Raw genomic sequence first — 55,580 nt, 5'->3', positions numbered from 1 at the left:
GCCATGCAATGGCCTTGCATCGCGGCACGCCGGTACCAGACGACGGCGCGCGCCTCGTCCCGGTCAACGCCCTGGCCGCGCGCCAGCATCAGGCCCAGGTTGAACTGGGCGTCGGCGTCATCCTGCTCGGCCGCCCGCTGCAGCCAGGCGTAGGCGCGCAACTGGTCGGGCACTACGCCCAGGCCTTCCGCATACGCCACGCCGAGTTGCCGCTGCGCCACGGCCAGGCCCTGGGCGGCGGCCTGGCGGAACCAGGCCAGCGCCTGCGCGTCGCTTTGCGCCACGCCCTGGCCCCGCTTGTAGACGAGCCCCAGGTTCAGCTGCGCCTGCGCGTCGCCCTGCAAGGCGGCCTTGCGGAACCAGGCCAGGGCCAGCGCATCGTTCTTCTTCGCGCCCATCCCTTGCGCATAGGCTTCTCCCAGCAGGGATTGCGCACTGGCCACGCCCTGTTCGGAGGCGCGGTAAAACCACGCCAGGGCCAGCTCGTCGCTCTGCAGCACGCCCCGCCCCTTGCGGTACATCTGCCCCAGGTTTTGCTGGGCCGAGGCATCGCCCTGGGCAGCCGCGCGGCGGAACCACAGCACGGCGTCTTCGTCGCTCTGCGCCACGCCGCGGCCGTGGTAATACAGGGCGCCCAGGTGGTTCTGCGCGAAAGCCAGGCCTTGCAGCGCGGCCAGGCGTAGCCAGACAAAGGCGCGCGCATCGTCCTGCGCCACGCCCTCGCCCTTCTTGTACATTAATCCCAGGTTGAACTGGGCGTAGGCATTGCCCTGCTCGGCAGCCGTGCGGAACCAGATATACGCTTCGTGACTATCTCTGGCAGTATGGTGCTTGTCCATGTGCGCCCCCATCCACATTGCGCTTGCCGGCAGCACGCGCAAAACGGCGGCCCAGGGCGGCGAAATCGTGTGTTGCTTAAATTTTAAATTCGATGCGGGAAAAGGACTTGAGCAGGCTCAAATAAAATAACAAAATTATATCGTTTTGATGAGCCCGCTTGAATGCGGCACGCCGATCAGCGGCGTGATGGGTGCTTCTGCAGGAATTGCGGCACCTTGGCGGCAGCCAGCTTGTTCAGCGACACCAGCAGGTCGGCGTCGACATCGGCGATGCCGTAGCTGCTGCGCAAATGCCGGCCGATATGGATCAGCACTTGCGCCGCCACTTCCGCATCGGACTCGGCCCTGTGGGCGGCGCTCTTGAAGGCGATGCCCAGCTGGCTCGACAGCAAGCCCAGCTTGTAGCTGGCCATGCCGGGAAACACGCGGCGCGACAGTTTCAAGGAACACACGAGCGACTGGTGCGCCGGCGTCAGGTTCAGCCTGGCGCTTTCCGCGCGCAGGAATTTCTCATCGAAGCTGGCATTGTGCGCCGACAAGGCATCGCTGCCGATGAAATCCAGCAACCGCGGCACGACCTCGGCCACGGGCGGCGCCTTGTCCACCATGGCCTGCGTGATGCCTGTCAAGCCCGTGATGAACGAGGGAATGCGCGCATTGCAGTTGATCAGGGTCACATAGCGGTCCGTGATCTGCCCGCCCTCGATACGCAAGGCCGCCACTTCCGTGATGCGGTCACCCATGTCGGGAGACAAGCCGGTCGTCTCGAAGTCGATCATGACGATCGGTTTGTCAAACACATTCATGGAGCGCTCTTTCGTGGGTGCGACAGTGGGTGTATCGATAAAATGCGCAGGGCAAGGCGCCGCGTCGCAGACAGTACACTAGTACGTCAAGGCGCGGCAACGCCGCCATGCACATTTTATCAGCCGAACTTGCGCACGGCGTCCAGCGCGAGGCCCGCACCGATGCTGCCGAACAAATCGCCTTCGACCTTGCGCGCGGCCGGCACCAGGGCGGCGATCTTTTCGCGCAGCAAGCGCACGCCGGACGAGCCGCCCGTGAAGAACACGGTGTCGACGGCTTCCGGCGCCACGCCCGCGTCGCGCAGCAGCCGCAGCACGGTTTCTTCCACGGAACCGCACAGGTGGCCGATGGCGTCGTCGAATTGCGTGCGTTTGAGCAACAGGCTTTGCGCGGGCGACAAACGGTCCAGCTCCAGCTGCACTTCGGCCGCGTCGGACAGGGCAATCTTGCCCTCTTCCACTTTCATGGCCAGCCAGTGGCCGGCACGCTCGTCGATCAGCGTTTGCAGCCGTTTCACTTTGTCTTGCTCACGCGCATCGCGGCACACGTCGGCCAGCTGCACCCAGATTTTCTTGGTGTAGGCCAGGTTGATCGTGTGCCAGGTCGCCAGGTTGAAATAATAGCTGGACGGCACTTCGCTATTGTTGTGCAGGCGGCTGCCATAGCCGAGCAGGGGCATGACGGAAGACAGGCTCAGGTACTTATCGAAGTCCGTGCCGCCGATGTGCACGCCGCCCGTGGCGAGGATGTCGTCGCGGCGCTCGGCCTTTTTCGCCCGCTCGGGCGACAGGCGCACCAGCGAAAAGTCGGAAGTACCGCCGCCGATGTCGGCGATCAGCACCAGCTCTTCCTTGGCGATCTGCGACTCGTAATCGAAGGCGGCGGCGATCGGCTCGAACTGGAAGGCGACGTCCTTGAAGCCGACGGAGCGGGCCACTTCGGCCAGGGTGTCCTGCGCCAGCTGGTCGGCCTGCGCATTGTCGTCGATAAAGAAGACGGGACGGCCGAACACGGCGGACGAGAATTCGCGGCCGGCGGACTGCTCGGCACGGCGTTTCACTTCACCAATGAATTGCGCCAGCAACATACGGAACGGCAAGGCGCGGCCGCCCACTTCCGTCTGCCCATCGATGAGGCTGGTGCCCAGCAAGCTCTTCAGCGAGCGCATCAGACGCCCCTCGTAACCGGCCAGATAGCCGGCCAGCGCCGCGCGGCCAAAGCTGACTTCCTCGTCTTCCGCATTGAAGAAGACGACGGACGGTAAGGTCGTCTTGCCATCTTCCAGGCCGAGCATGGTGCTCTGCCCGGGACGTGCCCAGCCTACCGTGGAATTTGACGTGCCGAAATCGACGCCGCAAGCATTGGCCATGTCGACCCTTCCCTGAATAAAGGGGCGTTATGTTATCAGAACGCACGCCATTGCACCAGCAAAACCCGTTCGGCTCGGTCAACAGCATAAGCTTGCTTTGCATCAAGTACCCGCCGCACGCAAAAGCTACTCTTGGGAAATTGATGCCGAGCAACTCGGCAAGCTCCCGGAGACCATCATGCCCCTCGCCCCCTTGCGCCACCTGCCCGCCGCCAGCTTGGCCACCTTCCTCGTTTGCCTGGCCGGCTGCGGCGGCGGGGGCGGCACCGATACGCAGGCGTCCGGCGGCTGCTCGCTGCACAGCACGGCAGGCTGCGGCGGCAGCCCGCCACCGCCCATCAATCCGCCCGTCACGCCGCCTGTCACCCCGCCCGTGACGCCCCCTGTGATTCCGCCCGTCACGCCGCCCGAGCCGGCCAGCCTGGCCAGTGCCGTCAGCCTGGTGTTTTCCAGCACGGAACTGGCCTCGGCGGGCCTGGCCGGCGGCGAAGTGGCCGTCACAGCCCTCGTCAAGGATGGCGCCAACCTGGCCTTGCCAAACGCAAAGATTTCCTTTGCCGCCGATTCCGGCATCCTCGGCAGCGTCGATGCCGTGACGGACAAGAACGGCCAGGCGCGCGCCCTGCTGGGTACCGGAGGCGCCAACAGCAACCGCAGCATCACCGTGACGGCGAATGTCGGCACGCGCAGCGGCAAGGGCACGGTGGCCGTCACGGGCAGCACCGTGGAATTGCTGGGGCCATCCGCCTTGATGCTGGGCCAGGGCGCCGATCTCACCGTCACCGTGCGCGACTCGGCGCACAAGCCCGTGGCTGGCGCCGCCATCGCCTACAGCACGGGCGCCGGCAACAGTGTGCGTGTCAAGGATGGCGGCGCGGCGCTCAGCAATGCGCAAGGCCAGCTGGTGCTGCGCCTGACGGCAGGCAGCCTGGGCAAGGATGCCGTGTCCGTCAGCGCGCTGGGCGCCGCCGCCACGCAAGCGTATGCCGTGGCCGGCAGCGACCTGCGCCTGAGTCCGGCCGTGAACCAGGACGCCAGCGGCGCGGACGTGCTGCCGGAAGTGGCGACCCTGGCGTGCCAGCCCATCGATGCGCGCTACGACAAGGCGGGCGTGGCGCAACCGGGCAGCGCCAGCCTGTCGACCACGCGCGGCAGCCTGTTCGCGGACAGTGCCTGCAGCCAGGCCTTGCCTGCCAGCTTGAGTTTCAGCAATGGCAACTTGCCGCGCAGCTATGTGCAGTCGGCCAACGCGGGCGTGGCCACCATCACGGCGGCCGTGGCCGGTGGGCCCTCGGCGCAGACGCGGCTGGAATTCGTCGCGCCATTGAGCCCTGCCAGCAAGCTGGCCGTGCAGGCGGAGCCGGCCGTGCTGCGCGCCAATACGAGCACTTCGGCCGCCTCGGCCGACAACGCCAGCACCAGTATCAGCACAATCAGCGCCGTGGTGCGCGATGGCGCGGCGAACAACCTGGTCAAGAATGCGCCCATCGTGTTTACCATCTTGAGCGACCCCAGCGGCGGCTACCTGCGGCAGGCGGGCCGGGTGCCGACGGGCAGCGACGGCCTGGCGCGCGCCGTGTATGTGGCGGGACCGGCCGACAGCGGCCGCGATGGCGTGCTGATCCAGGCCCGCATCGAAGGCGCTCCGCAAGCGGCCGCCACGGCCCTCGTGCGCCTGACGGTGGCGCGGCAAGCACTGTCGGTCAAGCTGGGCACGGGCAGCGCGCTGCGCGAATATTCGGCCAGCGTGCTGCAAAAGGACTTTGCCGTATTCGTCTCGGACAGCGCCGGCAATGCCGTGTCCGGCGTCGCCATCACGGCCGCCGCCTGGCCCAGCCGCTATGCCAAGGGGTCGTACGTGTGGCAAGCGGACAAGCCCGAATTCCCCGACACGGGCGTCTGGCGCCTGGCCCTGCCCCACTACAGCTGCGCCAACGAAGACGTCTTGCGCAACGGCATTTTTGACGCTGCCTACGACCGCAACGGCAATGGCGTGCTCGACCCGGGCATCCCCCTGACCGTCAGCGCGAGCGGCTTGAGCGACGCGCTGGGCATGGCCACCGTCACCATCAGTTATCCGCGCAACTTTGGTTCCTGGGTGGACGTCGCCCTGACTGTGCGGGGCACCGTCAGCGGCACGGAGGCGAGCGCCACGGCGGATTTTCCGTTACCCACCCTGGCCAGCGATTTCAGCGCCCGCCGCGTGGACCCGCCGGGACGCCTCAGCCCGTATGGCAGCGGCCCCTGCGACAGTCCCGATTGAGGGGCATGCATACCACTTGCCATTCAGTCATATTTTTTGCAACATGATTAAGAAAACAGTCTTGCTATGCGGCAATCTTTTACGCTATGCTCATTCTGCCCGCCCAGGCCGCCACAAGCGGCCGGGCCTGCAGGAATACTTTGAGACAGGTTGCTTGCCAGACCAATATGCGAAAAAAGAATACTGTAGACCGGACACCCATCAGCGCCACCCGCGCCCTGCCCGGCGCCGGACGGCGCGTGACTTCGTATGACGTGGCCCTGCTGGCCGGCGTGTCGCAATCGGCCGTATCGCGCTGCTTCAAGCCGGGCGCGAGCGTCTCGCCCGCCACGCACGCCAAGGTCATGCAGGCGGCCATCCGCCTCGACTACATCCCCAACGCGGCCGCGCGCAGCCTGATCACGCGGCGCTCGAACCTGGTGGCCGTCATCATTTCCAAGCTGGCCAATCTGTACTATCCGCAAGTGTTGTCCGACCTGAGTCAGCAAATCGCCCGCCAGGGCAAGCGTTTATTGTTGTTTACCCTGGAGCGCGAAGCGGACGTCGGCAGGGTCTTGAGCGATGTGTGGCAATACCAGGTCGATGGCGCTGTGGTGGCCGCCTGCCTGTCGGACGAGCAGATGGCCGAGTTCGCCCGGCGCGACGTGCCGCTGGTGCTGTTCAACCGCAGCCCCCGCGAACACGCCGTGCATGCCGTGCTGTGCGACCAGGCGGAAGCGGCGCGCCTGCTCGTCTCGCGCCTGGCCGAAGCGGGCCACCGCCAGTTCGCCGTCATCGACGGCCCCGGCGACTCGGCCGTGGCGCAGGAACGCAAGACCGGCGTGCTGGACCGGCTGTTCACGCTGGGCTTGCCCGCGCCCATCGTCGTCAGCGGCAACTACGATTACGCCAGCGGCGGCCATGGCTTGCGCAAGGTCATCGACCGCCTGGGCCGCGTGCCGGACGCCGTCATTTGCGGCAACGACATCATGGCCATCGGCTGCCTGGACACGGCGCGCCACCAGATGGGCATCCAGGTGCCGCTGCAAATGTCCGTGGCCGGTTTCGACGCGCTGGAAGCATCGGGCTGGCTCAGCTACGACATCACCACCCTGCGCCAGCCCGTGCAAAAGATGGCCGCCGATGCCGTCGCCATGCTGGGCGAGCTGATGGAGCGGCGCGGCGGCATCGCCGAACGCCGTCGCTATTGTTCCTATCTGGTGGAGGGGAGTACGGCCAGGCTGACCGGCGCGCCTCCCCACTTCGGCATGATGGCCGCAGCCTGAAAACAAAAAACCTCGCATCGCTGCGAGGTTTTTGAGTTCTGCGGCAATGAATATCAACCGAAGATCTTGCCCTTGAGCATATTCAAGCCCTGGCTGACCAGGTCATTGCCTTCAGGCACTTGACCGTTTGGCGTCAGCTTGTCGATCAACTGGGGCAGCAAGGCGGCCAGGCCGCCAGAGGCCGCGTCGGGCGCGACGCCCGCTTTTTCAGCGATCTGGGTGATCGTGTCGGCGCCCAGCGCATCCTTGATCTGCTCGCCGGAAACGGGCGCATTGGCGCCGGTGCCGATCCAGCTGGCCACCTGGTCGCCCAGGCCGCTTTCCTGGAATTTCTGCAGCAGGCCGGGCAAGCCGCCATGCTGGTTGACCAGGTCCATCACGCTGGCCATCAGTCCCGACGGGGCTTCCCCCTCCGCACCCTTGTTGCCCAAAGCGCTCATCGCCTGTCCTGCAAGTTGATCTAGCAAACTCATCGTATTCTCCTGAACGCTGTCAATTAGTGCCGCGTACCGCGGCGTCCGGTAAGGTCGGCGCATAGTCGCCGACACACACAACAATTATACTATATATAATTCAAATGCTATAATTGCAATTTAACGGGTGGAACAAAACCAGGCTCGGCCGTAGCCTTACCCACCTCCATCATATTTAGTTCGGCACAACATGCAAGCGTAAATTGATGGTTTGCAAAAACGTGTAGAATTAATTTTCCTATTTACTGAGGAGTATCAACACATGAACATCAATAAAGCGGTAGACAAAGCCTACGAAAAAAAGACGTTCAAGGAAATCGCCGATGCGCCCGTCGATGCGCTGCAAGGCGTGAGCGAGAAAGATGCGGAACTGCTCAAGCAGGCGTTCAATATCAAGACCGTGCGCGATCTGGCGAACCTGAAATACTCGAAGTGGGCGCGCGCCATCGTCACCCTGGCCGATACGGAAGAATAAACCGGGCCATGCCGCAGGCATTCCCGTCAGCACAGCCCGCCCCAGTCGGCGGGCTTTTTCATGCCGGCCCGCTATCGGCTCGCAAGCCGCTAGCCGCGCGGAGGCGCCATTGCCCACGCCGCTGACCCTGCCCGGCATCTGCTGGCCCCTGCAGGCGAGCACGGGCCGCCTTGCCGCCACCACGCAGCACATCACGGGCCACTTTCGCGCCGGCGCGGGCGAAGACGCCATCATCGTGTGCGATCTGCTGCCAGCCGGAAAGTTTCGCAACGGCGCGGCGCGCCACTGGTGCCGCACGCACCAGTGCTACTGGGGCACGCAGGCCGACCTGGCCGACTGGCAGGCGACGCGGCGGATGCGCTGCCGCCAGCACGCCAGCCCCATGGGCTATGTGCTGTATCCGGAACTGTTCGACCCCAGCCGCTTTCACGCCACCACCTTGCGCCTGGGCTCCGATGGCCTGCTGCAACTGCGCGCGCTGGCCGATGACGGCGGCACCCTGCTGGCGCGCGACGCGGCCGCACTGGCCATCGATTGCCGCGCCCTGCCCGGCCTGTTTCCTGCCGACGTCGTGCAGCTCAATATCACGCCGCCCGCCGCGCAAGCATTCGCCGCCGCCTTGCAGGCGGGCACGCCGCTGGACTGCAGCGACTGCGCCCGCTGCGGCCATCCGCATCTGGACCTGGGCAGCTTCGCGCTTGCGCCGCACCGGCGCCACAGCTGCGGCCATTGCGGGCACGACGCCTCGCACAGCGCCACCGCCATCGTCTCGTCTCCGCTGTGGCGCTTGCGCCAACGCATCGCGCAATGCTTCTGAAGGTGCGTCCGCCCACAGTCGGCACGGGCGCCTGCGCGTAGACTGGCCTCATCACCACCACGAGGACCACCCCATGCCCCACGCGCGACAGCAGCACGAGGATGACCAGCCAAGCGACGAAGGCGACCTGTCCGACCTGCTCAGCGAATTGCGCATCCTCTTGCCAGGCGCGCAAATGCTGACGGCCTTCCTCATCATCCTGCCCTTCAACGGCGGCTTCGCGAAGATCGTGCAGACGGAAAAGATCGTCTTCCTGCTGACGTTTTTCCTGTCCATGACCAGCCTGGTGCTGCTCAGCGCGCCAGCCATCCAGCACCGCGTCATGCGCCCCCTGCAAGACCGCGAACGCTTCAAGCGCGTGGCTGACCGCATCATGATGTGCGGCGCCTTTTCGCTGGCGCTGGCATTTATCCTCGGCACCAATCTGGTGATGTCGGAAGTGTTCGGCCACGTGGCCGGCATCGTCGCCAGCGTCCTGATGGGCACGCTGATCGTCTGCATGTGGTGGCTGCTGCCCCTGCACTTGAAACATGCCAGGAAAATCTAGGCGGCGACGCCCGCCTGCTCCAGCAAGGTTGCACGGAAGATCCCCACCAACGGGCGCAGATTCACCTTGTGCCAGGCCAGCCACAAGGGCGTGCGGTAGCTGAACCACGGCAGCTCGCGCACGACGACGCCTGCCGGCGCGTGCTGGCGCAGGCTGTGCTGGATCATGGCCATGCCCAACCCGGCCGCCACCAGGCCCAGCGCCGTCAGCGGTTCCGTCGCTTCCATGCGGATATCGGGCGTAAAACCGGCGCGCGCGCAGGCGGCGATGAAGTTATCGTGTTTCAACGCGCTTTCCTTGTGCAGCACGGCAATCCACTCCTGGCCCGCCAGGTCGGCCGGGGTCAGCTCGGCCTTGGCTGCCAGCGGGTGCGTCTGCGGCAAGGCCAGCAGCATGGGGTCGCTCAGCACTTGCGCGCAATCGAGGTCCGGGTCGTTCGGCAGCGGCGGTTCGCACAGCAAGGCGATGTCGAGGCTGCGCTGGCGCAAACCCTCGATCTGCTCGGCCGAATGCAGGTTGTACAGGGCAACGTGGACTTGCGGCCGCGTGGCGCGCAAGGTGCGCAAGCCGTCGGGCAAGACGCCCGCATGCATGGCGTTTTCGATGTAGCCGATGCACAAGCCGCCCTCGTCGCCCCGTCCCAGGCGCTTGGCCAGCGCTTCCAGGCGATTGCCGTGGGTGATGAAGGCGCGCGCTTCGGCCAGGAAAGTATGGCCATCGCGCGTCAGGCGGATGCGCTGCGCGCTGCGTTCGAACAGCGTCAGGCCCAGCTTCTCTTCGAGCTGGGCGATCTGCCGGCTCAGCGGCGATTGGGAAATATGCAGGCGCTCGGCGGCCCGTCCCACGTGTTCTTCCTCGGCGACGGCGATGAAGTATTGCAATTGGCGCATGTCCAGCATATCAGACCTATAAGGACTCAAGTTGCGCCAATTATGTCTTGGACAGGCTTAACTTGTCCAGCTATTCTGTCTCCATTCACTCACTCATTGAAGGCAAAACACCATGACGATCAAACACTTACTGACAGGCAAACTCGGTTTCGGCACAGCGCCACTGGGCAATATGTTCCGCAACATTCCCGAAGAAGAAGCGCTGGCCACCGTCGACGCGGCTTGGGAATCGGGCATCCGTTATTTCGATACGGCCCCGTTCTACGGCGCCGGCCTGGCCGAGCTGCGCCTGGGCGCGGCCCTGAAACAGCGCCGCCGCGACGATTACGTGCTCAGCACCAAGGTCGGCCGCCTCATCCTCGACGATCTGGAAGACCCGGCGGCCCGTGAACTGGGCGAAAAAGGAGGCTTGTTCGAATTCGGCCGCAAGAACAAAATCGTCGACGACTATTCGGCCGACGCCACCTTGCGCTCGATCGAAGACAGCCTGAAACGCCTGGACACGGACCGCCTCGACATCGTCTGGGTCCATGACATCGCGCAAGACTTCCATGGCGACAACTGGCTGGCGCAATTCGAGATTGCCCGCACTGGCGCCTTCCGCGTGCTGACCCGCCTGCGCGAAGAAGGCGTCATCAAGGCCTGGGGCGTGGGCGTCAACAAGGTGGAACCGCTGGAACTGACCCTGGACCTGGCCGAAGCGCAACCCGACGCCTTCCTGCTGGCTGGCCGCTACACCCTGCTCGACCATGAGCGGGCGCTGCAACGGCTGATGCCAGCCGCGGCAAGCCAGAACGTCGATATCGTCGTCGGCGGCCCCTACAGTTCGGGCATCCTGGCCGGCGGCGCGCACTTCGAATACCAGAAAGCCTCGCCCGCCATCATCGCCAAAGTGGAACGTATCAAGGCCATTGCCGCGCGCCATGGCGTCAGCGTGAAGGCGGCCGCCCTGCAATTTTCATTGGCCAATCCGGCCGTGGCCGCCGTGATCCCCGGCGCCAGCCGTCCCGAACGCCTGGCCGAAGACCTGGCAGCCTTGAACAGCGTCATCCCCGCCGCCTTCTGGCAAGACATGCGCGCCGAACAACTGGTATCGCCGTTCGCCCCGCTGCCAACTGACGCCAACTAATAGATAAGGAATACAGATGGCACACACCACCACCTCGATCGACATCGCCGCCACGCCGGCGCAAGTGTGGCAGCTGATCGGCGGCTTCAACTCGCTGCCCGACTGGCTGCCCTACATTCCCAGCAGCACCTTGAGCGACGGGGGCCGCATCCGCCACCTGGCCAATCCGGCCGGCGAAGTCATCGTCGAGCAGCTGGAAGCATATGACAACACGGCGCGCAGCTACAGCTATTCGATCCTGCAGGCGCCGTTTCCCGCCACGGACTACCTGTCGACCCTGCAAGTCGAACCTCTGGCGGGCGGCGCTGGCGCCCGCGTCACCTGGTCCGGCCGCTTCACGCCCATGGGCGTGAGCGAGCAGGAAGTAACCGACTTGTTCCACGGCATCTATGTGGCGGGCCTGGAAGCGCTGCAGCAAACGTTGGCGAACTAAGACCATTTCCGCCACAGCCGGGTTTTCTTCGCCCGCCCTGTGGCGGAATCGCAGGCATTCCGTGTTATCGTTAACAACAAGAGCAAGCACTGTTATGTGCAGTGCAGCATATTTTGGCCGCCGCCCAGCAGAGCTTGCCCGAATCTTTTACAATGTTGTCTTTGGGCAGTTCTCATCGCCCGAAAATACCGGCCAGCCGTCGACTCTGGTGGCGCATTGCCACTTCCGGCCGGGCCATCGCGCGCCTCTCCACCCTGTCATTCTTTACCCAAACAACAAGAACATGCACGCCTCCGTAGACCCATTGATTCCGCGCGTCACCGCGCCTTTTGGCGCTGGCTATGCCGACCTGGCCCTGGCCATCGGCGGCCTCGCCATCGGCACGGGCGAATTCGCCTCCATGAGCATCCTGCCCGTCGTGGCCGACGACCTGGGCACGACCTTGCCCCAGATGAGCCACATGATCAGCGCCTACGCGCTGGGCGTGGTCATCGGCGCGCCCCTGATCACCATCTTCCTGGCGCGCATGCCGCGCCGCCTGATGCTGATCTGTCTGATGCTGATGTTCGCTGGCGGCAACCTGCTCAGCGCCATCGCCCCCAACTACGGTTTACTGGTGGTGGCCCGCTTCGTGGCCGGCATCCCCCATGGCGCGTATTTCGGCGTGGCAGCCCTGGTGGCGGCCGCCCTGGCCGAACCGGACCGGCGCGGCCAGGCCGTCGCCCGCGTGCTGATGGGCCTCACTGTCGCAAATATCTTCGGCGTGCCGCTGGCCACCTACATCGGCCAGACCCTGGGCTGGCGCTCGGCCTTTTTGCTGGTCGCTGCGCTGGGTTTGCTGACCATGCTGATGGTGCGCATCTTCGTGCCCATGGTCGCCGCCGGCGATTCGAGCCCGCGCCGCGAACTGGGCGTGTTCCGCCGCCTGCAAGTGTGGCTGACCCTGCTGATGGTGGCGATCGGCTTCGGCGGCATGTTCGCCGTCTACACATTTATTACGCCAACCTTGCTGGAAATCACGAAAGTCTCGCCCCTCGTCATCTCGATCTTGCTGGCCATCATCGGCGTGGGCATGACGGTGGGTAATTTGATCGGCGGCTGGCTGGCCGACCGCTCGCGCCTGTGGACCATCTTCGGCGTGCTGCTGTGGAACGTCGCCGCCCTGGCCGCGTTTACCTATACCAGCAGCAACGTCTGGCTGACGGCGATCAACCTGTTCGCCATCGGCGCCGGCATCGCCGTCGCCCCGGCCGTGCAGACGCGCCTGATGGACGTGGCCGGCGACGCGCAAACCGTGGCCGCCGCCCTCAACCATTCCGCCTTCAACATCGCCAACGCCCTGGGCGCCTGGGCCGGCGGCATCGCCATCGCCATGGGCATGGGCTTGCGCTCGACGGGCTGGGTCGGCGCCATGCTGGCCTGCGGCGGCATCGTCGTGCTCGGTATTTCCGTGCTGGTGGAAAACCGCAGCCGCAATGTGGGCGGTGCGCAGCCGGCTTGATGGTGTGAAATGAGCGCCCCCCTGCGGGCGCCGCTGCGGGGGCAGGCTTATGCAACATCAAGACTCTCGCCCTGGAGCGCGCGCGGGCCATAACGCACGGCGGAGGCATCGTCGGACTTCTTGACAGACTGTGCTCCGGACGCCAGATTATCCCGTTCAAACTGGCGCAATTGCTGCAGCAGCGCGTCCAGCTCCGTTTCACGGCAACGCCGCACCAGCCCTTCCTTGGAATACAGGCCATAGGTATCGACCAGCCGGTAAAAACCATCGGTCATTGCCAGCAGGTACGATTGCCTGTCCATGTCAAACGCGTACTGCCTGGCCCGGAGTTCCCCTTGCGGATACATGCACAGTATGCCCGGCGCCGCGCGCAAGTTCTGAAATGCGCGCCGCTCCCGCAGCATCGGCAGCAAGGCCGCGAATACCTGCGCCTTGTCCTCGATCCCTTGCGCTTTCAACTGCGCAATGGCCGCCTTTAGCACGTCCTCCTGCGCATTCTCATAGGGATCTATATCGTGCACGTCCCCGGCTGCGCTGGAGACAAACAGCTTGCAATCGCCGAGGGCATATACCTGGACTGCGGCGCTGGCGTCACCTTCGATAATACGTGCCCACGTCACGGCGGCAATAGGATAGGCATACGCAGGAATGTGCGCCAGATCAAAACGCGCCTGCACATCGCGCTGAAAATGTGCCAATGCCAGCTTGATGCTGTCATGCTGGCTTAATCCGGGCGCGACCACTTCTTTCAGCCGGGCTGCAAAAGCGGACACGAACCAGGCGGCGTCGCCTGCGAGCGTATCGAAATAATTCTTTTCGGACACTGAGCTTGCGCCATCAAAAATCAGGATATCCACGATGCCCGCATTGTGCAGATAAATCGCCACCAGATCTTCATTACTCTTTGCGCCGGCGGAATCGGATACGTGGCTAATTTTCATCAGTTTTATCGATTCTGTTCTTAAAAGTGTTGGCAAGGCCAGCGTAGCCATTCCCTAGCCCAGCATGACATCATGCCGGTCCGACGTCGCGCGGCTGTAGGTGCTCTCGAACACGGCCAGACTCTCCGCCTGCGCCCACAGGCTGGCGATATAGTGGAATTCATCCTCGAACGGCTGCTCAAAGTCGGGCACGTCCGTCGCATACTCGCAATTGCGGCTCAGCATGACCAGCCAGTCCGGATAAGCGAGCGCCGGATACAGGCGGGTAAAGATGGCATCGAGCGACGCCACGCTTTCCCGGCCCGCCAGGTAGGCGGCGCGCAATTCGACGATGTATTTGCCCGCCAGAAACTGGTCACTGAGCCGCTGCGCGCCCCGGTAGCGCTCGATGATGACCTCGGCCAGCGGCAGCACCTCCCCAATACCCCGGGCGCTGGCCAGCAGCACGACTTCCAGATCGTCGCCTTCCTGGTCCAGGCGCAAGCGTTCCACCGCCCAGTCCACGCAACGGTCGGCATGGCCAAATCCCATGCGCAGCTGGAAAACGGCGATGTCAAGTTCTGTCAGTTGTTCCATGTCTTTCCATCATGAGGGGTGGAACGGCCATGCCGTCCTCGCCCCTGTTTCAGTGTGCGTTCCGCGCCCATGGTCGCGCCAGCAGCACGCCCGCGATCAGGCCCAGGCATGGCCCGCCCAACCAGACGAGCGCCACCATTGCAGACATGGGCTGAGGAAATTGCTCGAAGCAAGCCGATAACAGGCTCAGCACGACGAGCGCCGAGGCCACTGCGAGCGGCCTGCCGGGCGCCAGCCTGGCGGCCAGCCCACCGGCAATGGCAGAGCCCATGAAAATAGCGGCCTGGGACGCATACCAGTGCGAAGCGCCAGCGGCCTGGAGGACCAGGGGGAGCAGCGCCTTGAGCGCAAGCTGGAGCAGCCAGCCCGCCATCACGGCGAGCCAGACAGGCCGCCTGGCACCGGCTGGCGCAGCATTCAATTTCGTCATATTTTTCCCTTCATCTATGATCGTTTCCTGCTCACCCCGCCTGCAGCATCTTTTGCAGCACCGCATCGAGCTCATAAAAATCCACGGGCTTGGTCAGATGTAAATCAAAGCCAGCATCGGACGCCATCTGGCGGTCCTTGTCCTGGCCCCAGCCCGTGACGGCCACGAGGATGGTGTCCTGGCCGCAGGACTGGCTGCGCAACAGCCGCGCCACGTCGTAGCCATTCATGTCCGGCAAGCCGATGTCGAGCAGGATGACTTGCGGCATAAAAACTTGCGCTGCCGTCATGCCGGCCGGACCGTCGTAAGCCGTGCGCACTTCATAGCCGAGGATATCGAGCGCCAGCGCCAGGCTTTCGGCCGCGTCGGCACTGTCGTCGATGACCAGCACCTTGCCCTCGCGCGTGCCGGCCAGCAGGCGGCGGTTGGGTTCGGGCGGCGCTTGCAGGGGCACGGCGGGCAGCGGCAGGCGCAGCTCGAACGTGCTGCCCTGCCCCACGCCATCGCTGCGCGCGCTGATGCTGCCGCCATGCAATTCGGCCAGGCCCCGCACCAGCGACAGGCCGATGCCCAGGCCGCCCTGGGCCCGCGTCAGGGCCGGTTCCAGCTGGGAAAACATGTCGAAGACGGTGTCCAGGTGTTCGGGCGCGATGCCGATGCCCGAATCGCGCACGGTAACGTACACTTCGTTTTCCGTGCAGGTCACTTCCAGCCCGATGACGCCGTTGGCGGGCGTGTACTTGACGGCGTTGGTCAGCAGGTTGGCGATCATCTGCCCCAGGCGCGTGGCGTCGGCGTCGAGCCAGATCGGCTGCGGCCATTGCTCCACGTGCACGCTGTGGCCCGACTGCGCCGCCAGCTCCGCCACGCTGTGCAGGGCCGCTTCCACCACGGGCGCCAGCTCCACGCTGGCGCGGCGCAATTCCAGGCGCCCCCGCGTGATGCGCGACACTTCCATCAAATCGTCGACCAGGTGCGTCATGTGCCCCACCTGCCGGCCCAGCACGTCGCGGGCCCAGCGCAGCTGCGGATCGTCCAGCTGCGCCAGGCGCAGCACTTCCAGCACATTGCGCATGGGCGCCAGCGGGTTGCGCAGTTCGTGCGCCAGGGTGGCCAGGAACTCGTCCTTGCGCCGGTCGGCGACCGCCAGCTGTTCGTTGAGCGCGCCAGCTTCCTTGCGCGCCAGCTGCAGTTGCTGCTCGTATTTGCGCCGGTCGCTGGCGACAAAGACGGCGATCTCGTCATAGCGCACGCCCTCGTGCACGCGGCGCACGGCGTTGAACAGCATGGGGATGGAAGAACCCTGGCGCTGGCGCATGTCGAGCAGGATTTCCGACACGCTGCCCTGCACCTGCATCAGGGGCAGCCAGTGCGTCTGGTGGAACACGCGCCCGCCGATGGTCAGCAAGTCCTGCAGTTTCTTTTTCCCGAGCAATTCCCCGGCGCCATAACCGAGCCAGCCGCAAAAGGTGGCGTTCGCCTGCACGATGGTGCCGTCAGCCGTGCACAGCAGCAAGCCGCAGGCCGCATGCTGGAACAAGGTATGGGCGTCAGGCAAGGAAGGCATCGCGTCCCGCATTACAGATGCAGGCCGTCGAGAAAGTGGCGGATGGCGCGGTAGCTGGCATCGGGCACGCTCATGTGCGGGCAATGCCCCGCATTCTCGACCACGTGCAGGCTGCTGTGCGGCAGCATCTCGCGCAAGTATTCGCCCACAGGCAGCGGCGCGATGAAGTCGTCGCTGCATTGCACGATCAGGGCCGGCGTCCTGTTGTGCGGCAAGATGGCGCGGTGGTCGGACAGAAAAGTGGCCTGCGCGAAATGCCGGGCGATGGCGGGGTCGGTACGGCAAAAGCTGCTTGCCAGGTCCTCGCCCAGCGCCGGCTGGCCGGGCGCGCCCATGATGGCCGGGGCCATGCTGGCGGACCAGCCCAGGTAATTGCTGTCCATGGCATCGAGCAAGTCGTCGATATCGGCACGGCTGAAGCCGCCCCGGTAGCCCGCCGCCGCATCGTCGACATAGCACGGCGACGGCGCCAGCATGACTTGCGCGGCGAACAGGTCCGGCTCGGCGATGCTGGCCAGCAAGGTGCTCATGGCGCTGACGGAATGCCCGACGCAGATCACGGGGCCGCCGCCGACCGCATGGATGACCCGGCGCAAGTCGGCGCCGTGCGCGTCGAGCCGCGCATAGCTATCGAAATCATAGGCGCCCAGGTCCGAAGCGCCGCTGCCGACGAGGTCGAACAGCACCGTGCGGTAGCGGGGGCGAAACAGCGGCTCCAGGTAGCGCCACATGGTCTGGTCGCAGCCAAAGCCATGCATGAACACCATGGTGGCTGCTGCGTCCGCCTGCGGCTCACCGCTGGGTTCGCTCACGCGGACATTGTTCCGATCTTCTATACGCATGCCGCCTCAACCCTGAATATTTCCATATGGAATGTAAATTAACTTCTTGCTAGCATCTTAGCATGCGCGATTTACTCCTGGGCAATACCATTGGCACTGGACAAACGCCTGGCCACGGCGGATAATGAGAACGATTCCCATTATCAAAATACCAGGCGATGCCTGGCTCCCCTGTGCGCCCCGGTGGCGTGCGCTGGCGGCAACAAGCCGGTTTTATGTTGAAGGTTTGTACCGCATGCGCGCTTTCTGGACTGTCATACACCGCTGGGCCGGCCTCACCATCGCCCTGTTCCTCATCGTAGCGGGCCTCACGGGCGCCGTCACCTCATGGGATCATGAACTGGACGAATGGCTCAATGCCGACATCATGGACACGCCAGGCCGCGGCCCCCTGCAGGCGCCGTTCGCGCTGGCGCACAAGGTGGCGGCCGCCGACCCGCGCGTGGAAGTCAATTACATGACCCTGGGCCTGGAGGAAGGCCATGCGGCCGCCTTCATGGTGCGCCCGCTGACCGACCCGGCCACGGGCAAACCGTTCGCGCTCGGCTACAACACCGTCTACATCGACCCCGTCACGGCGCACATCACGGGCACGCGCGATTCGACGGCCATTTCCCTGTCGCGCCGCAGCCTGATGCCGTTCCTGCGCCACCTGCACTACAGCCTGCACGTGCCCGCCTTCTGGGGCACGGACCGCTGGGGCTACTGGCTGATGGGGACGGTGGCCCTTGTGTGGCTGCTCGACAGCATGGTGGCGTTGTATCTGACCACGCCGCGCCGTTTGCGCCAGCGCGCCCCGGACGAGGCGCCGCGCCACCGCGACGCCTCCAGCTGGTGGCAACGCTGGAAACCGTCGTGGGTGGTGCGCTGGGCGGCCGGCGGCTACAAGCTCAATTTCGACCTGCACCGCGCGGGCGGCCTGTGGGTGTGGGGCATCATCATCGTCGTCGCGTTCACGTCGTTCTCGCTGAACCTGTACCGCGAAGTGTTTTACCCCGTCATGTCGCTCGTCTCGACCACCACGCCGGGACCGTACGAGACGCAGACGCCGGCGCCATACGGCAGCTACATCACTCCCGCCATCGGTTTCGAGCAGGCGGTGGACATCGCGAAAAAGCAAGCCATGCAGCGCGGCATCACGGCGCCCATCGGCGGCATTTATTACGGCGGCAATTATTCGTTCTACAACGTCTCGTTCTTCGACCCGGCCGACGAATTCGGCGCAGCCGGCATGGGCTTGTCGAACCTGTACGTCGACGGCATGGACGGCAGCATCATCGGCCAGCACAAACCCTGGGAAGGCACTGCGGCCGACGTTTTCGTGCAGCTGCAATTCCCCCTCCACTCGGGCCGCATCCTGGGTTTGCCGGGACGCATTTTGATGTCCTGCATGGGCGTGATGGTGGCCATGCTGTCGGTGACGGGCATCGTCATATGGGAAAGAAAACGGCGCGCGCGCCGGCTGCAGGCGAAAAAGCCAGCGAACTTCACCTGAAGCAGCGACTCCATCACGGCGCAGGCGGACCAATGCAGTCTGCGCCGCACACCTTGCCAGCGGCCTGACCACGCGCAACGCGCAAGAGCAGCACACCTCCCCACTTTCCAACCCAGTAGCCGGCACATGCCGGCTGCCTGCGCTGCGCGAGTTCCGTGCGCCAGTCCGCCGTCGCCATCAAATGCAGTTCACTTGCAATAGCATCAGGCGCAAGCTATTATTGCAACTCAATTGCATTTACGCCTTCACGCCGGGCCTGCGCCCAGCACCACCTTCCGCCTTTTTAGAAAGTCCTATGCGCCATCACGTATTCGCAGCTGCCATGCTGTCCACTGCCCCGCTCGCTTACGCGGCGGACGACGTCACCCTGCAAACCATCAAGGTCCGGGCTGACCGGCCTTCCAGCATCGACAGCGTCGTTCTCGTCGACAATACGCAAGCCCAGAACCGGACCCTGGGCGGCATGCTCGAACATGTCTCGGGCGTGCAAAGCAGCGCCTTCGGGCCGAATGCGGGCGCGCCGGTGATACGCAGCCTGAGCGGCAGCCGCGTGCAGATCCTCGAAGATGGCCAGTCCATCCTCGGCATGAATGCGCTCAGCGGCGACATCAACATCCCCTTCGATCCGCTTTTCGTGCGCAGCGTGAGCGTCAACAAATCGTCCGATAGCGTGCGTTTCGGCGGCAATGCCATCGGCGGCAGCGTCGACGTCGATTCCGGCATCGTTTCCAGGACGATGGAGAGCAAACCGAGGGACGTGGAACTGGTCTTGCGCAAGGGTTTCAACGATGCCGACGCGCAAGGCTTGCGCGTGAACTTCAACGATGGCAAGCGCTTCTCGACGAATCTGCAACTGTCCTTCCAGAAGATCGGGCATTACGATATTCCCGGCAACAGCAAGGCCGGCGTGTGCAACAGCCGGCTGTTCCCTGCAAACGGTGGAGTCAACACCTTCCTGGCAGACAGTTGCCAGAAGGAAGCGCGTATCCAGCAGATCTACAACAAGGCTTCGCAGCCGTTTATCGACCAGTTCATGAAGGAAAATCCGGACTGGGCGGACGGTGATTTTTCCTTCTATACCAATAACCCGACCTCCGTCTGGCAGCGCAAGACCTACGTCAATCCCGCCAATCCCGCCTACGTGCCGGGCACGCCCTCGATGACGCAGAACAAGATCAACAAGGACGTGACGCCCGACTACCACGGCACCCTGGGCAACAGCCATGCCAGCAATGCACACTTTGCCGTCGGCACCACCTACTTTTTCGATCGTGGCTACGTGGCCGTCAGCGTCGATACCAAGAATAGCGAATACGGTGTCCCGGGTTTTTCCATGGAAAACAAGTCGTTCGGAGCGAACTATGACGAGGGGCTGCCCGTCGGCGTGGTGATACAGCAGGATAAATATGCGCTGGAAGCCCATCTGCTTGCCCCCGTCGCGTACCTTGAAAGCATGCAACTGCGCGTGTCCCGCTTGAACAATGCATCGGGAGAGCGCCTGGGTGCCGCCAGGGCGAACGACTACCAGTTCGACACCAATCAGGCCGAGCTTCTGCTGGCGCACCGGCGCGCCGGGCCATTGAGCGGCGTGCTTGGCCTGAGCCATAAATCCAGGGATATCGCCGGCAGCGGGCCGCAGCTCTACCTTCCCGATACGAACACGGTCAGCCGCGCGCTGTTCGTCAAGGAAAGCCTCGACGTCGACTGGGCCACCTTCGATGCGGGCTTTCGCCATGAAACAGTGGACCACGAGATCCGCAAGAGCGGCTTCAAGACGTCGCGAAATGCGAGCAATGCCGCACTCGAGGACAAGTCGTTCAGCCTGAACAGCTATAGCCTGGGCGTCTCGGCCAAGCTGGGCCAGCTGTTCGGCGCGAAGCTGCGCTATGCATCGTCGGAAAGAGCGCCCGACGTCAATGAATTGTATGCGAGCAACCGCCACTACTCGATCATGACCCAGGAAGAGGGAAACCAGAAGCTGAAGGCCGAGCGCGCGAAGAATACGGAACTCACCGGCCTGTTCGCCAACCGCGGCTTCAAGCTGTCCGCAACGGGCTACGTCATGAAGTACGACAACTACCTCTACCTTGGCCACTCGGGCGCCCAGATGGCCAATCGCCTGCCTTTGAAATACTGGAAACAGACCGATACGACGGTCAGGGGATTCGAGGTCGACGCCGCCCAGGTCGTGCAGCTTGGCGGCTACGGCAGGCTGGATATCTCGGCATTCGCCGACCTGGTCAAGAACAAGGCGGACAATCCCGACAAGCTGCGCGCGCACAACGACGGCGCATACCTGCCCAATATGCCCACCAACCGCTATGGCGCCAATGTGCAGTGGGAAAACAAGGGGTGGAAGGCCAGGCTGTCCGGCACCCGCTATGACAAGCAGAAGTACCTGGGCAAGAGCGTCAGCGAGGAAGTGCCGCTCGACGGCTACACCATGGTGAACTTCCAGGTCAGCCGCGCCCTGCAGGTAGCCAATTCGCCGTTTGCAGGCATCGAGGTGTTCATCAGCGGCAGCAACCTGCTCGATGCGGATGCCAGGCCGCACAATTCCCCACTGAAATACATCGCGCCCTTGCCGGGCCGTGGCTTTCAAGTTGGCCTGAGCGCCAGGCTGTAAGGCGCCATGCGCTCAAGCCCGCTCCGTCAAACCCTGCGCTCCCGCCGCACCAGCGCCAGCAGGCTGTCGCCCCGGTTGCCATCGCAGCAGACGGCCACGCCCTCGGTGAAGTCGGGCGCCGTCAGGCGCGTCAGGACGCTGCCCGGCGGCATTTCCAGCGCCAGCCGCGCGCCCCGCTCCCACGCCAGGCGCGCGGTAGCGGCCCATTGCACGCGCTGCGCCATGTTGGCGGCCAGGCTGTCGCGGATGCGCGCCGGGTCGAACAGCGCGCGCGCCGCGCTGCTGCTCAGGTAGACGAGCGACGGCCGGCGCATGGCCACGCCGTCGAAAGCCGCGCGCAAGTCCAGCGCGGCGCCTTCCAGCAGCGGGCAGTGCGACGGCACGTTGACGGCCAGGCGCTTGGCCTTGCCGGCGCCGTGCGCCAGGGCCAGCGCCATCACGGCGTGCAAGCCGCTCTCGCTGCCGGCGATGGCGAACTGGCGCGGCGCATTCAGATTGGCGATATACACGGGCGTGGCGGCGCCATGCACCCGGGCCAGCAAGGGTTCGAGTTGTGCCAGTTCAAGGCCGATGATGGCCGCCATGCCGTAACCGGTGGGATACGCCTGCTCCATCAACTCGCCGCGCCGCGCCACCAGGCGCACGGCATCGCCGTAATCGAGCGCGCCGGCGACGACGGCCGCCGCATATTCGCCAATGGAAAAGCCGGCCACCATGTCGGGCAGCGCCCCGCGCGCGGCCAGGGAGCGCGCCATGGCCACGCCCGCGATCAGCAAGCACAGTTGCACGGCCCGCGTGGACGCCAGCGCGCAAGCCGTGTCCAGCGTCAAGGGATCGCTGCCCAGCACGGCCGCCGCCTCGGCCAGGGTATCCGCCACGGCCGCATCGTCCGGCAGCGCGTGCAGCATGCCCGGAGACTGGGCGCCCTGGCCGGGAAAGGTAAACAATACGCTCATGCCGACTCCCATGGCGTGGCCGTCAGCACGGGCCCCTGGTCCGTTTTCAGCAGGACCCGGCCCCGCCCCGCCGCCCACTCGGCATACGCAAAGCCGCCATGGCCCGTGTCGATCTGCAAGTCCAGCCGGCACGCCGTGACCTTGGCGGCGATGGCGCGCAGGGCGTCGGCTTGCGCGGCGTCCGGCGGCGCGGCCATGCGCAGCACGAGATCGAGGTCGCTGTCGGCGCGCAGCACGGGCAAGCCGCTGGCCAGGGCGAATCCGACGCCGCCCGTCGGGCCCCAGGCCCAGCCCGTGGCGTCGAGCAGGGGCGCGACCTGCCGCAGCGCGTCCAGTGCGGCAGAGGAAAAATCAGGCAGCGGCATCCTCGCCAGCACTTCCGGCGTCACGCGGCGCACGACGGCGGCAGCCTCCACTTCGCACGCCTGCCGTTCGCTGCGCAGCAGGCCGCGCACGCCCACGGGAATCCGCCCGGGCGGGCAGCTGGCGCGCCGCACCACCAGCGGTGCGGCGGCCAGCCACGCGGCATCGGCCCAGACAGGCATGGATGCGCCGTCCGGCAAGCCGGACACCCACAGCAAATCATGGGCGCGCCAGGCTTCCATCAGGCCACCACCGCCTTGACGGCAAAGAACAGCAGCGAGGGTCCCAGCAAGCAGCCCAGGCCCGTGTGAAACGTGGCCACCAGCGCGCCATACGGCACCAGCTTGCGGTCGGTGGCGGCCAGTCCCGCCGATACGCCGCTGACGGTGCCGGCCAGGCCGCCGAAGACCATCGCCGAACGGGGCGTCTTCAGGCGCAGGAAGCGCGCCGCGACGGGCGTGCCCACCATCACGAGGATGGCCTTGATGAGGCCGGCCGCGATGCTCAGGGCCATGACGTCCGAGCTGGCGCCAATGGCCGCGCCCGTGACGGGGCCGACGATGTACGTGACGGCGCCGGCGCCGATGGTGGTCATGCTGACGGCGTCCGAGTAGCCAAAGGCATAAGCGACGCCGGCGCCGACGAGAAACGGCAGCACCACGCCCAGCACCAGGGCCACGAGGCCGATCAGGCCCGCCTTGCGCGCCTCGGTCGCCTGCACTTCGAAGGCGGTGGCGACGATGGCGAAGTCGCGCAGCATGGCGCCGCCCATCAGGCCGATGCCCCCGAACAGCGACAAATCGGCCAGGCCCTTGTGGCCGCCGCTATGCACGCCGCCCCAGTAAGCGAGGCCCAGGCCGATCACGATGGCAATGGCCGAACCGTGCACGCGGCCGAAGGTCAGGTATTTTGACAGCGCCATCGACACCAGCATGATCAGGCCGACAAAGGCGAACGCCGTCACCAGGCCATTGTGGACGGCCGCTTTTTCAAAGAGTTCAAGCATGACGGTGCTCCTTCATCTGCATCGGGTCGGCTTCGGCGGCGGCGATGGCGGCCGGGCTTTCCATCCGGTTAATGAGCGAAATGACGGCGCCGCAGACCAGCACGGAACCGATGGCGGCCAGCACGGCCACCGGCCCGCCGCGCAGCGCCGCGACCACGTCCTGCTGCGCCGCCATGGCCACCACCACGGGAATATACATGGCGCCCCAGTATTCGACGCCCCGCTCCGTCATCTGCGGCAGCCAGGATCGGCGCTGCATGTAGAGCCGGGCGCAGATCAGCAGCAGCATGGCGATGCCCACCCCGCCCACGTTGGTCTTGACGCCCATCAGCTGCCCGAGCAGGTCGCCCAGGAAGATGCCGAGCAAATGGCACAGGGCCAGCAGTGCGGTTCCGTAAATGATCATGATTGTCTCCGTTATTGGAATAGGAATGACTTGATGTCTTCTCTGTTGTTGCACCTACCACTGCTGCCCCAGCACCTCCCTGACTTTTGCCGACGCCTGGCGGTGCGGCGCGCCCAGGCGGCTGGAAAGATCCCTTTCCGGATCGGCGCGGATGTCGGCCAGCGCCGCCTGCACGCTGCCCTGCACCTGCGCCAGATCAAGCTCCGACGGCGCGTCCGGCTGCGCCACCTGCAAGGTTTGCCACAGCAGGCCCAGGGTCGCGTAGTTCTTGACGTCATAAGCCATCGGTGGAATCGTCGCGGCCAGCGCTTCGAGCGCTGCCACCGTGCGCAGGGTGATGCGCGCGGCCGACGCCTTGCCCATCGCATGCACCATCACTTGCGGATCGTCGAGCGCGATCAGGCGGTTGGCCTGGTAGCCGTGCGCCAGGAACGCGCCCGACATGGCCTTGCCGACGATCAGGCCGATCACGGGATGGCCAGCCAGGCGCGCCTCGGCGTAGGCCCCCGCCGCGCCGGCCAGCGCCTGGTGGATGCCATATGCCTCTTCGCGCCGGCCATACACCTGGCTGGCCACGTCGATGACGGCGACGATGGGGCGCTTGACGGCCAGCGCGCGGTCCTCGACAACCACTTGCTGCACGGCGCGCGCCAGCTGCCACGCCTCGACCAGGCCGATTTCACCCGTGCGGGCGCGCGTAAAACGGTTGTCCGGGTCGGGCAGCACGGCCAGGTAGCGCGCCGGCGCGCCGGCCAGCGGCGCGTCGACCACGCGCACGGAAGGCGGATAGCCGTCCAGCGGCGCAGTGTTATTCGTGAGTGCCGCCAGCCAGACGGCGCCGCGGCTGGAATTGGTGATGGCGTTCATGCTGCGACTCCTTTGCTGTAGATCAAACGCACGGCTTCCGGCGTGGCTTGCACGGCCGCGTCGACCTCAGCCAGGCGGGCCAGGTAGCCTTCCGCCTGGTCGCTGCGGTGCCGGGCCGGCACACCGCGTGCGAACAGTTCGGCCACGGTGGCGCGCATCTGCGCCGTGTCGTCCGCCACATAGGCGTCGGCCAGGCCGCTGTGAAAGCGCTGTTCGCCGCCCGTCAGGCTCCATATAAATGGCTTGTTGCGCGAGTCGAATTCGTCCACGCCCGCTTCCTGCTCGATCACGGCGGGGCCGTTCAAGCCCAATCGTGCCTCGCGCGTAACGACAAGGTAGCTGCACAGGCCCGCCGCGATCGACATGCCGCCGTAGCAGCCCACCGTGCCGGCCGTGATGCCGATCACGGGCTGGTAGCGGCGCAGGTCGACGATGGCGGCATGGATGTCGGCAATGGCCGCCAGGCCCAGGTTGGCTTCCTGCAGCCGCACGCCGCCCGTTTCGAACAGGATCACGGCGCGCGTCGGCACGCCCTGGCGGTTGTCGCGCGCCGCCAGTTCCAGCGCGCCGGCGATCTTCGCGCCGCCCACCTCGCCCATGCTGCCGCCCTGGTAGGCGCCCTCGATGGCCAGCACCACGGCCGGCTGGCCGTCGAACAGGCCCTTGGCCACCACCACGCCGTCGTCCGCCTGGGCCGTCACGCCCTGCCGCGGCAGCCAGGGCGACGCGATGCCGCAGAACGGATCGAGCAGTTCGCGCATGCTGCCCGCATCCAGCAAGGCGCGTGCCCGGCTGCGCGCACCGCGTTCGATGAAGCTGTCGCGCTCGAGTAACTCCTTCAAGGTGCTCATGCCGTCCTCCCCGCTTGCAATTCTTCGTAGGCTTGCTCGATGCGCATGCGCACCACGCCCGGCGTTGCGCCGCAGTCGTTGATGACGATGCGCGCCGCCGGCAGCGGCTCGCCGCCGAACACGCGCAGCAAGAGCGCATCCCAGACGGCACCCTTGCCGTCGACGGAGGTGTTGACGACGATGCGGGTCACGCCATCGTCGGCGGGCTGCAGCAGCACTTCCAGGTCGCCCGAACCGACGACGCCGGCCAGCGCGCGCCCCGATGCCGGCGGCCCGGCGGGGAACGTGTAGTTACGCGTCTCCATGCGCTTCTCCTTCTGTCAATCGGTCGAGGAACAGGGTGGCCGCCAGCAGATCGGCCGCCCCGCCCGGCGACACGCCGCGCGCCAGCGCCACCGCTTCAAGCGCCAGCAGCGCCTGCGTGCCGGCGGCCGTGGCCGCGCCGCCCGCCGCCAGCACCCGCGCCGCTCCCGCCTGCAGTGCCAGCAAGGCCGCCTCGCCGCCGCGCGACAGCACGCAGGTATCGTCCAGCTGGCTGATAATCGCCAGCAGCGCATTCAGGCGCGCCGTCGTCTCGTTGTCGCCGCGCGCCCGCGAGGCGTGCAGCTGCGCCAGCCCGGCCCCTGTCACGAGGGGAAAACCGGCCCTGGCCTGGCCTCGCGCGCCATCAACGTGATACTGGCGGCACGCCAGCTCGCCCTTGTTGCCGGTGGCGACAGGCGCGCCACGGTCGTGCAAACGGGCCAGCGCACCGGCCCGCGCCGCCACGGCTTGCGGCGCCAGCGACGCGCCGCGCGCGCCCTGCTGCGCCGCCGCCGTCACCAGCAATCCCAGCGCCCAGATGGCGCCCCGGTGCGTGTTCACGCCGCCCGTGGCCGCCAGCATCAGCGCCTCGCCATCGCGGCCGATGGCGCCGATGCGCTGGCGCAGCAGGTCGTCGTCTTCACTCTGCGCGCCAGCATCGGCCATGGCGGCAAACACCGGTTGCAGCACGCAAGCCGAATGGCACATCAAGGCCCAGTTCAAGTCCGCGTGGGCGCCCCGGCTGCGCAAATCGACCAGGCCCGGTTTCGGCGTCAGGGTCACTTCGTCGAGCAGCGCCTGCAGCACCTGCCGCGCCAGCGCCGCAGGGCGTACCCGCACCGGCACTGTCGTCATCATTGTGGTCATCATTGTCATCATTACCAGCTCCTGAATTTGGCGGGGGGTTGATACAGGCCGTCGGACCATTCGACTAGGTCGGCGATGCTTTTCGCGGCCAGCAGCGAGCGGTTCGCCGCGCCGCGCTGCACGCCGATATCCTCGGGCAGCGCGATCAGGCCGTCGGCGCGCAATTTGGCCGTCGTCTTCGGGTCGTGGCGCAGGCCGATGGGCGTCACGCCGGCCACCGCCGCCAGCATGGCCTTGCGCTCCTCAAGCGAACGGGCCTTGTACAGGTAGGCGATGCCTTCTTCCGTCAGCACGTGGGTGACGTCGTCGCCATAGATCATCACGGGCGCCAGCGGCATGCCGCTGGCCTGGCCCACGGCCACGGCGTCGAGCGATTCGACGATCGTCGGCTGGCCGCCGTCCTGGAACGTCTCGACCATCTGCACCACCAGCTTCTTGCCGCGCGCCAGCGGGTCGTCCGTCTCGATCAGGTCCAGCCAGGCCGGCGTCGGATGACGCCTGCCGTGCGGGTCGTGACCCATATTGGGCGCGCCGCCGAAGCCGGCCAGGCGGCCGTTGGTCACGGTGGACGAATTGCCCAGGCCATCCATCTGCAGGGTGGCGCCGATGAACAGGTCGACCGCGTACTGGCCCGCCAGCTGGCACAGGGCGCGGTTCGAGCGCATGGAACCGTCGCGGCCCGTGAAGAACACGTCGGGCCGCGCGGCCGCATAGCCTTCCATGCCCAGCTCCGCGCCGAAGCAGTGCACGCTCTCGACCCAGCCCGTCTCGATGGCGGGTATCAGCGTCGGATGGGGGTTGAGCACCCAGTTGCGGCAAATCTTGCCCTTCAAGCCCAGCTGCTCGCCATAGGTGGGCAAAATCAGTTCGATGGCGGCCGTATTGAAGCCGATGCCGTGGTTCAGCGACTGCACCTGGTGTTTTTCATACACGCCGCGGATCGCCATCATGGCCATCAGCACGTGCACGGGCTTGATCACGCGCGGATCGCGGGTAAACAACGGTTCGATGAAGAACGGTTTGTCGGACTGCACGACGAAATCGATCCACGAGCCGGGCACGTCGACGCGCGGCAAGTCGCTGACGTCGTCGACGATCTGATTGACCTGGGCGATGACGATGCCGTCGCGGAAGGCGGTCGATTCCACCAGCGTGGGCGTGTCCTCGGTACTGGGGCCCGTGTACAGATTGCCCTGGCGGTCGGCCATGTAGCCGGCCACCATGACGACGTTGGGCGTGAGGTCGACGAACAGGCGCGCATACAGCTCGATATACGTGTGGATGGCGCCCACTTCCAGCAAGCCATCCTGCAGGAACTGCGCGATGCGCAGGCTCTGCGTGCCGGCAAAGGAAAAATCGAGCTTGCGGGCGATGCCCCGCTCGAACAAGTCCAGGTGTTCGGGCAGGCTGACGCTGGGCATGATCAGGTGCAGATGGTGGATCTTGTCGGGATTGACCTGGGTCAACATGCGGGCGAGGAAGTCGGCCTGTTTCTGATTATTGCCTTCAAGAACGACGCGGTCGCCCGGCGCGAGCAAGGCTTCGAGCACGGCGACCATGTCGCCCTGTTGCAGCACGGGCCCGTTCGCGTACTGACGCACGGCATCGAGGCGGCGGCGCTTCTCGGTGCGCCGCGTGTCCCATTGTTTTTGCCGCTGCGCTGGCGCTGCTGTGGCGGTTGACATCATGCCTCCGGAATGAGCTATCGAGTCCAGACGATAGAACGAAAGCGCCAGCGCGACAATCAACCTGCTACCATGTTCATTACCCTGAAGTTAATGAACTGCCATAAAAGAGGCTAGCCATGGCCATCAATGAAGAAATTACCCTGAAAAAGCTGGAAGTTTTTCTCAGCTTTATGGAATTGAACAACCTGGCGCGGGTGGCCGATGCGCTGGGCCAGAGCACGGTCAGCGTGCACCGCGCCCTGCACTCGCTGGAAGACGGCTTGCGCTGTCCCCTGTTCAAGCGCGAGGGTCGCAGCCTGATCCCGCTGCATGCGGCCTACACCTTTTCCGAATCGGCGCGGCGCGCGCTGGCCGAATGCGAGGAAGGCGTGCGCAAGGTGCGCGAAATGTCGGGCATCAACCCCGTGCGCCTGAAGATCGGTTCGCTGTATTCATTGACCTTGCACTGCATCCCGCAGCTGGTGATCGCCCTGAAACTGCGCCGGCCAGGCCTCGACATCGACCTGACCCTGGGGTCGAACCGCGACCTGCTGCAAAGCCTGGCCGACGGCCGCCTGGACGCCATCATCATCGGCGTGCAGGAAGACGAACAGCATGCGGGCATGGTGGCCGTGCCCCTGTTCCAGGACGACGTCTACCTGGCCGCGCCGCTAGCCTCGCCCTATGCGGGGGCCGCATCGGTGGACTTGCAACAGTTGCGCAACGAAAAATTCGTCACCCTCAGCGAGGGATTCGTCACATCGCAAAGCTTCAACCACGCATTTGAACTGGCCGGTTTCGTACCCGACACGGCCATGCGGGTGGGCGACATCTTCTCACTGATCAACCTGGTGAGCGGCGGCATCGGCTACAGCCTGTTGCCCGGCAGAGTGCGCGCCTTCAGCTCGCGCATCGAACTGCTGCCCCTGGACGCCCGCTACGGTTCGCACCAACAGATCACCCTGCTGATGCTGAGCAGCCGCGAGCGCGACCCGAATTTGCTGGCGCTGGCGGCGGAGTGCAGGTTGTATGGGCGCCGGGAGCCTGCTGGCGAATGATTACCCCGAGCATCGAAAAGGCTGGGGTCGGCCCCTGAGGGTCCGGCCCCGGAACTTGCCTTAGGGCTGAGCTTAAATGGCGCTATCCCACGGCGCCGACAACCGCACCGCGCAGTTGATGAGACCCACCATCGAATACGTCTGCGGGAAATTGCCCCACATTTCGCCTGTCACGGGGTGCGTGTCTTCCGACAGCAAGCCCAGGTGGTTGCGTGCCAGCAGCATGGTTTCGAAGATTTTTCGCGCTTCGTCCTTCCTGCCGATGCGGGCCAGGGCGTCGATGCGCCAGAAGGTGCAGATGTTGAAGGCCGTTTCCGGTTTGCCGAAGTCGTCGGGCGCTTCGTAGCGGCGCATGTAGGGGCCGTCGCACAGCGATGCTTCCAGCGCGTCGACGGTGGCGATGAAACGGGGGTCCATGGGGTCGATGAAGTTGACTTCCGCCATCAGCAGGACGGAGGCGTCGAGGTCGCGCCCGCCCAGGCTTTCCGCAAATGCCTGGCGCTCCTCGCTCCACGCTTCGCGCAGCAGCCGCTCGCGGATCAAGACGGCGCGGCTGTTCCAGTGGTCGGCGCGGTCCGGCAAGCCCAGTTTATGCGCCACTTTCGCCAGGCGGTCGCAGGCGGCCCAGCTCATCAGCATGGACGAGGTGTGGACGCGCGCCCGCGTGCGCAGCTCCCACATGCCCGCGTCCGGTTCCGCATGCAATCGGAAGGCCTGGTCGCCCACGGCTTCCAGCGCGGCAAACTCGGCTTTTCCCGCCCGGTGGAACAATCGGTGGTCAAGAAACGCCTGCGCCGCGCCCAAGACAATGTTGCCGTAGACGTCGTGCTGGAAGTGTTCCTGCGCCTGGTTGCCCACGCGCACGGGACCATTGCCCCGGTAGCCGGGCAAGTGGTCGAGTATCGATTCGGGCAGCTGCTCTTCCAGGCCGATGCCGTACAGGGGCTGGATATGGCCGCCTTTCGAGCGGGCGACGATATTCGTCAGCCAGCGCAAATACTCTTCCATCGTGCCCACCTCGGACAGGCTGTTCAATGCCCGCACGACGAAGAAGGCGTCGCGCAGCCAGCAATAGCGGTAATCCCAGTTGCGGCTGCTGCCCGGCGCTTCGGGGATGCTGGTGGTCATGGCGGCGATGATGGCGCCCGTGTCCTCATACAGCGACAGTTTTAATGTGATGGCGGCGCGGATGACCACGTCCTGCCACTCCAGCGGCACGGCCAGGCGGCGCGTGTAGGTGCGCCAATAATTAATCGTTTCTTTTTCGAAGATGCGCGCCGTCTCGTCGATGCCGCCGGCCAGGGTTTCATCGGGGCCCAGCAGGAAGTTGGCCGTGCCGCCCAGCACGAAATACGTTTCACTCAGCACATAATTGAGCGACACATCGGTGTTCAGGCGCAAGGTCTGTTCCGGCCCCACGTAGCGGATGTGGTGGCTGCCCTGCGTGATCTGCGGCGCCAGCCTGCCCCAGTCGTAGCGGGGCCGCAGCCGTACGCGGATGCGCACGGCGTGGTCGAGCGGACGCACCCGGCGGATCAGCATCAGCGGGCGGAACATGCGGTCGCGGCTGAGAAAACGGGGCGCGAAATCCGTGATTTCCACGCCGCGCCCCTGCGTGTCGTACAAACGCGTGCGCAGCACGGCCGTGTTCGGTTCGTAGAATTGCTCGCTGCGCGCGAAGTTTTCAATGTCGATGGCCCATACGCTGCCGTTTTCCGTGTCGTCCAGCAAGCGGTTGAAGACGGGATCGCCGTCGAAACGGGGCAGGCAGGACCAGACGACCTGCCCGGCCTGGTCGATCAAGGCGTTGAAGGCGCAATTGCCCACCACGCCGCAGTTCAGCGATGCTGGCGCGGACGGTTGGCTGGCGCGGGTGTCATGGGATGTCGTCATGGGCTACTCCTTCGATGTCGGGGATACGGAAGCGGCCAGCAGCGCGGCGCGCAAGGCGCCGGGGCTGGCCAGGCGCAGGTTGGCGGCGCTGGGGCCGCTGCCCACTTTGACGCCCTGCCCGCCTGCTTGTTGTACAAAGGCAAAGCCTGCCTCGTCGGTGGTGTCGTCGCCCGCGAACACGGGCCGGCGGCCGGCGAAGGGGCTTTCCTGCATAAAGGCGGCGATGGCGCCGCCCTTGTCGGTGGCGGCCGGCTTGGCTTCCAGGACCATTTTGCCATGCAACAGCAACACCCCCGGGCACGCTTGCACGGCGGCCGTCATTTCCTGCAGGCCCAATTGCTCGAGGTGGGGCGCCAGCCGGTAATGCAGGGCGACGGCGCCACGCTTCTGCTCCACCAGCAAGCCGGGGTGAATCGCCGCCAGCGCCTGCGCGCGCGCCAGCACGGGCGCCACATCGGGCGTGGCCGCCACGTGCAGCGCGCCATCGGCGCCGCGCCGCTCCACGCCATGCACGCCGGCAACAGGCAAGACCAGGGGGGCCAGCATGGCGTCGATCTGCGCCACGGGACGGCCGGAAATGAGGGCCAGCGCGCCGCCATGACGCTCGGCCAGCAGCGCCAGCGCTTCGATGACACCGGGCGCCATGTGCACGCCGTCGGGCGTGGGTGCCAGGTCGACCAGGGTGCCGTCGAAGTCGAGGAAGACGGCTGTTCCGGGCGCACTCAGCAGCTGCAACAGGGCTGCGCTATCGTCAGGGATATCGGCCATCACATCCCCTTGCGCCGCTTGATGCGGCTGTGGGCGTCGATCTTGGTCATGACCTTGTCGCGCTGGCGCAAGCGGGCCGCGTCCAGCAGCATGCGCCCGGCCCAGCGGTAGACATTGAAATGTTTGACGCGCGCGCGCATGCTTTTCATGCGCTCGCGCTGTTCCACGGGCGGCATCACGAGGGCGCGGTACAGCGCGTCGGCGCCCTGCTCGATGTGATACGGATTGATGATCAGCGCTTCATGCAGCTCGCGCGCCGCGCCCGTGAATTGCGACAGCACCAGCACGCCCAGTTCGTCGTCGCGCGCGGCGATGAATTCCTTGGCCACCAGATTCATGCCGTCATGCAAGCTCGTCACCATGCACACTTCCGAGGCGCGGAAGTAGCGCTGCAAATCGTCCTGGCCGTGGTGTTCGGCCTTCAGCAGGATAGGCACGTAATCTCCGCTGCCGAAGCGGCGGTTGATGCGCTCGACCATCTTGCGCACCCGCGCGTCAAAACTTTGATATTCGTCGAGCGAAGCGCGGCTGGGGGCGGCGATCTGCACGAACGTGAAATTGCCGACCATGCCGGGCTGCTGTTCCAGCATGCGCTCGACGGCCTGGAAGCGCTCGACGATGCCTTTCGTGTAATCGAGGCGGTCGACGCCGATGCCCAGCAAGTGGTCAGGCGCCACGCCCAGTTCGGCACGGATTTGCGCGCGGCACGCGGCCACGTCGGGCTGCGCCGGGTCATCCTCGGGCCAGGCGATCGAGATCGGGTAATCCTCGACCTGCGTCATCTCGCCGCCGTAGGAAATGGTCGACGCTTCCGGCTCGATGCGGGTTTCCAGGTAGCGGTCCACCGTTTCGAGGAAATTCTTGCGGTGGAACGGCGTGTGGAAACCCAGGATCGTGCTGCCCAGCAAGCCATCGAGGATTTCCTCGCGCCATGGGCAAATGCCGAACGATTCCGAATTCGGCCAAGGGATATGCCAGAACGTAATAATCGTCGCCTTCGGCAAGGCTTCGCGCACCATGCGCGGCAGCAAGGCGAAGTGGTAATCCTGCACCAGCACGACGGGGTTGTCCGTCTTCGCCTCGGCGATCACGGCGTCGGCGAAGCGGCGGTTGACCTTCATGTACTGCTCCCAGTCGGACGAGCGGAACACGGGGCGCACGTGGGCGATATGGCACAGCGGCCACATGCCCTCATTGGCGAAACCATAATAGTAACCCTGCTCTTCCTCTTCCGTCAGCCACACGCGGCGCAAGGTATAGCTGGGGTTATCGGGCGGCACGGGCACGTGGTCGAGCTTGTCGACCGTCTCGCGGTCGGCGGAACCGGCGCCATGCGCGATCCACGTGCCGGAGCACGCCCGCATCACGGCTTCCACGGCCGTCACCAGGCCGCTGGCCGGACGCTGCACGCGGATATTGCCGCTGCCGTCATCGGCTTTCGTGTGGATATACGGTTCGCGGTTCGACACGACCAGCACCTGGTCGCCCTGCAAGTCCGCTTCCAGCAGCGCGCGCAGCTTGTCCGGCGTCCAGTCGGACGACCAGCCGTTATCGCCCTGGCGTTCCAAATGGTATTCCTGCAGCAATTCGCGCAAGTCGCCGATCAGCGGCTGCATTTCCGGCGGCGGCGCGGGCGCGGCGGCGGGCGCCGTGGTGGCGGCCACTGCGCCATTGCTTTTCGGCAGCAACTCGCCCCGCAAGATATCCTTCACGGCCGACAGCCAGCCGCGCCAGCTCAGATGGGCAACGAACACGGTCATCAGGGAAATGAGCACGGCCAGCACGGCCAGGAAGGCAAAGATGAAGCGCTTGGTATCGGTGTTGCGGCGCTCGACAAAGCTCATGTCCTGCACCAGCACCAGGCGGCCCAGCTGCGAGGCGTCCTGCATCACGGGCGTTTCGCTCAGGTGGACTTGCCCTTGCGGCAATTGCGCCAGGGATTTATACAAACCGCCCGTCGATGGCGTGCTCCAGCAGCCAATCGAGGCCGGGTATTGCGCGGACTGGTACAGCAAGTGGCCCCCGTTGTCGCAAAAGCCGATGGCGATCAGGCGTTCGTCGCGCGTGGCGCCCTGGAACAGTTCTTTGACGCGCGCGGCATCTTGCGCAGGCAGGTATTCGGTGAGCGAGGGGCGGAGGGTTCCAGCGAGCAATTCGGCCCGGCTGTCGAGGTCGCGCACATACCAGCGCAGGGTAATGTTATCGAGCAGCGGTACCACGATATAGGCAAACAGTCCCAGCACGAGGGCAAGTGGCAGGATGAAGCGCAAGGACATTCGGAGTGATCGTACTATCATCGGTTTCCTTTGCAAAAACAAAAAGCATGGCAAGTATGGCTATGTTTCCAATGCGGCGACGCCCGCTTGCTTTCCGTATTGAAACGTCAACGTGGCATGGCGCAGCGCAGCAATTTCGTCCAGTATCCCCCTTGCCCGAAGTCTTATCCGTACGGCAACGCACGCCCCCGCGACGTCATCTGCCCGTAAAATACCCGCTTCCGACATCCATTTCACTTATCAATAAGGAGTTTTCGCCTATGGATCTCAGCACGTTTCACTCGCTGATGGGAGGCCCGCTGCGCTCGGCGCTGACCGTGCTCGTTTCCGCCCTGCTCGTCACCTTGGTCGCCATCGGCGTGCACCGGGCCGGCATCGGCTTGCTGAAAAGACTGGCCCAGGGCCACGCGCTGGCCAGCAACGTCGCGCGCGTAGCCTTCCGCGCCAGCCAACTGTGCCTGATCGTCTTCGGCCTGCGCATGGTGCTGGCCAGCGCGCCTGACGACACGCCGGGTCTCGTCGCCATGTCGCACCTGGCCAGCGTGGCGCTGATCATCGCGCTGACCTGGCTGGCCATGCAATGCATCGAGTCGCTCAGCATCACGATTTCCCAGATCAATCCCGTCGACGCGGCCGACAACCTGCGCGCGCGGCGCCGGATCACCCAGGCCCGCGTGCTGACGCGCAGCGCGCATGCCATCGTCGTCCTGCTGGGCGTGTCCTTCGTGCTGCTGACCTTGCCCGGCGCGCGGCAGATCGGCGCCAGCCTGCTGGCCTCGGCCGGCGTGGCGGGCCTGGTGGCCGGTATCGCCGCCCGCCCCGTGCTCGGCAATTTCATTGCAGGGCTGCAAATTGCATTCTCTCAACCGATCCGCATCGATGACGTGCTGATCGTCAATGGCGAATGGGGCACGGTCGAGGAAATCAAGGGCACTTACGTGGTCGTGCGCGTGTGGGATGAACGCCGGCTGATCGTGCCGTTGCAATGGTTCATCGAAAATCCGTTCGAGAACTGGACGCATACCTCCTCGGACATCCTGGGCACGGTGTTCCTGTGGCTCGATTTCAGCATCCCGATCGAGCCCCTGCGGGCGGAACTGACGCGCATCTGCGCATCCGCCAAGCAATGGGACGGCCGGGTCTGCACCGTGCAGGCGACGGATTCGAACGAGCGGGCCGTGCGCGTGCGCTTCCTGATCAGCGCGAAAGATTCGGGCACGGCGTTTGAATTGCGCTGCATCGTGCGCGAACAGATGCTGGCCTTCATCACCACCAATTATCCGCACGGCCTGCCCCGCTTGCGCTCCACGCACGACCCCATCGAACTGCATGCCATGCAGGCGCAGAACGATACGGTACAGTTGTACAAGGCGTAAAAATAGCCTGCGGCGCGCTGCCCTGGCCCATGCACCGCTACAATGGTTGGCATGAGCACCACCGCCTGGTTCATCCTGATCGGCTGCCTGATGCTGGCGCGTGGCCTGGGCGCCGACGGCATCGCGCGCCTGCCATTGACTTCGGCCATGGCTTATCTGGGTGTGGGCCTGCTGCTGGGCCCCATGTTTCTCGGCCTGTTTGCGTTCGACCTGCTGCAGCAGGCGCCCCTGCTGGAAACCCTGACGGAAATCGCCGTCCTCATCTCCCTGTTTTCCGCCGGCGTCAAGATGCCCGTACCGTTCAGCCTGGCGCGCTGGCTGCCTTCGCTGCGCCTGGCGTGGCTGTCGATGGCCATCTCCGTGGCCCTGGTGGCGGCCTTTTCCTGCCTGGTGCTGGGCCTGCCATTGGGCGCGGGCATCCTGCTGGGCGCCATCCTCGCGCCCACCGACCCCGTGCTGGCCACCGACGTGCAGCTGCGCCATGCGGGCGACAGCGAGCAATTGCGCTTCATGCTGACCAGCGAGGCGGGCATGAACGATGGCAGCGGCTTTCCTTTCGTCATGCTGGGCCTGGGCTTGCTGGGACTGCATGAGCTGGGGCCGCATGGCGCCACCTGGCTGTGGCGCGATTTATACTGGGCCAGCGCGGGCGCCATCGCCCTGGGCGCGGCCGGCGGCGCGCTGCTGGCCTGGCTGGGCTGGCAGGTACGCGCCAAGGAACCGAAACACGCGATGCTGGACGACCTGGCGGCCCTGGGCCTGATCGCCCTCGTCTACGGCGTGTCCACCTGGCTGCACGCGTGGGGCTTCCTGGCCGTGTTCTTTGCCGGCGTGGCCTTGCGCCAGACGGAACTGCGGCTGGCCGGCGCGCCGAAAGACCGGCAAGGCTTGCTGCAGGCAGAGCAAACCCATGCCGTGTCCGCCGCCAAGCCGCACGACAGCGAGGTGACGCTGACCGTCAGCGGCGAATCCCTCGTCTTCAAGGAACACCTGGAACGCCTGTCCGAACTGACCCTGGTGCTGCTGCTCGGCGGCGCCGTCACGGCCGCCGCCTGGAGCTGGCAGGCGTGGAGCGTGGCGCTGTTCCTGCTGCTGGTGGCGCGTCCGGCCAGCGTGATGCTCGGTTTGCTGGCCTCGGGCACCAGCGTGCGCCTGCGCGGGCTGGCCGCCTGGTTCGGCGTGCGCGGCATCGGCTCGCTGTACTACCTCAGCTATGCCATCGCGCATGGCTTGCCGCGCGGCCTGGCGCGCGAACTGGCCGACATCACCCTCGTCGTCGTCATCCTCTCCATCGTCGCGCACGGCCTGACGGTCAAGCCTTTGCTGGAACGCTACTGGCGTAAATAAGCGCCAACTGATCCCTTTTGTCATTGCTGCGGAGCAATGATTTGTCAATCGCCCCTATGGCGGGCGGAAATATTGTTAAGATAATTAAAAATGGCAAAAGAGAGAATCAATGAAACGAAGAAGCGTGCTGGGACTGGGCGTCTCACTGGCCCTGCTGCAAACGGGCTGCGCCACCGATCCGGCCAGGCTGGCGTGGGAAACGGAATTTGACGGCTTCATGCGCGATGGCCTGGCCCGCACGGAAACGCCGGGCATGAGCGTGGCCGTGGTGCGCGGCGAACAGACCATCTTCGCGCGCGGCTATGGCTGGGCCGACATCCAGGCCGGCAAGAAGGCCGATGCGAACACGGTGTTCCATGTCGCCTCCGTCAGCAAGCTCGTCACGGCCACGGCCGTCATGATGCTGCTGGAACAGGGCGCCTTCCAGCTCGACGACAAGGTGGCGGCCTACCTGGACTTTCCGCTCATGCATCCGAAGTTTCCCGACGTGCCCATCACCTTCCGTCATTTGCTCAGCCACACCTCGGGCATTTCCGACGCCGTGTACGACAAGACGACGGCGTTTGCCGTCCAGGGCGACCCGCGATTACCGCTGCGCGACTTCGTCAAGGGCTATCTGTCGCGCGGCGGCGCCTGGTACGACGCGGATGTGTCGTTTGCCGCCCGGCCCGGCACGGAATGGCGCTACAGCAATGTCGGCATCGCCCTGCTCGGCTATCTGGTGGGCCGTTTGAATCCCGATGGCCTCGACGCCTACACGCGCGAGCACCTGTTCGAACCGCTGGGCATGGACAGCACGGCCTGGAACCTGGCCGGCTTGCCGCGGCGCACCGTCGTCGCCCAGCCGTACGCGCACAAGGAGCCGGGCCTGCAAGCGCTGCCGCCCGTCGGCTATCCGGACTGGCCGGCCGGCCTGCTGCGCAGCTCGGCGCAGGACTTCGCCCGTTTCCTGGCCATCTTCAGCAATGGCGGCCGGGTCGATGGCCACCGCTACCTGCAAGACGCGACGCTGCAACTGTTTTTCGCCCCGCAAGCGGCCCCCGTCGTGCCCGCCGATTCATCCGTGCGCCAAGCCCTGGTATGGCTGCTGCGCGACGTCGACGGCCGGGCGCTGGCCACGCACAGCGGCGGCGACCCGGGCGCCGCGTCCGTCGTCTGCGTCGACCGGGCCAGCAAGACGGCCGTGCTGGCCTTCGCCAACGTCAGCGCCGACAAGGAGTTTCGTTCATTCCAGAAAGAAGTCGTGCTGCGCCTGCTCGCGCACGGGGCCGGCGGCGCGCCAGCGAGGTAGGCATGGCGCTTGTGTGAGCGGGCGCACGGTAGCGCCCGGGCAAGAACGTATGCTGTGCTGGTCAAACTTGACCATCAACGAGGAGACCAGCATGACGAACCGCATCGGCAACAAGGACGTGGCGCAGCAGCGCAGCAAGAGTGAAAAAGCCCGCATCAAGGCGCAGAACATCGCCGCCGAGGCGGTGAAGAAGGCCGAGGCCAGGGCGAAGTACCGCAATGCCGTCAAGGGCCAGCCGGGCCAGCCCGCTGCCGGCGGCTAGGCTCCGAACCAGCCGCGCAATTTCTCGGCGGCCCGTTCCTTGACCTCGGCCGTGATGTAGGTGGCGACGGTGGCGACGGCCGCCGCCAGCACGGCCAGGTCATCCGCATAGCCGATCACGGGCGTGATGTCGGGAATCGCATCGATGGGCGAAATGAAATAGCCGAGCGCGCCATAGATCGCCGTCTTGGCCCACAGCGGGGTGTTCGGCTGCTGGGCCGCGTAGTACAGCCACAGGGCTTTTTCGATGACTTCGCGTCCCGCCGTCTTGGCGAACTTGACGACCTTGTCCCAGAAACTGTCATCCGTGTACTTCTTTTCATACTGCTTGTCGGCCTGGGGGGTGTGGTCTTCTTCCAGATTCTTTTTTCTGCCAAACATCTGCTGCTCCTGTCTGCCGCGCACGGCGTTACGAATGCGCACCTTAGCATAATGGCGCGGCGGGTGGGCGGCCTGCAAGGTAAGCTATCACCATGGAACTATCTGCCACTACCACGGCTCGCGCCGCCGGCCTGCGCTATACGGGCGACCATCAGAAAGGCATCGCCCGCCTGGGCAAGCCCGGCAAGTTCCGCTACCGCGACGGGGACGGCGAGTTCCTGCGCGATAGCGCCGCCTTGACGCGCATCAAGGCGCTGGCCATTCCACCGGCCTGGACGGATGTGTGGATCTGCCCGCACGCCAACGGCCACCTGCAGGCGACGGGCCGCGATGCGCGGGGCCGCAAGCAGTACCGCTACCATGCGCGCTGGCGCCAGGTGCGCGATGAAGCGAAATATGAGCGCATGCTCAGCTTTGGCCGCGCCCTGCCCGCCATCCGCGCGGCCGTCGCGCGCGGCATGCAGCTGCCCGGTTTGCCGCGTGAAAAAGTGCTGGCCACCATCGTGCACCTGCTGGAATTGACGATGATGCGCATCGGCAACGAGGAATACGCGCGCACGAACCAATCGTTCGGCCTGACCACCCTGCGCACGCGCCACGTGCGGGTCGACGGCAGCGCCGTGGCCTTCCACTTCAAGGGCAAGAGCGGCGTGCGCCACGATATCCGCCTGAGCGACCGCAAACTGGCCACGGTGCTTGCGCGCATGCGCGAGTTGCCGGGCCAGGAACTGTTTCAATATGTCGATGAAAACGGCGAACGCCATGCTGTCGATTCAGGCGACGTCAACGATTACCTGCGCGCCGTGACGGGCGAAGACTACACGGCCAAGGATTTCCGCACGTGGTCCGGCACCCTGCTGGCCGCGCTGGCCCTGCAGGCGTTCGAGCAGGTCGATTCCGATGCGCAAGCCAAGAAAAACATCGTGCAGGCGATCGAATCCGTGGCGAAAAAACTGGGCAATACGCCGACGATCTGCCGCAAATGCTATGTGCACCCGGCCGTGCTGGAATCGTATCTGGATGGCAGTTTATTGGCAGGCATGCGCGCGCGGGCGCAGGAGCAGTTACGGGAAGAGCTGCCGGCGCTGGCGCCGGAGGAAGCGGCCGTACTGGCCTTGCTGCAGCAGCGGCTGCAAGACACAACTCCGGTCAGACCTGGCGTCCCGGCTGGGGCTGGCAATGGGCGGACAACTTGAGGGCGTCCGTGCTGCAGATGGGCAAGGCGCCATGCCCCGCATCGCGCGCCACGGCGGCCGGCGCCGCCTCGCCCGTCTGCGCATCGCCCGTATTCATCAGCGTGGCTGCCAGGGTCGAAAAAGTAAACAGGCAGATCAGCAGGAATGGCTTGTTCAGGCGGCTGGGCGTGGCTGGCTTGTGCATCGCATACTCCGTGGGTGGGTTGTTGCAGCGTTGACATTATCATCGCGTGTTTCCACCAGGCATACAATCGGACAGCTCCCGCAAAACAAGTAGGACAGCGCTGACAGACTCAACCATGCTTCAGCCAGCCTCCATTTTCAATACTTTAAAATAATCAAGTGCATGGCGTGAATATAAAATCAGCGCCCACGGTTATTCCATTCGATATAAAACATCGGCAACATTCAAATAAAATGAAAAGCATCTTTATTTTAAATTCTCCGTAAAAATATAAACAGCCGAAGCACGATTCAATAATATAAATCGAATGGCGCAATTCAATCAGGCGTCCGCCTCACGTCATACGGCAGGCGGCCAGCGCCAGCGGCGCGAAACAGCGGCGCTGGCGCGAGGGCTACGCGACCGCGCGGATGCTTACGCCGCTTCCAGCATGGCCTTCAGGGCCGGCACGGCCAGGCAGCTCCACTTCTGGTTCTGGCCGCCGTTATAGGGCCACACGAGGATGGGATTGCCAGGACTGGCGTTGTTGTTGGCGTTGTCCAGCACCATTTGCGGGTATTGCACGTTCGAGATGTTCGGCGCGCGGCCCACCCAATTCCACAATTGGCTGGTACGGCCCAGTGTCATCGTGGCGACGATCACCTGGCCCTGCTGGCCATCGTAACCTTGCACGTCGAGGCACAGGCTGGGATTGGCCGCCAGCGTGATGTAGCCGGTATTCGGGTCCATATTCCATTGCGAAGTCGTGCCGCCGACGCCGGAAAGCACTTGCAGGGTAACGAGGGAACCTGCCGCGGTGCTGGTGACGCCGATGCACAGATTCGTATTTTGCAAGCTTTGGATTACATATGCAGTCATGCTATATCTCCAATGGGGTTATCGACGTTAATATATCGGGCTGGCAGCAAAATATATTAACGGAGCTGTTTTGCAGCAAAGTCAGTATGTACCCTATTTTTTAATTTATTGTCACGCTTTGTCACTTTAAAACATATATATTGAAGAGCTAAAACTAATTAAATCCCTTAATTGAGAAAACAAATCGCCGGCCGCGCCGACGGCATGAGCCCGGCCTCGGGCAGGACTGTCAGCGTATTTGACAGTGCGCCTGGCCGCGGCCGCCATGCCATGCCCAAGTCCTTGTTTTACAAACGATAAATTTCCAGGAACGCTTCCTGCTTGAGCTCTTGCCCGGGCACGCTTGGCGCCAGTCTATGGGGGAACGATCATGAGCTTTATCAAACAGGTGCTGCTGGCGCTGCTGCTGTGCGCAGTGTCGGCCGCGCACGCCACCAGCATCGGCTACACGGCCACAGCGCTGGGCGGCACGCAGTGGCGCTACGACTATACGGTCAGCAATACCACGCTGGCCGTACCCATCGAAGAATTCACCGTGTTCTTCAGCGTGGGCCAGTACGCCAACCTGCACAACGTTTCCACGGCGCCGGGCTGGGACGTGCTGCTGGTGCAGCCCGATCCCGCCATTCCCGCCAGCGGCTACCTCGACGCGCTGGCGCTGGCCGGCGGCATCCATCCCGGCGCCACGGCCACGGGCTTTTCCGTCACCTTCGATTACCTGGGCGCGGGCAGTCCCGGCGCCCAGCCGTTTTCCATCCTCGACCCCGTCTCCTTCATCGAACTCGAGACGGGCATCACGCAGCCGGCCGCCATCGCCCTGCCGTCCACGCCATGGCTGCTGCTGGCCGGCGTGCTGGCCATGACCTGCCTGCGGCGGCGCCAGCTGGCCGCCGCAGCGCTGGCCGCCGCGCTGGCGCCGGCCCTGTGCGCCTGCGGCGGGTCCAACGATCCCACGCAGCCGCCCACGCCAAAAATCATGCTGGCCGCCGCGGCCACCAGCGTCCAGGCCGCAGGGGACTTCGAAGTGACCTTGCTGGAAAAAGTGGCCGAACAGCGCGTCAGCCGCACGGCCTGGGACTACACCTACCGCGTACACATCCGCAACAACAGCAACGAGGCGGCCAGCAATGTACGAGCCGCGCTGGCCAGCGTACCCGAAGGCAGCACCATCATCGATGGCGATGTGCTCGCCGGCAACATCGACGCGGGCGCCACCGTCACGCCCGACGACACCATCACCGTGCGCATCGAACGCGACATCGCCTTCCAGAGCGCAGGCCTGGCGTGGACCTTCAGCGCCAACGGCAGCATCGAACTCGATCCCGTACAGCCCGCGCAGGTGGTCGTGCTGTCGCTGGCCGAGCTGGGCTTTACGGACGGCGCCGACAGCGTCAAGGTCAGCGGCGCCGTCACGGACGTGCTGCTGCAGGAAGGCAGCCTGCGCTTTTCCACGCCCGGCGACACGGGCGCGGACCAGCACGCGCAGTTTTTGATCAGCAAGGGCAACAGCGTCACCACCCTGAATGTGCTGATCCAGACGGAACTGCCGACGGCCGTGGAAACCTATGTGGAGCCGGACGACGACGGCAACGTGCCCGCCACGGCGCCCGTGCTGGCCGTCACGGGACTGGGGCCGAACAACCGCCTGCAGCCGGCCGCCCTGGAATTTCGCCTGATGGGCGCCGCCCCCACGACCCTGCAGGACGACAGCGACGGCCTGCTGTCGATGCCGGGCGGCGCGTCCGTCAGCCTCAAGCAGTATTGGGTCTTCGATGCGGCCAGCAACAGTTTCCGCATCAGCGCCGCCGCCATGCAGCAGATGCTGGTGCTCCTGCCCAACGGCGTCTACGACATAAACCTCAATTTCGTTTCGCGGGACGGCGAATTTACGGCCAGCTATGCCTTGATCGCCATCAAGTCCGGTGCCGTGCTGCAAGGCCAGCTGCGCACGCCCGCAGGCGGCAACGCCACGGGGCTGGCTGGCAAGAAAATGCTGTTGACCGGTTATAACAGCCACCAGCGCCAGGTGGCCGTGGTCGATGCCACGGGCGCTTTCCATTTCGATGGCGTGCTGCCCGATACCTACCAGCTGACCTTGAACGACCTCGTCCACCCGGGCGTGGTCAGCGTCAGCGCCGCCGTCTTCGACAACAGCACCACCATCAACGTGGCCATCGTTTATCCGTACGGCCCCGGCCTGGCCCAGCGCGCCGCACCGCAAGGCTATGTGGCCGCCACGGTCACGCAGGATGGCGCCGGTCCGCCCGCGCGCGCCGAGGCAGCCGCGCCCCGTGCCGTGCCGGACGTGACGCCGCAGGATGACGAAGGCAGCAAGGAATTCACGGCCACGGCGGCCGCGCAAAACCAGACCGTCAGCGTGCCCGTCAACTACACAGTGCCGAAAGGCACGAAAAACGTGGGCGTGAAAATCACCGTCAGGACGGCCGAGTACCCCGTCTTCACGACGGCGCAAAGCCAGTACAACGATACCTGGTCCTACTCCGTCACCGGGCTGCCCGGGATCAACCTGGCCGCCGCGGGCGCCGTCAACCAGAGCCACTTCACGCAGGGCACGATCGTCAAGACGGATTGCGTCGACGTCAGCAAGCAAACAAAGGATGGGGCCTTGACCCTGGGCGGCAATGTCAGCGCGACGAATATCGGCGACAGCTTCCTGCCCACCGTGACGACGGTGGAACTGAGCCTCGTGTGCAAGGGTTTGAAGGTGACGCAGGCGAAATTCCTCTCGCCGAACAAGGCCGGCCACCCCGTGCTGCAGCCCATCAAGCTGACGGGCAATTTACCGGGACCGTATGTCTCCGTGTCGCAAGGCGCGACCACGGCCACCCATACCTTGCCGCTGGAACTGCACTACACGCCGACGGCGGCGACAATCACGGAAGTCAACATCGGCATATCGGCCGGCGGCGGCAATCCCGCCTTCAGCACGGTGAATTTACTGTCTCAGGTCAATACCAAGAGTCCCGGCAAGGTCAAATTTCCCAGCCTGGTGCTGCCCGTCTTCGCCGGCGACAAGCTCGACAAGAAGGCCGTCATCACGGTGCGCCTGAAGGGCCGCATCGACAATACCGATGCCAGCTCCGACCCGGCCGAAGGGGGCCAAGTGGAATTGAAGGGCGACACGGCCTACATTCCCCTGTACCTGGCCAACAATGAAGCGGCGCTGGCGGCGCGGCGCTACGGCACGCGCGATGCGGGCGGCGATTCCTGGGCCACGCGCCTGGCCATCGCCTGGCTGGCTGGCAATGCCTACCGCTTCGACGACATCAGCGGCCAGCACGTGACGCAGACGGCGGCGGGCCGCTCCATCCTCGGCCACAGCGGCCACAGCGACGGCCAGCAGATCGACTTGCGCTACGCGGACGGCACGGGCGGCTACACGGATGCGCTGGGTGGCCAGGGCAATGGCGCCGCCATCAAGAAGCTGATCGCCGACGCGAAGGCGGAAGTGGTGGCCAACCCGGCGCAAAAGCCCAGGCTGGCGGCCTTGGTGGCATGGATCGCGGCCAACCGGGCCATGCTGGCCCAGGAAGCGTTGCCGGCCAGGACGCGCGTCGTCTACATCGGTCCCAGCTTCGTCAAGCTGGCCCTCGTCGACGGGCGTTTTTCCGCCAATGCCGCCGACAAGATCCCCGGCGCAGGCGCCTGGCTCAAGCCGATGAAAGTCCATATCGAGAAGGGACATTTGAGCCACTGGCACATCAGCCTGACGGCCCATCCGTGAAGCGATGCCGCGATGGCGTCAGGCGGGCAAGTCGGACAGTTCCAGCTCCGAAAACCCGGCCCGGCGCCGCGCTTCCAGGTTGAACGGGCCGCGCAGGGTGGGCGCTTCGTAGCGCAGCGCCAGTTCCGCATACGTGGCGCGCAATTCCAGGCCCCTTTGATCGCACAGGTAGCCATACCAGCGGTTGCCGATCTCCACGTGCCCCACTTCATCGCGCAGGATGATGTCGAGGATGGCGGCGGCGGCCATGTCGCCCGCCTGCGCCAGCTTGGCGCGCAGCGGGGGAATCGCATCGAGCCCCCGCGCTTCCAGCGTGCGCGGCACCAGCGCCATGCGCGCCAGCACGTCGCCGCGCGTCTTGTCGACCATTTCCCACAGGCTGTCGTGGCCGGGAAAATCGCCATACGTATGGCCCAGCACCTGCAAATGCGCCTGCAGCATGGCGAAATGCGTGGCCTCTTCCTTGGCTACGCGCAGCCAGTCCGTGTAGTAGTCAAAGGGCAAGTCCGGGAAGCGCCACAGGGCGTCGAGCGCCAGATTCATGGCGTTGAACTCGATGTGGGCAAGCGCGTGCACCAGCATGGCGCGGCCTTCCGGCGTGATCATCGAACGCCGTCCCACCAGGCGCGGCGGCACCAGTTCCGGACGCTCGGGCCGGCCCGGCACGGCGCCGGTCGGGGCCAGAAACGCCTTGGTGTCCAGCGCCAGTTCGGCCTCGGCCATGGCCGCCACCATCGCCACCTTGGTCGCCGGGTCCGGTTCCAGCAGGCAGGCGAGCGCAGTGGTGCGTAACTCGCGCAATTGCGCTGGCGCGGCGGAGGTCGGTGGGAATGACGGCATGGCGGTTCTTTCAGGCAGGTTCTTCAACAAGGGGCGCAGTGTATCAAATTGCCTGCCCCAGCAGCCAGTCCAGCAGCGCCTGCACGCGCGCCGGCAGCGGCCGCGCGGCATGCACGAGGTAGTACGCCTGCGGGCTGCGCAAGGCAAATGGGCCGAACGGCAGCAACAGCTGGCCGCTGGCCAGCCACGGCTGCACCAGCTGGCGCCGCCCCATGGCCACGCCCGCGTGGTGGATGGCCGCTTGCGCGCACAGGTCGGCGCGGTCGAAACGCAGGCTGCGCGCGGGCAAGGTCACCTCGGGCGCCTGCGCGTCCAGCCACAGCCGCCACTCGGCATCGGGCGCGCAAGCGGGCCAGGCCAGCGTATCGTGCAGCAGCATCGCACTGGCCAGCTGTCGCGGCGCCTCAAACAAGCCGTGTTCGCGCGCATATTCCGGGCTGCACACGGGCGCCAGCCATTCATCCATCAGCTTGCGCGAGGCCAGGCCCGGAAAGTGGCCGTCGCCATAGTGCAAGGCCAGGTCGACCTGGCCGGCGCGAAAGTCCACGCTTTCATTGCCCACGCGCAAGTCGATCGACACGTCCGGATATTGCGCAGCGAAACCTGCCAGGCGCGGCACCAGCCAGCACTGGGCGATGGACGGGCGCGCATGCACAGTGATGCTGCCTGCCAGCGCATCGCCGCCGGCCAGCGCCGCATGCAGACCATCCCAGCCAGCCTGCAGGGCGGCGAAGATGCGTTCGCCGTCGGCCGTCAGTCTGACTTGCCGCGTCAGGCGCTGGAACAGCCGCAAGCCCAGGCTGCTTTCCAGCCGCGCGATGCGGTGGCTGACGGCGCTGGGCGTGAGCGCCAGTTCCTGCGCGGCCAGCGCAAAACTGGCATGGCGCGCCGCCACGAGGAACGTGTGCAGGTTGGCGAACTGGCTGGCCGTCAGCGTGGACATGCGCGGCGCGCCGGCCGGCATCACGCGGCTCCGGCCGCCAGCAAGGCGCGGCCGCGCGCCACGTAGGCGGCCATTTCCTGTGCCGGCACCATGCTGCCGCCCGTGCCCCATACGAGGTGCGTGGCCTTGTCCAGGTGCTGTCGGTATTGCGGCGCCGCCAGCACGGGATTGATGCCCGCGAAACCGGCCACGGCGGACGGCTCCAGGCGCAAGCCTTGCGTTTGCTCCAGCGTCGCCAGCAAGCGGTACAGTTCTTCATCGGTGACGGTGGCGTAGCCGTCGATCAGCCGCTGCATGGCGCGCCCGACGAAGCCGGACGGGCGTCCCACGGCCAGGCCATCGGCGGCCGTGAGGTTGTCGATGCCGATCTCCTGCACGCTGATGCCTTCATGCAAGCCCGTGTGCACGCCCAGCAGCATGCACGGCGAATGGGTCGGCTCGACGAACACGCAGTGAACAAAATCGCCGAACGCCAGCTTCAGACCGAAGGCCACGCCGCCGGGACCGCCGCCCACGCCGCACGGCAAGTACACGAACAGCGGGTGCTCCTCGTCTACCGCGACGCCGGCCGCGGCAAACTGGGCTTTCAGGCGCTGGCCCGCCACCGCGTAGCCGAGAAACAGATCGTGCGAATTTTCATCGTCGACGAAGTGGCAGGTGGGGTCACCCTCCGCCTGCTTGCGCCCCGCTTCCACGGCCACGCTGTAGTCGGTCGCGTACTCGACGACGGTGACGCCATGGCTGCGCAATTTATCCTTTTTCCACTGGCGCGCATCGGCCGACATGTGTACGGTGGCGCGAAAGCCCAGGCGCGCGCTCATGATGCCGATCGACAAGCCCAGATTGCCCGTGGAACCGACGGCGATCGCATACTGGCCAAAAAAGGCGCGCACGGCGTCGCTGGCCAGCAGGCTGTAATCGTCGCCCTCCTTCAGCAAGCCCGCGTCCAGCGCCAGCATTTCCGCATGTTTCAACACTTCATAGATGCCGCCGCGCGCCTTGATCGAGCCGGAAATGGGCAAATGGCTGTCCTGCTTGAGCCACAGCTGACCGCTCGTCATGCCTGAGGCTAAACCCAGCGCCGCCTGCATGGCGGGCAACGGCACGACGGGCGACTCGATGACGCCGCCGCCGGCCTGCGTTTCCGGAAACGCCTTGGCCAGATACGGCGCAAAACGCGCCAGGCGCGCGCTGGCATCGGCCACGTCGTCCGCCGTCAAGCCCACGTCCTTCAAGCCTTCGGCGGCGGGGGCGATGCGGGGATTGAACCAGCTCAAGGGCTGCAAGGCCATCAGTTCTGTGATCAGGGGAAATTTTTCGCGCAGCGCGGCGATGGCGGGAGTGGGCAGCATGGCAAGCTCGTGTAGGAACAAACCATGATTAGACCGCATCCGGGCGCCGCTGGCAAAGGATGGTTGATCAGGCAATGGGTGACGGGAGATCATGTATCCCGCAGTCATCCCCAGGCACGGAGCGCCGCCCATAGCTAAATTTAATTCTTGAATGCACTATCGATTAAAGAAAAATTTCCACAAAGGCACAAAAATAAGTTATCTTAAAGGCAAATAAAAGGAGACATTTTTTCTCTTTTCTACCGAGGCAAAAATGCGCTCCAAGAATGACAAGGCCACTGCTACAAATATGGATACCCTCGACTGCGCAAGGCAGGACGATTTGACGGCCCAAAAGGTCGAGGTCGGTATTATTTTCCAGGAAATGCTCGATACCGCCACGGCCGCCGCCTATCTGGCCAAGAACAAGGTACCGATCGCCACCGCGTTGCGCGTGCTGACGGGGTCACGGCGGAAAAAGAGCGGCGGCGGAAATTGATGGTTCTGTGCGGGATGAGTTGGGGATGGCGTGGCTGAGCAGATCAGGGACTCAAGGGAAGAGCCGCCACTTCATACCACACCCGTAAACCTCGCTCAACCTGGCTGATCGCCATCCAGCCCCTCGCTTCCTTGATGGTTTCGATGCTGACCGGATGGACGCCCGTTTTTAGCAGCCAGTCATTGGCCAATACCAGCGACCGGTCCATGCCATCGGAAAGCGGACTGCCCGGGGTAGTCGAACGAAAATCTTTAAATGCGATCATGGACACCTTTATATTAAGTCAGCTTCATTTGAGCAGATTAAGCCTTCAGCCTCCGCTATCGCACCCCTGTGCGCCAAACGCCTGAAGCAGGCGCCAGAGAGCATAACAAATTACCGTCGAGAAACATGCGCACATTGTCACGACCACATGGCGCTCGCCGATGCGGCGATGCCAGCGTGCGCCTTCTTCCGCCCAGGTAGCAGGAAGGCGCGCGCTGATTAAATAAATCCTTAGAACTTCAGCTGCAGCCCCAGATCAATCGACCGGCCCTCGGCCGGCAAGGCTTGCAGCGCCCCGCCGTTTGCCTTCAGTCCCGACAGATACACGCCGCCCAGCGGGTCCGCATACGCGCGGTTGAACAGGTTGCTCACGCCGGCGCTCAGGCTGGCCATTTTGCTCAATGCCACGCTGCTGCGCAGGTTGACGAGCGCATAGCCGCCTGTTTCCGGTTCGAAGCGCCGGGCATCGACCTTGTCCTTGCGGGCCACGATCTTCGTTTCGATGCGGCTGCTCCAGGCGCCCAGCCTGTGTTCGACGGCGAACAAGGCGTTGAACGGCATCATCCGGTACAGGTCGCCGCCATCGCTGCGCTTGCCCCGCGTGTAAGCGGCATTGCCCGTCGCCATGAAGCGGCCCCAGCGGGTGCTGCTGGCCAGCGGCAGCTGCCAGGCCAGATTGGCGCCGTACAATTTGGCGTCGTGGTTGGCAAAGCGCAGCAAGTTGCCGTTCGCGCCCATTTTCATATACGGGTGGAAAGGCGCCAGCACGTCGACGTCGATGTAATTGTCGACCTTGCTGTAATAGGGATTGACGCGCAGGAACCAGCCGTCCTCGCCGCCGCCATGCCAGTCGGCCGTGAACGCGGCCGTGTACGCCGTCTCGGGTTTCAAGTCGATATTGCCCACATAGCCGTTGCCGTCGCCAAACCAGTTGGTCATGGTCATGGCCATCGAACCGCGGCCCCACGAGTAACGCTCGTACAGATTGGGCGAGCGCACCTTGCGCGCCAGCGCGAATGCATAGCTGCTGGTCGCATCGGGCGTGAACGTCGCTTGCGCCGAGGCATCGATATTCGTGTCGCGCTGGCTACGGCTGCGCGCATTGAAGGCCTTGGCGGCCATCACGTCCGGCATGTTCATCATGTTGGTGCCGTACGATTGCACGTCGCCCGACTCCATGCGCACGGATTCGCCGCGCACGCCCAGCACGCTCGTCCAGCGCGCATCGTGGCGCGTTTCCAGCTCGCCGAACAGCACGGTGCGGTCGCGCTTGCCGTCATTGATGTTCAAATAGGTACGCGGCCCCATCATCATGGAACCGGGCACGGCCGGCCAGACATCGTCGAGGCGGAAGCCGTGCCACTCCTGGCCCAGGCGCAACTCGCCCGCCGCCATCGGCAAGCTGGCCATCAGCGCATAGCCCGTGTTGCGCCCGTGCGTGAGCATCGGCATCGTGCCCGTGCGCTCGGGCGTGAAAAAGCCCATCTCATGGTCCGTCTGCTGCCAATAGGCGCGCGCGTCGAACACGCCCCAGGAAAATGTGCCCTGGTAAGCGAGGTTGGCGAACTGGCCATGGTTGTCCGTCATGTCCATATACTGGTTCGGGAAACCCTGGTACGGGATGTGCTGCACGCCGGCGCGCAGGGTCAGCTGCTGCCCGTCGCCCTTCGCCGCCAGCACGATGGCCTGGTTGATGCTTTCAAACATGCTGGCCAGCACGGTGTTGCCGTGGCCATCTTCATAGCTGTGGCCGCGCGTGGTGGCGCCACTGTAGCCGATACTGAGCACCTCGCTGGCTGCCGAAGCATGCACGCTGGTCGCCACGCTGTTGTTGACGCCGCGTCCCGACACGGCAAAGCTGCCTTGCGTGAGCAGCGGCGCACCGGGCTGGGCGAACACGGGCGCGTTCGACTGCACCTCGATGGTGCCGGCGATGCTGTCGCCGCCCGCGCTGACGGGTGTCACGCCGGCGATCAGGCGAATGCGCTGCACTTGTTGCGGATCGATGTAGGACAGCGGCGCATTCATGTGATTGGCGCAGGCGGACGTCAATTCCATGCCGTCGATGCGAATCTTGATGCGGTCATCCGCAAAGCCATTAACCAATGGCAAGCCGGACACGCCGCCACCGGCCGCCACGCTGTAGCCGGGTGTGCTGCTGAGCATCAGCGCCGTGTCGGCGGCGGGACGGTAGCCTTGCTTGAGGCCCGTGACGATGACTTTCATCTCGGGCAAAACCTCTTCGGTACGCGTTTGCGCCACGGCGGGCAGGGCGACGGCGAGGGAAATCAATAACGATAACTGTTTCATGGTGCGGCTTTCAGATTCTGTATGGATAAGACGAACGCACGCCAGCGCAGCACGGTGCCGCGCGGCGCAAGGCCGTTCAGGGAAAGGGACAGATCAGAAAGCGGCAGGCGGCCCGCGTGGCTGGACGGGCGTCCAGGCGAACAGGGGCGTGGGGGACTGGTAGAACAGCGTGGGCAGCAAGCCCGTGAGGATTTCTCCGGACGCGAGCACCAGGGTCGTTGGGGGAATATCGAGGGTGGCCGCATGCATGCTGCAGCACGGGCAATCTCCCATGCGCATGCCGCCCTTGGAGGTGTCGGGCGCGTCCGGGGAGAGTGTCGCGGGCAGCATGTTCATGCCGCCGGCCACCGAGCAGATTTCCAGGCTGGGCACGGCCATGCCGCTGGCGACCGTCAGCGCGCGCGACGCCGTGGGGGCGAGCGTAGCCAGGAAGATGGCGATGCACGCGATCCACAGGACGATACTGGCCTTGCCTTTGCTGATGAACATGGCAACATTGTATCAGGGCAAGCACACCGTGGACAGCGCGCAAGTCAAGCCGGCCCTTTTCCCGCCTTACAAATCCACCTTCATCGACAGCTTGATGGCGCGTGGCGCGCCGGAAGCCAGGCGCGTGCCGGCGCCAGCCCAGTAGCGCTTGTCGGCAAGGTTCTCCACGTTCAGTTGCCACACGACGGCCTTATTCATTAGCGTGCTGGCATAGCGGGCGCCCGCGCTGAACAAGGTCACGCCTCCGAGAAAGGCCTGGTTCAGGTCGTTCACGGGACGGGCGCTGTAATAATATGCGCCGCCATTGAGGGACAGGCCCGGTACAGCGTCGAAGGCATAGGCGAGGAAGGCGCTGGCCGTGCGTTTCGACGCGTTTTCCGGCGCCTTGCCGTTGTAGTCGGCGTTGATGTGCGCAAACCTCGGGTCGAGCAACTGGGCCGACGTCTGCCACGACAGCTGGCGCGTCAGTTTGCCTTGCGTCGAGATTTCCAGGCCGCGATAGCGCTGTTCGCCATCCGACGTGAAGAGATTGCCGGTATTCGTGTAATAACCGGGACGCGTGATGTCGAACAGCGCGGCGGAGACCAGGGTGCCGCCCGGCGTCAGCCAGCGCGCACCGAGCTCTTTCTGTTTGCTCACGCCGGGCGCCATCTTGACGCCCTGGTTGACGGTGCCCGTCGGGCCCGTTTCACCCTCTTCCAGCCCGCGCGCCGTGGACGCGTACAACGACAGTTCGGGCGTGGCCTTGTAGATCAATGAGGCCATCGGCGTCGTCTTGCTGACGTCGTAATGGCTGGCGCCCTGGTCGCTCTGATAACTGCTGCGGCGTACGCCGATGACGCTTTGCCATTGCGGGCTGAAGACCATGCGGTCGAGCGCGTACAAGCCCGTGTCGCGCGTGTCCAGCGCAGCCGTCGTGGGCGCCGTCGGCCTGGGGCCGAACACGACATTCGTCACGGGTACGGGGCTGTACAGGTTTTGCGACGCGATCGTGTAATTGCTCTGGTAGATAGCATCTTGCGACTTGTCCGTGCGCGAGGCGCCCAGGGTCAATTCATGGGCAATCAAACCCGTATTGAAATTGCCGGCCAGTTCCGCGCGCAACAAGTCCGACGCCGTCACGCTGTGCTGGATATTGCCCGTGATGCGGCCCGCGCCTGTGGCCAGCGCCGCCGCGTTATTCAGGCGGAAGATGGCCAGGCGGCGGTCGCGCGCCGTTTCCGAGTGCCCAGCTTCCACCGTCAAGGCCCAGCCATCGGCGATGGCGTAATCGGCGCGCAATTGCGCGTTTTTCGTCTGCGCCTCGAAATTGGACCAATCCGGGCCGATCAGCTGGCGCGGGTCGACGGCACGCGGCAGGCTGATCACGCCTTTCACGGCGGCCGGCAAGGCCACGCCCGCCTGCTCCGTCACCTTGCGGCGGTCGTATTCCAGGTCCGCCTTGAGCAGCAGTTTATTTGTCACCCGCCAGTCCAGCGCTGTGGAGAGAAAGCTGCGGTTGCCATTGCCGACATGATCGAGGTAGGAACCCAGGGTGCCGCCGGCCGCGTTGATGCGCACGCCGAACTCCTGCTGCGCGCCAAAACGGCGACCCACGTCGACATGCGCCACGGCACTGCCACGGTCGTCGAGACTCAGGCCCATGCTGGTGACGGGTTGGCTGCCAGCCCGCTTGGTAACAAAGTTGACGACGCCGGCCGGCGAGGTAAAACCGTAGTACAGGGCCGAGGCGCCCTTCAGCACTTCCACGCGCTCCTTGTTTTCCATGGGTACTTGCGAAAAGTTCATGATGGGCATGGAACCGTTGAGGCGGTAATTCGTGCGGTTTTCCACGGCAATGCCGCGGATGACCAACTGATCCCACGTTTCGCCGCCGTTTTGCTGGCGCGTCACGCCGGCCGTATTGCGCACGGCATCGTACAGGCCGGACACGGCTTGCTGTTCCAGCAATTCGCGCGTGATCACGTTGACGGTTGACGGCACGTCCATGATGTTGGCGCCACGAAAGCTGCCCGCCTCCGTCGTGACGGGCACCAGGCCTTGCGCACGCGTACCCGTCACTTGCACGGCTTGCATGACTTTCTCATCGCCAGCCGTCAGATCGTCCTGGCCGCTGGCCCCATTGACCGCCAACGCGGCGTGGGAAGCAAAGGCCAGCGACAGGGCTGCGGCGACTGGAAGCAAGCGGGTGCGGGGAGAGACGACAGGCATGACATCGGGCTTTCAATGAGAAAATATGTACGGATGGAAACTTACGGTTAGCGCGCATGATACCGATAATGAGAATCATTATCAAGTAAGAGTGAGTTTGTGTGAGTTTTACAGGAGAAACAAGGCCACCGTGGCGCCTGTTATCACTTGAACACGTTTGAATTTTGCAGATGAGTCAGCAAAAAGGCATACTGACAGTCACGGCGTGCAGGATGTGCCGCCCCAACAAGATCAAAAGGTAAGTTCGTGAACACAATCGACAACAAAAGCGTGCAGACGAAAACATTTCGCTGGAAACGCTGGCAGCGCTGGGCCATCGGCACCGGCTGCGCCCTCGCCGCCTACAGCGCGGCCGGCTTCTGGCTGGTGCCCTACGTTATCAAGCACCAGCTGCCCAAATTTGCCGAGAAAGAACTGGCACGCCAGGCCAGCATCGACGAGGTACGCTTCAACCCGTTTACCCTGCGCCTGGAAGCGGACAAGATCGCTTTCAAGGAAGCGCCCAGCGCGGATGGCAAGAGCGGTGCGCCGCTGCTGTCCATCGGCGCGCTGGCCGTGCAGCTGGAATGGAAATCCATCGTGCGCCGTGCCTGGAGCCTGGCGGAAATCCGCATCATGGCGCCGCAGGCGCAGCTGACGGTCACGCCGGACGGCAAGTTCAACCTGGCCGAAGTGCTGGCCACCTGGCAACGCAAGCACCCGGAAAAGAGCGACGGCGGCATGCCGCGCCTCGTCATCGCCCATTTTGCGCTGGAACAAGGCAAAGTGGACTGGCAAGATCAGAAAGCGGGCTATGCGGATAACTTCACGCCGATCAACTTCAAGCTCGACAATATCTCCACCCTGCCCGACGCCAACGGCAGCTACAGCCTGAGCGCCGACGCGGCACGCGGCGGCAAGCTGCACTGGCGCGGCACGGCTTCGCTCAGCCCGATTCGCGGCGAAGGCGAACTGATATTGAACGACGCTTCCCTGCCCGGCCTGGCAGCGTATTTGAAGGCGTACACGCGGGCGACGGTGAGCAGCGGTACGCTGTCGGCGCGCCTGCCCTACGCCTTTTCCTATGCCGACGGCAAGCTGGAAGCGACCGTCAAGGGTGCGGGCCTGGCCTTGCGCGACCTGGCGCTGGTACGTGACGGAAAAGGAGAAGCATTTACGTCGCTGAACACCTTGGGCATCGCCGGCGTCAACGCGGACCTGGCGCGCCAGAACGTCAGCGTGGATAAAATCAATCTGTACGGCGGCAAGGTGGCTGTGCGGCGCGACAGCAAGGGCGAGATCGACGTGGCGAACCTGATGCTGCCGGGCAATCCCGAACCTGCAGCCGCCGCGCCATCGAAACCTGGCAAATGGAAAGTGGACTTGCATCGGCTGGCCCTGGCCAATATGGACGTGTCCGCCATCGATGAAACCGTCTCGCCGACCCTCCAGCTGAGCGCAAGACAGTTGCAAGCTCAGTTGCAACTGGGCATGCAGCAGGGGCCAGCG

At 64.9% G+C, this 55,580-nt stretch carries 51 protein-coding genes (2 of these 51 cut by a window edge); 19 read left to right on the top strand and 32 right to left on the bottom strand.

The genetic code is table 11. The features are described from left to right. The 3 genes from ACQ4WQ_RS09970 to ACQ4WQ_RS09960 form a co-directional block, all read right to left on the bottom strand. Positions 1–839 carry the 5' portion of a tetratricopeptide repeat protein gene (locus tag ACQ4WQ_RS09970; RefSeq protein ID WP_436496629.1) on the bottom strand. The gene continues 550 nt to the left of window position 1, outside the view, so only the first 839 of its 1,389 coding nucleotides appear in the window; the start codon lies at positions 837–839; its stop codon lies beyond the left edge, outside the window. Between the two features lie 176 nt (positions 840–1,015). Beyond that, a complete protein-coding gene (locus tag ACQ4WQ_RS09965) occupies positions 1,016–1,645 on the bottom strand; it encodes a 3'-5' exonuclease (RefSeq protein ID WP_289905161.1) in 630 nt (209 codons plus the stop codon). Between the two features lie 119 nt (positions 1,646–1,764). Further along, on the bottom strand, positions 1,765–3,015 hold the full coding sequence (locus ACQ4WQ_RS09960) for an Hsp70 family protein (RefSeq protein ID WP_099408317.1): 1,251 nt from the start codon (positions 3,013–3,015) through the stop codon (positions 1,765–1,767). 178 nt (positions 3,016–3,193) lie between these two features. Here ACQ4WQ_RS09960 and ACQ4WQ_RS09955 point away from each other — a divergent pair, with 178 nt between their 5' ends. Together ACQ4WQ_RS09955 and ACQ4WQ_RS09950 are read left to right on the top strand one after the other, a co-directional pair. Continuing rightward, complete coding sequence (locus tag ACQ4WQ_RS09955) at positions 3,194–5,278, top strand: Ig-like domain-containing protein (protein ID WP_436496626.1); 2,085 nt, start codon at positions 3,194–3,196, stop codon at positions 5,276–5,278. 167 nt (positions 5,279–5,445) lie between these two features. Then, the gene (locus tag ACQ4WQ_RS09950) at positions 5,446–6,543 is read left to right on the top strand and encodes a LacI family DNA-binding transcriptional regulator (RefSeq protein WP_436496624.1); all 1,098 of its coding nucleotides are present in this window, start codon (positions 5,446–5,448) and stop codon (positions 6,541–6,543) included. A 53-nt stretch (positions 6,544–6,596) separates the two neighbouring features. On the opposite strand, the gene ACQ4WQ_RS09945 is transcribed toward ACQ4WQ_RS09950, so the two are convergent. After that, positions 6,597–7,016, bottom strand: coding sequence for a YidB family protein (locus ACQ4WQ_RS09945; RefSeq protein WP_436496622.1), 420 nt, complete (start codon positions 7,014–7,016; stop codon positions 6,597–6,599). Between the two features lie 262 nt (positions 7,017–7,278). On the opposite strand from ACQ4WQ_RS09945, the gene ACQ4WQ_RS09940 reads away from it, so the two are divergent. From ACQ4WQ_RS09940 to ACQ4WQ_RS09930, 3 genes are all read left to right on the top strand, one after another. Then, positions 7,279–7,491 (top strand): hypothetical protein, encoded by a 213-nt coding sequence (locus ACQ4WQ_RS09940; protein WP_034751103.1) that lies wholly within the window; start codon positions 7,279–7,281, stop codon positions 7,489–7,491. Between the two features lie 109 nt (positions 7,492–7,600). Next, a complete protein-coding gene (locus ACQ4WQ_RS09935; RefSeq protein ID WP_436496620.1) occupies positions 7,601–8,308 on the top strand; it encodes a hypothetical protein in 708 nt (235 codons plus the stop codon). 73 nt (positions 8,309–8,381) lie between these two features. Further along, positions 8,382–8,855, top strand: a complete 474-nt coding sequence (locus ACQ4WQ_RS09930; protein WP_436496618.1) for a DUF6328 family protein — start codon at positions 8,382–8,384, stop codon at positions 8,853–8,855. Here the strand turns inward: ACQ4WQ_RS09930 and ACQ4WQ_RS09925 are convergent. Beyond that, positions 8,852–9,754: a LysR family transcriptional regulator gene (locus tag ACQ4WQ_RS09925; RefSeq protein ID WP_436496616.1), complete on the bottom strand. Its 903-nt coding sequence runs from the start codon at positions 9,752–9,754 to the stop codon at positions 8,852–8,854. The two genes, ACQ4WQ_RS09930 and ACQ4WQ_RS09925, sit on opposite strands and share 4 nt — an antisense overlap. 103 nt (positions 9,755–9,857) lie before the next feature. On the opposite strand from ACQ4WQ_RS09925, the gene ACQ4WQ_RS09920 reads away from it, so the two are divergent. From ACQ4WQ_RS09920 to ACQ4WQ_RS09910, 3 genes are all read left to right on the top strand, one after another. Continuing rightward, a complete protein-coding gene (locus ACQ4WQ_RS09920; protein WP_436496613.1) occupies positions 9,858–10,874 on the top strand; it encodes an aldo/keto reductase in 1,017 nt (338 codons plus the stop codon). 16 nt (positions 10,875–10,890) lie between these two features. Next, complete coding sequence (locus ACQ4WQ_RS09915) at positions 10,891–11,307, top strand: SRPBCC family protein (protein WP_436496611.1); 417 nt, start codon at positions 10,891–10,893, stop codon at positions 11,305–11,307. 283 nt (positions 11,308–11,590) lie between these two features. Further along, complete coding sequence (locus tag ACQ4WQ_RS09910; protein WP_436496609.1) at positions 11,591–12,808, top strand: MFS transporter; 1,218 nt, start codon at positions 11,591–11,593, stop codon at positions 12,806–12,808. Between the two features lie 47 nt (positions 12,809–12,855). Here the strand turns inward: ACQ4WQ_RS09910 and ACQ4WQ_RS09905 are convergent, their stop codons facing one another. The 5 genes from ACQ4WQ_RS09905 to ACQ4WQ_RS09885 are packed head-to-tail and all read right to left on the bottom strand — an operon-like array spanning position 12,856 to position 17,164. Continuing rightward, positions 12,856–13,800: a hypothetical protein gene (locus ACQ4WQ_RS09905; RefSeq protein WP_436496607.1), complete on the bottom strand. Its 945-nt coding sequence runs from the start codon at positions 13,798–13,800 to the stop codon at positions 12,856–12,858. Positions 13,801–13,803: 3 nt separating this feature from the next. Then, positions 13,804–14,325 (bottom strand): hypothetical protein, encoded by a 522-nt coding sequence (locus ACQ4WQ_RS09900; protein ID WP_436496605.1) that lies wholly within the window; start codon positions 14,323–14,325, stop codon positions 13,804–13,806. Positions 14,326–14,374: 49 nt separating this feature from the next. Then, a complete protein-coding gene (locus ACQ4WQ_RS09895; protein ID WP_436496603.1) occupies positions 14,375–14,755 on the bottom strand; it encodes a hypothetical protein in 381 nt (126 codons plus the stop codon). Positions 14,756–14,786: 31 nt separating this feature from the next. Beyond that, complete coding sequence (locus ACQ4WQ_RS09890; RefSeq protein ID WP_436496601.1) at positions 14,787–16,322, bottom strand: hybrid sensor histidine kinase/response regulator; 1,536 nt, start codon at positions 16,320–16,322, stop codon at positions 14,787–14,789. A gap of 11 nt (positions 16,323–16,333) precedes the next feature. Beyond that, positions 16,334–17,164, bottom strand: a complete 831-nt coding sequence (locus ACQ4WQ_RS09885) for an alpha/beta fold hydrolase (protein WP_436496599.1) — start codon at positions 17,162–17,164, stop codon at positions 16,334–16,336. 235 nt (positions 17,165–17,399) lie between these two features. Between ACQ4WQ_RS09885 and ACQ4WQ_RS09880 the strand changes: the two genes are divergently transcribed. Beyond that, positions 17,400–18,659 carry a PepSY-associated TM helix domain-containing protein gene (locus ACQ4WQ_RS09880; protein WP_436496597.1) on the top strand — a complete coding sequence of 420 codons (1,260 nt, stop codon included), beginning with the start codon at positions 17,400–17,402 and terminating at the stop codon, positions 18,657–18,659. A 322-nt stretch (positions 18,660–18,981) separates the two neighbouring features. Next, positions 18,982–21,285, top strand: coding sequence for a TonB-dependent receptor (locus ACQ4WQ_RS09875; RefSeq protein ID WP_326456319.1), 2,304 nt, complete (start codon positions 18,982–18,984; stop codon positions 21,283–21,285). Between the two features lie 26 nt (positions 21,286–21,311). On the opposite strand, the gene mdcH is transcribed toward ACQ4WQ_RS09875, so the two are convergent. Genes mdcH through mdcA form a run of 9 tightly spaced genes read right to left on the bottom strand, consistent with a single transcriptional unit; the run spans position 21,312 to position 28,592 of the window. Continuing rightward, on the bottom strand, positions 21,312–22,241 hold the full coding sequence (gene mdcH, locus ACQ4WQ_RS09870) for a malonate decarboxylase subunit epsilon (RefSeq protein WP_436496595.1): 930 nt from the start codon (positions 22,239–22,241) through the stop codon (positions 21,312–21,314). After that, a complete protein-coding gene (locus ACQ4WQ_RS09865; RefSeq protein WP_436496593.1) occupies positions 22,238–22,846 on the bottom strand; it encodes a malonate decarboxylase holo-ACP synthase in 609 nt (202 codons plus the stop codon). The genes mdcH and ACQ4WQ_RS09865 overlap by 4 nt, the downstream gene beginning before the upstream one ends. Then, positions 22,846–23,610 carry a malonate transporter subunit MadM gene (madM, locus tag ACQ4WQ_RS09860; RefSeq protein ID WP_436496591.1) on the bottom strand — a complete coding sequence of 255 codons (765 nt, stop codon included), beginning with the start codon at positions 23,608–23,610 and terminating at the stop codon, positions 22,846–22,848. Before madM ends, ACQ4WQ_RS09865 begins: the two co-directional genes overlap by 1 nt. Next, a complete protein-coding gene (gene madL / locus ACQ4WQ_RS09855; protein ID WP_436496589.1) occupies positions 23,603–24,016 on the bottom strand; it encodes a malonate transporter subunit MadL in 414 nt (137 codons plus the stop codon). Before madL ends, madM begins: the two co-directional genes overlap by 8 nt. Before the next feature lie 54 nt (positions 24,017–24,070). Beyond that, positions 24,071–24,883: a biotin-independent malonate decarboxylase subunit gamma gene (mdcE, locus tag ACQ4WQ_RS09850; protein WP_436496587.1), complete on the bottom strand. Its 813-nt coding sequence runs from the start codon at positions 24,881–24,883 to the stop codon at positions 24,071–24,073. Beyond that, positions 24,880–25,734, bottom strand: a complete 855-nt coding sequence (locus tag ACQ4WQ_RS09845) for a biotin-independent malonate decarboxylase subunit beta (protein ID WP_436496585.1) — start codon at positions 25,732–25,734, stop codon at positions 24,880–24,882. Before ACQ4WQ_RS09845 ends, mdcE begins: the two co-directional genes overlap by 4 nt. Then, complete coding sequence (locus tag ACQ4WQ_RS09840) at positions 25,731–26,039, bottom strand: malonate decarboxylase subunit delta (RefSeq protein ID WP_436496583.1); 309 nt, start codon at positions 26,037–26,039, stop codon at positions 25,731–25,733. Before ACQ4WQ_RS09840 ends, ACQ4WQ_RS09845 begins: the two co-directional genes overlap by 4 nt. After that, positions 26,026–26,907 carry a triphosphoribosyl-dephospho-CoA synthase gene (locus tag ACQ4WQ_RS09835; protein WP_436497389.1) on the bottom strand — a complete coding sequence of 294 codons (882 nt, stop codon included), beginning with the start codon at positions 26,905–26,907 and terminating at the stop codon, positions 26,026–26,028. The genes ACQ4WQ_RS09840 and ACQ4WQ_RS09835 overlap by 14 nt, the downstream gene beginning before the upstream one ends. Positions 26,908–26,915: 8 nt before the next feature. Beyond that, complete coding sequence (gene mdcA, locus ACQ4WQ_RS09830) at positions 26,916–28,592, bottom strand: malonate decarboxylase subunit alpha (RefSeq protein ID WP_436496581.1); 1,677 nt, start codon at positions 28,590–28,592, stop codon at positions 26,916–26,918. A gap of 116 nt (positions 28,593–28,708) precedes the next feature. On the opposite strand from mdcA, the gene ACQ4WQ_RS09825 reads away from it, so the two are divergent. After that, entirely contained in the window at positions 28,709–29,629 is a 921-nt protein-coding gene (locus tag ACQ4WQ_RS09825) for a LysR family transcriptional regulator (protein WP_436496579.1), read from the top strand. A gap of 72 nt (positions 29,630–29,701) precedes the next feature. On the opposite strand, the gene ACQ4WQ_RS09820 is transcribed toward ACQ4WQ_RS09825, so the two are convergent. Genes ACQ4WQ_RS09820 through ACQ4WQ_RS09810 form a run of 3 tightly spaced genes read right to left on the bottom strand, consistent with a single transcriptional unit; the run spans position 29,702 to position 34,566 of the window. Next, complete coding sequence (locus ACQ4WQ_RS09820; protein WP_436496577.1) at positions 29,702–31,522, bottom strand: glycoside hydrolase family 15 protein; 1,821 nt, start codon at positions 31,520–31,522, stop codon at positions 29,702–29,704. Between the two features lie 3 nt (positions 31,523–31,525). Then, complete coding sequence (otsB, locus tag ACQ4WQ_RS09815; RefSeq protein WP_436496575.1) at positions 31,526–32,290, bottom strand: trehalose-phosphatase; 765 nt, start codon at positions 32,288–32,290, stop codon at positions 31,526–31,528. Then, entirely contained in the window at positions 32,290–34,566 is a 2,277-nt protein-coding gene (locus ACQ4WQ_RS09810) for an alpha,alpha-trehalose-phosphate synthase (UDP-forming) (protein WP_436496573.1), read from the bottom strand. Before ACQ4WQ_RS09810 ends, otsB begins: the two co-directional genes overlap by 1 nt. 260 nt (positions 34,567–34,826) lie before the next feature. On the opposite strand from ACQ4WQ_RS09810, the gene ACQ4WQ_RS09805 reads away from it, so the two are divergent. The 4 genes from ACQ4WQ_RS09805 (at position 34,827) to ACQ4WQ_RS09790 (ending at position 38,842) form a co-directional block, all read left to right on the top strand. Continuing rightward, on the top strand, positions 34,827–35,942 hold the full coding sequence (locus ACQ4WQ_RS09805; protein WP_326456332.1) for a mechanosensitive ion channel family protein: 1,116 nt from the start codon (positions 34,827–34,829) through the stop codon (positions 35,940–35,942). A gap of 51 nt (positions 35,943–35,993) precedes the next feature. After that, positions 35,994–37,289, top strand: coding sequence for a cation:proton antiporter (locus ACQ4WQ_RS09800; RefSeq protein ID WP_436496571.1), 1,296 nt, complete (start codon positions 35,994–35,996; stop codon positions 37,287–37,289). A gap of 109 nt (positions 37,290–37,398) precedes the next feature. Next, complete coding sequence (locus tag ACQ4WQ_RS09795) at positions 37,399–38,580, top strand: serine hydrolase domain-containing protein (RefSeq protein WP_436496569.1); 1,182 nt, start codon at positions 37,399–37,401, stop codon at positions 38,578–38,580. Positions 38,581–38,671: 91 nt separating this feature from the next. Beyond that, complete coding sequence (locus ACQ4WQ_RS09790; protein WP_326456335.1) at positions 38,672–38,842, top strand: hypothetical protein; 171 nt, start codon at positions 38,672–38,674, stop codon at positions 38,840–38,842. Here the strand turns inward: ACQ4WQ_RS09790 and ACQ4WQ_RS09785 are convergent. Then, positions 38,839–39,222 (bottom strand): YkvA family protein, encoded by a 384-nt coding sequence (locus tag ACQ4WQ_RS09785; RefSeq protein ID WP_436496567.1) that lies wholly within the window; start codon positions 39,220–39,222, stop codon positions 38,839–38,841. The two genes, ACQ4WQ_RS09790 and ACQ4WQ_RS09785, sit on opposite strands and share 4 nt — an antisense overlap. Before the next feature lie 92 nt (positions 39,223–39,314). Here ACQ4WQ_RS09785 and ACQ4WQ_RS09780 point away from each other — a divergent pair, with 92 nt between their 5' ends. Next, positions 39,315–40,418 (top strand): DNA topoisomerase IB, encoded by a 1,104-nt coding sequence (locus ACQ4WQ_RS09780; protein ID WP_436496565.1) that lies wholly within the window; start codon positions 39,315–39,317, stop codon positions 40,416–40,418. Here ACQ4WQ_RS09780 and ACQ4WQ_RS09775 read toward each other — a convergent pair. Continuing rightward, positions 40,372–40,602: a hypothetical protein gene (locus ACQ4WQ_RS09775; protein ID WP_436496563.1), complete on the bottom strand. Its 231-nt coding sequence runs from the start codon at positions 40,600–40,602 to the stop codon at positions 40,372–40,374. The genes ACQ4WQ_RS09780 and ACQ4WQ_RS09775 overlap by 47 nt on opposite strands. Positions 40,603–41,016: 414 nt before the next feature. Continuing rightward, positions 41,017–41,460: an RICIN domain-containing protein gene (locus ACQ4WQ_RS09770; RefSeq protein ID WP_326456338.1), complete on the bottom strand. Its 444-nt coding sequence runs from the start codon at positions 41,458–41,460 to the stop codon at positions 41,017–41,019. A 370-nt stretch (positions 41,461–41,830) separates the two neighbouring features. On the opposite strand from ACQ4WQ_RS09770, the gene ACQ4WQ_RS09765 reads away from it, so the two are divergent. Next, positions 41,831–45,205 carry a hypothetical protein gene (locus tag ACQ4WQ_RS09765; protein ID WP_436496561.1) on the top strand — a complete coding sequence of 1,125 codons (3,375 nt, stop codon included), beginning with the start codon at positions 41,831–41,833 and terminating at the stop codon, positions 45,203–45,205. An 18-nt stretch (positions 45,206–45,223) separates the two neighbouring features. On the opposite strand, the gene ACQ4WQ_RS09760 is transcribed toward ACQ4WQ_RS09765, so the two are convergent. The 3 genes from ACQ4WQ_RS09760 to dsdA are packed head-to-tail and all read right to left on the bottom strand — an operon-like array spanning position 45,224 to position 48,340. Beyond that, entirely contained in the window at positions 45,224–46,045 is an 822-nt protein-coding gene (locus tag ACQ4WQ_RS09760; protein ID WP_436496559.1) for a ferritin-like domain-containing protein, read from the bottom strand. 43 nt (positions 46,046–46,088) lie between these two features. Next, positions 46,089–46,988: a DNA-binding transcriptional regulator DsdC gene (gene dsdC / locus ACQ4WQ_RS09755; RefSeq protein ID WP_436496557.1), complete on the bottom strand. Its 900-nt coding sequence runs from the start codon at positions 46,986–46,988 to the stop codon at positions 46,089–46,091. Between the two features lie 20 nt (positions 46,989–47,008). Next, a complete protein-coding gene (gene dsdA, locus ACQ4WQ_RS09750) occupies positions 47,009–48,340 on the bottom strand; it encodes a D-serine ammonia-lyase (RefSeq protein ID WP_436496555.1) in 1,332 nt (443 codons plus the stop codon). A 289-nt stretch (positions 48,341–48,629) separates the two neighbouring features. Here dsdA and ACQ4WQ_RS09745 point away from each other — a divergent pair, with 289 nt between their 5' ends. Further along, the gene (locus ACQ4WQ_RS09745) at positions 48,630–48,818 is read left to right on the top strand and encodes a hypothetical protein (protein WP_326456342.1); all 189 of its coding nucleotides are present in this window, start codon (positions 48,630–48,632) and stop codon (positions 48,816–48,818) included. A 43-nt stretch (positions 48,819–48,861) separates the two neighbouring features. Here ACQ4WQ_RS09745 and ACQ4WQ_RS09740 read toward each other — a convergent pair whose 3' ends face one another. The 4 genes from ACQ4WQ_RS09740 to ACQ4WQ_RS09725 all read right to left on the bottom strand — a co-directional run bounded on the left by ACQ4WQ_RS09740 (position 48,862) and on the right by ACQ4WQ_RS09725 (position 54,092). Continuing rightward, complete coding sequence (locus ACQ4WQ_RS09740; RefSeq protein ID WP_436496553.1) at positions 48,862–49,083, bottom strand: hypothetical protein; 222 nt, start codon at positions 49,081–49,083, stop codon at positions 48,862–48,864. Positions 49,084–49,313: 230 nt separating this feature from the next. Next, positions 49,314–51,392, bottom strand: a complete 2,079-nt coding sequence (locus ACQ4WQ_RS09735; protein ID WP_436496551.1) for a TonB-dependent receptor — start codon at positions 51,390–51,392, stop codon at positions 49,314–49,316. 93 nt (positions 51,393–51,485) lie between these two features. After that, positions 51,486–51,881, bottom strand: coding sequence for a DUF2946 domain-containing protein (locus tag ACQ4WQ_RS09730; RefSeq protein WP_326456345.1), 396 nt, complete (start codon positions 51,879–51,881; stop codon positions 51,486–51,488). 66 nt (positions 51,882–51,947) lie between these two features. Further along, entirely contained in the window at positions 51,948–54,092 is a 2,145-nt protein-coding gene (locus tag ACQ4WQ_RS09725) for a TonB-dependent siderophore receptor (protein WP_436496549.1), read from the bottom strand. Between the two features lie 246 nt (positions 54,093–54,338). On the opposite strand from ACQ4WQ_RS09725, the gene ACQ4WQ_RS09720 reads away from it, so the two are divergent. Continuing rightward, positions 54,339–55,580, top strand: the 5' end (the start) of a protein-coding gene (locus ACQ4WQ_RS09720; RefSeq protein ID WP_436496547.1) for a DUF748 domain-containing protein. Its footprint extends 2,214 nt past the window's final position; only the first 1,242 of its 3,456 coding nucleotides appear in the window; it begins with the start codon at positions 54,339–54,341; the stop codon falls past the right edge of the window.

Source organism: Janthinobacterium goodfellowi (genome assembly GCF_051380695.1).
Classification (GTDB): Bacteria; Pseudomonadota; Gammaproteobacteria; order Burkholderiales; family Burkholderiaceae_D; genus Janthinobacterium.
The sequence above is the reverse complement of the archived record's forward strand: the minus strand, read 5'-3'. Positions and strand labels throughout refer to the sequence as shown.

Coding starts and splice junctions, on each gene's coding strand:
- ACQ4WQ_RS09965 (WP_289905161.1), bottom strand. CDS start 1,645: ATGAATGTGTTTGACAAACCGATCGTCATGATCGACTTCGAGACGACC.
- ACQ4WQ_RS09960 (WP_099408317.1), bottom strand. CDS start 3,015: ATGGCCAATGCTTGCGGCGTCGATTTCGGCACGTCAAATTCCACGGTA.
- ACQ4WQ_RS09955 (WP_436496626.1), top strand. CDS start 3,194: ATGCCCCTCGCCCCCTTGCGCCACCTGCCCGCCGCCAGCTTGGCCACC.
- ACQ4WQ_RS09950 (WP_436496624.1), top strand. CDS start 5,446: ATGCGAAAAAAGAATACTGTAGACCGGACACCCATCAGCGCCACCCGC.
- ACQ4WQ_RS09945 (WP_436496622.1), bottom strand. CDS start 7,016: ATGAGTTTGCTAGATCAACTTGCAGGACAGGCGATGAGCGCTTTGGGC.
- ACQ4WQ_RS09940 (WP_034751103.1), top strand. CDS start 7,279: ATGAACATCAATAAAGCGGTAGACAAAGCCTACGAAAAAAAGACGTTC.
- ACQ4WQ_RS09930 (WP_436496618.1), top strand. CDS start 8,382: ATGCCCCACGCGCGACAGCAGCACGAGGATGACCAGCCAAGCGACGAA.
- ACQ4WQ_RS09925 (WP_436496616.1), bottom strand. CDS start 9,754: ATGCTGGACATGCGCCAATTGCAATACTTCATCGCCGTCGCCGAGGAA.
- ACQ4WQ_RS09920 (WP_436496613.1), top strand. CDS start 9,858: ATGACGATCAAACACTTACTGACAGGCAAACTCGGTTTCGGCACAGCG.
- ACQ4WQ_RS09915 (WP_436496611.1), top strand. CDS start 10,891: ATGGCACACACCACCACCTCGATCGACATCGCCGCCACGCCGGCGCAA.
- ACQ4WQ_RS09910 (WP_436496609.1), top strand. CDS start 11,591: ATGCACGCCTCCGTAGACCCATTGATTCCGCGCGTCACCGCGCCTTTT.
- ACQ4WQ_RS09905 (WP_436496607.1), bottom strand. CDS start 13,800: ATGGCTACGCTGGCCTTGCCAACACTTTTAAGAACAGAATCGATAAAA.
- ACQ4WQ_RS09900 (WP_436496605.1), bottom strand. CDS start 14,325: ATGGAACAACTGACAGAACTTGACATCGCCGTTTTCCAGCTGCGCATG.
- ACQ4WQ_RS09895 (WP_436496603.1), bottom strand. CDS start 14,755: ATGACGAAATTGAATGCTGCGCCAGCCGGTGCCAGGCGGCCTGTCTGG.
- ACQ4WQ_RS09890 (WP_436496601.1), bottom strand. CDS start 16,322: ATGCCTTCCTTGCCTGACGCCCATACCTTGTTCCAGCATGCGGCCTGC.
- ACQ4WQ_RS09885 (WP_436496599.1), bottom strand. CDS start 17,164: ATGCGTATAGAAGATCGGAACAATGTCCGCGTGAGCGAACCCAGCGGT.
- ACQ4WQ_RS09880 (WP_436496597.1), top strand. CDS start 17,400: ATGCGCGCTTTCTGGACTGTCATACACCGCTGGGCCGGCCTCACCATC.
- ACQ4WQ_RS09875 (WP_326456319.1), top strand. CDS start 18,982: ATGCTGTCCACTGCCCCGCTCGCTTACGCGGCGGACGACGTCACCCTG.
- mdcH (WP_436496595.1), bottom strand. CDS start 22,241: ATGAGCGTATTGTTTACCTTTCCCGGCCAGGGCGCCCAGTCTCCGGGC.
- ACQ4WQ_RS09865 (WP_436496593.1), bottom strand. CDS start 22,846: ATGGAAGCCTGGCGCGCCCATGATTTGCTGTGGGTGTCCGGCTTGCCG.
- madM (WP_436496591.1), bottom strand. CDS start 23,610: ATGCTTGAACTCTTTGAAAAAGCGGCCGTCCACAATGGCCTGGTGACG.
- madL (WP_436496589.1), bottom strand. CDS start 24,016: ATGATCATTTACGGAACCGCACTGCTGGCCCTGTGCCATTTGCTCGGC.
- mdcE (WP_436496587.1), bottom strand. CDS start 24,883: ATGAACGCCATCACCAATTCCAGCCGCGGCGCCGTCTGGCTGGCGGCA.
- ACQ4WQ_RS09845 (WP_436496585.1), bottom strand. CDS start 25,734: ATGAGCACCTTGAAGGAGTTACTCGAGCGCGACAGCTTCATCGAACGC.
- ACQ4WQ_RS09840 (WP_436496583.1), bottom strand. CDS start 26,039: ATGGAGACGCGTAACTACACGTTCCCCGCCGGGCCGCCGGCATCGGGG.
- ACQ4WQ_RS09835 (WP_436497389.1), bottom strand. CDS start 26,907: ATGATGACCACAATGATGACGACAGTGCCGGTGCGGGTACGCCCTGCG.
- mdcA (WP_436496581.1), bottom strand. CDS start 28,592: ATGATGTCAACCGCCACAGCAGCGCCAGCGCAGCGGCAAAAACAATGG.
- ACQ4WQ_RS09825 (WP_436496579.1), top strand. CDS start 28,709: ATGGCCATCAATGAAGAAATTACCCTGAAAAAGCTGGAAGTTTTTCTC.
- ACQ4WQ_RS09820 (WP_436496577.1), bottom strand. CDS start 31,522: ATGACGACATCCCATGACACCCGCGCCAGCCAACCGTCCGCGCCAGCA.
- otsB (WP_436496575.1), bottom strand. CDS start 32,290: ATGGCCGATATCCCTGACGATAGCGCAGCCCTGTTGCAGCTGCTGAGT.
- ACQ4WQ_RS09810 (WP_436496573.1), bottom strand. CDS start 34,566: ATGTCCTTGCGCTTCATCCTGCCACTTGCCCTCGTGCTGGGACTGTTT.
- ACQ4WQ_RS09805 (WP_326456332.1), top strand. CDS start 34,827: ATGGATCTCAGCACGTTTCACTCGCTGATGGGAGGCCCGCTGCGCTCG.
- ACQ4WQ_RS09800 (WP_436496571.1), top strand. CDS start 35,994: ATGAGCACCACCGCCTGGTTCATCCTGATCGGCTGCCTGATGCTGGCG.
- ACQ4WQ_RS09795 (WP_436496569.1), top strand. CDS start 37,399: ATGAAACGAAGAAGCGTGCTGGGACTGGGCGTCTCACTGGCCCTGCTG.
- ACQ4WQ_RS09790 (WP_326456335.1), top strand. CDS start 38,672: ATGACGAACCGCATCGGCAACAAGGACGTGGCGCAGCAGCGCAGCAAG.
- ACQ4WQ_RS09785 (WP_436496567.1), bottom strand. CDS start 39,222: ATGTTTGGCAGAAAAAAGAATCTGGAAGAAGACCACACCCCCCAGGCC.
- ACQ4WQ_RS09780 (WP_436496565.1), top strand. CDS start 39,315: ATGGAACTATCTGCCACTACCACGGCTCGCGCCGCCGGCCTGCGCTAT.
- ACQ4WQ_RS09775 (WP_436496563.1), bottom strand. CDS start 40,602: ATGCACAAGCCAGCCACGCCCAGCCGCCTGAACAAGCCATTCCTGCTG.
- ACQ4WQ_RS09770 (WP_326456338.1), bottom strand. CDS start 41,460: ATGACTGCATATGTAATCCAAAGCTTGCAAAATACGAATCTGTGCATC.
- ACQ4WQ_RS09765 (WP_436496561.1), top strand. CDS start 41,831: ATGAGCTTTATCAAACAGGTGCTGCTGGCGCTGCTGCTGTGCGCAGTG.
- ACQ4WQ_RS09760 (WP_436496559.1), bottom strand. CDS start 46,045: ATGCCGTCATTCCCACCGACCTCCGCCGCGCCAGCGCAATTGCGCGAG.
- dsdC (WP_436496557.1), bottom strand. CDS start 46,988: ATGTCCACGCTGACGGCCAGCCAGTTCGCCAACCTGCACACGTTCCTC.
- dsdA (WP_436496555.1), bottom strand. CDS start 48,340: ATGCTGCCCACTCCCGCCATCGCCGCGCTGCGCGAAAAATTTCCCCTG.
- ACQ4WQ_RS09745 (WP_326456342.1), top strand. CDS start 48,630: ATGGATACCCTCGACTGCGCAAGGCAGGACGATTTGACGGCCCAAAAG.
- ACQ4WQ_RS09740 (WP_436496553.1), bottom strand. CDS start 49,083: ATGATCGCATTTAAAGATTTTCGTTCGACTACCCCGGGCAGTCCGCTT.
- ACQ4WQ_RS09735 (WP_436496551.1), bottom strand. CDS start 51,392: ATGAAACAGTTATCGTTATTGATTTCCCTCGCCGTCGCCCTGCCCGCC.
- ACQ4WQ_RS09730 (WP_326456345.1), bottom strand. CDS start 51,881: ATGTTCATCAGCAAAGGCAAGGCCAGTATCGTCCTGTGGATCGCGTGC.
- ACQ4WQ_RS09725 (WP_436496549.1), bottom strand. CDS start 54,092: ATGCCTGTCGTCTCTCCCCGCACCCGCTTGCTTCCAGTCGCCGCAGCC.